Source organism: Mycobacterium sp. shizuoka-1, assembly GCF_002723835.1.
Taxonomy (GTDB): domain Bacteria; phylum Actinomycetota; class Actinomycetes; order Mycobacteriales; family Mycobacteriaceae; genus Mycobacterium.
On the sequence record NZ_BEWG01000022.1, the window covers coordinates 90287 to 146745 of the forward strand.

Consider the following 56459-nt stretch of genomic DNA (forward strand, 5'->3'; position numbering starts at 1 on the left):
TCTTCCGCCGAGGCGCGGGTGCCGGGATCAGCCAGCAGCGAGGGATGTCGGCGGGCCGCCTCGGCGCGCGCCGCGGCACGTCGGGCCGCCGCTGCACGATTCGTATTCGAGTGCAGCGGAATCACTTTCGCTTTGGATTCACCCGCCACTTCGGCTACCTTCTCCCCACCATCGGCCCATCAGCCGCCCCATCGCTGCGCCACGGCGACTGCGCGACTCTCCAGAGAGCGTACCCATTTCGGGTCGATGATCGGGGTCAAACCCCGGCCCCGCACGTAGTCGTCGAAGGCCTCTATCGTCGTCCATTTCGGCGTAAAGCCCAACTCGGAGCGCATTCGCGTGGTGTCCATGACGCGGCCGTAATTAAGCCAATCCATCTGGTCACGGTTGAGGTCGGAGGTCCGACCCGCCCGCTGCAACGAATACAGTGCCCAAACCCCGGAATTCGGCAACGGAACCGCAAGCCGCCCGGATCGCCGAATCGCCTGCGACATCATGATCACACCGTCGGCTCCGATGTTGAAGGTGCCTGACCTGCCCGCCATGGTGGCCCGCTCCAGCGCCCCCAGGGCGTCCTGCTCGTGTAACAGCTGCAGCCGCGCGTCATGGCCGAGCACGGTGGTCACCAGCGGGCCGGCCAGATACCGCGACAACGCCGTGTCCATCGCCGGGCCGATCATGTTGGCCAGTCGCAGGATGGTGACAGCGATGTCGGGCCTGCGCCGGCCCAGGCCGCGTGCATAGCCCTCGATGTCGATGCTGTCGCGGGCGAAGCCCTCACCCGGCGGGCGGCGACTGCTGCTGTCCTCGGTGAACACCACCGGGTCGTGGGCATGGGAACCGTAGACCTCGGAGGTCGACTTCAGGATGACCCGGCGCACCGACGGCGCTTTCTGGCAGGCCGCGAACAGCTGCATCGCGCCCATCACGTTGATTTCCTTCAACGTGGCGCGCCCACCCGAGCGGGGGGCGTAGGAGGCTGCGGCGGCGTGCACCACGGTGTCCACATCGCCGTTTCGGATCACCTTGGCGATAAACGGATTTCGGATGTCGGCACGGACGAATTCGGCACGGCCCATCCGCCGCAGCAGATCCTTGCTGGGCGCGACGGCGTCGACCGCGATGACCTTGTTGATCAACGGGTTCTGCGCCAGCCGGGCGGTCAGGTACCCGCCGAGGAAACGGCACGCACCGGTGACCAGCACAACCTTCGGGTAGTGCGGGGTCTCAGTATCGGTACCGCCGGAATCCATCTGCACAGACTATCGGCCGGGACGGGGCCAGGCACGGCCCGAGGTCCGCCGGGCCGGGGCCGGGCGAGGATGCGCCCGAGGCCCGGCACAGGACCTACTTACCGAGTTTTCTGCGCTGAACCCGGGTACGACGCAGCAGCTTGCGGTGCTTCTTCTTCGACATGCGCTTACGCCGCTTCTTGATGACTGAACCCATGAAAATTCGCTACCTAAGTTTTCGCAGTGCCTGCACCAGAGCAGGCTTCTTGTGTCCCGGACACCTTACCTAAGCAGGCACGCGGAACGAAAAACGGCCTCGCGCCCGCTAGCCCGCGTCGAAGTACGACGTCTCCAGCAGGTCGTGAACGGCCTTGGCATGCACCCGGAACGAGCGACCCACCCGCACCGCGGGCAGCTCCCCGTTGTGCACCAGCCGGTACACCGTCATCTTGCTGACGCGCATCAGCGCGGCCACTTCGGCGACGGTCAGAAATTGAGCTCTGGCGGCCGGCGTGCTGTCGGCGCCACCGGCATCGCGCGCCGATTTTCCAGCCGAATCCCGCGCCGATGGCCCGTTCATAGACGTCATCGCAACCCAATCCGTCAGGCACGGGCAGTTCCAGCGGCTTCCCCACCGCTGGCACCCAGCCGTGCATACACGAGGAGAATAGCGTGGCGGGTGGGGTTACTGCGACGGGTGTGGGTAGATCCATCCGAAAATTCTTGAACTACTCTGATGTAATTCCTAGCTGCTCAGAGCGTGTTTTTGCGGCCTCGATGGCCGCCGCGACAGCCGCCCGAAGCCCACCCGCCTCGAGTTCCCGCAGGCCAGCGGCGGTGGTCCCGCCCGGGGAGGTCACCATCGCCCGCAGCCGGGCGGGGGAGGTGTCCAGGCCGCTGTCCTGGCCCGTCGCACGCTCACTGTCGAGGCGTTCCAGCAGCATCGCCGCGGATCCGGCCATCGTCTGCACGGCAAGGTCGGTCGCGACCGCCCGGCCGAGCCCGTTGGCCACCGCCGCGTCGACCAACGCCTCGACGAACAGGAAGAAATAGGCCGGCCCGGAACCGGAGACCGCGGTGACGGCGTCCAGCTGGCTCTCTGGGACGGTCAACACGTCGCCGACGCACTTGAACACCGCCGCGACGTCGGCGAGCTGCTCAGGGGTGGCAAATCGGCCGGCGGCCAGCGCGCTGACGCCCGCACCGACCAGTGCCGGGGCGTTCGGCATCACCCGGACAACCGGCGAGCCCGCCGGCAGCCGGGTTTCGTAGAACCCGATCGTCACGCCGGCGACGACGGTGACGAAAACCTGCTCGACAGTGTCGCTCTCGGCCTGGGCGGCGGCTTCGGCGATCTCGCCGACCACCGACTCGACGTCGGCCGGCTTCACCGCGACGATCACGAACGCGGCGGTCTCCACCGCCTCGGGTACCGCGGCCAGCTGGACCGAGTACTTCTCGCCCAGGTAGCGTGCTCGCTCCGGCATCCGCTCGGACACCACCAGGTCCTTGACCTGCCGCCCTGCCCGAAGCAGTCCGGCAAGGATCGCCTCGCCCATGCTGCCGCCGCCGATGATCGCGATTCTGGCCATGGGCTACAGACCCTAGCGGGCTGGGCGATTTCGGCGCGATTCCGTTCGCCTGGCGGCGGTTTGCGCGCCGAAATCACGCATTCTCAGGGGCGGGCACCAGCGCCAGCTGCCGCGTCTGCACGATGATGCGGCCGGCGCTGTCGACCACCGTGTGGTCGGCGTCGAACCAGTCCTGGCCGATCTGCGTGGTCGTACAGGTCACCCGCAGCCAGCCCTCGGCGGGCATCCCCCGCAGATACGCGGTCATCTGCACCGTGGGCGCCCAGCCGCGGCGCCCCACGGCATAGCAGACCGGGACCGAGATGTCGCCGCACATGAGCGCGAAGAACACGTCCACCGGGCCCGCTTTGGGCCGGACCCAGATCTTGAACACCGGAGCGCCGGTGTCGCCGACGGTCTCGGTCAGCTCGGGACGGATGTCGCAGCCGCGGGCCAGGTTGTTGATCGCCGCGGCGGGATGCCCCGGACCGATCGGCTCGACGTCGGCGGGCGGCTCGACGCTCATCACCGCGGTCACCGGATTGGCGCTCAGCAGCGGCTCGGTGCGATGTTCCGGCTCGCCGAGGGTGACCACCGCACGCACGCAGGTTCGCTCGCCCTGCACGAGCTCCACGTCCACCAACCCGATCCGTCTGCCGCGCTTGTGCACGCTGGTGATCAGTCGCACCGGCCCGGGATCGGGTGCCGACAGGAAGTCCGCCGACACCGCGACCGGCTCGAAATCAGTACCGATCCCCGAGTCGCTTCGCTGCGGCCCGCCGGTGTTCCCGTACCCCTCGCGGCCCGCCTTGGCGCACAGTGCCAGCATCACACCACCGTGGATCTTCGGCCCAATTGTCCAGTGCTCGTTGAGGTTTGCCTCAAAGCCGTGATCGAGGGGACGCAGGGTGAGCGCGTCGTCGAAGCGGGGATACATCACTGCCTTTCTCAGCGCAGCAGATGCGTGCGCGCGAACTGGAGCGACTCGACCAGCAAGGCCTCTCGCTCGGTTTTGGTACGCGCCCCCGAGGTGGTGACCTCGAGGATTACGTGCCCGGTGAAATCGCTGCCGGCCAGCATCTGACACACCTCGACGGTGGGTTGGGTGCCCCGGCCGGGCACCAGGTGTTCGTCGGTGGACGCACCGTTGCCGTCGCACAGGTGCAGGTGCACCAGACCCGACCCCATCCGCTGCGCCATCTCCAGGGCGTCGGTACCGGCCGTCGCGGTGTGCGACAGGTCCAGCGTGTAGTGCGCGTGGTTGCCGTCGAGCGGGTCGTAGGACGGCGCGAACGCCGAAATCCCCACGCCGGGACGGCCGCCGCGCTTGCGCATCCGCTCGATCGACGGGTCTCCGGAGCCGAAGAACCGGTCGGCCCGGAACGGGAACATGTTCTCCACCGCGACCAGCACGTCGCTGCGGCTCTCCAACTCCGCGACCTGCTCGCTGAAGCCGTCGGCGTAGCGGCGCTGCCAGCGAAACGGCGGGTGCACCACCACGGTCTGCGCACCGAGCCGCTCGGCCGCCTGCACGCTGCGGGTCAGCTTCGGAATCGGGTTGGCGCCCCAGACCCGCTGGGAGATCAACAGGCACGGCGCATGCACCGACAACACCGGCACGTTGTAGCGGCGGGACAGCTTGGCGATCGCGCCGATGTCCTGGCTGACCGTCTCGGCCCACACCATGAGTTCGACACCGTCGTAACCCAATTCGGCGGCGTACTCGAAAGCGGCCTCGGTCCTCAGCGGGTAGACCGAGGCCGTCGACAGACCGACCTTGATTGCGGGGCGCACAGACGAATCAGGTCGATTGCAACAACGCCAACGGCCCGAGGGTGACCAGAGCCCCGACCGCCACGGCGATCAGGGTGCTGGCGATGTCCTCGGTTTTGCGGACGATGCGCACGGCCACCACCAGGCCCAGGATGACCAGGACCGACAGCACCAGCGCGACGATGTTGTTCCACCGCCACAGCTGGTCGAACGCGATGAACAACCCGGCGCCGAACGCGACGGCCAGGACCGACTGGGCAGCCACCAGCAGCCCGCGCCACAGCATCGTGAGCTTGCCCTCGCGGGGATGCTCGTCGTCGAGTTCGGCCGCCTCCTCCTCGCCGTCGTGCTCGTCGCCGGCGGCCACACCCCGGCGGGCGAGGTCGTCGGCGACGGTCTCGCCGCTGAACAGGGTGCCGCCCGAGGACCGCAGGTAGGACTGCAGCTCGGCGGCTTCCTCGACCTGCTCGTCAGGTGTCAGGTCCAACCCGGGGGCCGCCTCGTCGAGCGGGTCGAACGCCATCTGCTCGGCGTCGGAGGCCTCCTCGGCCGACGTGTCGGCCGAGGGCGTGGGTTCGGGCCTGCGCAGCGGGCGCGGGTCGTAGCTGCGTTCGGGGCGGCTCTCGCGCCGCGGAAGCGGGCTGTCGGCGCGCGGTGGGGGCCCCTCGAACGGCCGCGGGGCCTCGTCGAGGTCCTCGAGATCCTCCAGGTCCTCGGCCGGTTCGACGGCCTGTTCGACCTCGTCGACCTCGTCGACGTCCGACTCGCCGGCCGGCGCCGATCCGTTGGTGCTGGGCTTCTGCTCGGCCGGCTCCGTCTCGGTGGCCTCGGCGGTCTCGACTTCGGTCACCGCGACAGGCCGCACGACGGGGATCTCACCGGTCCGGATGATCGGGATCTCGCCGGTCAGTTCGGCGACCGTCACCGCGTCGCTGTTCCCCCGGCGACGGCGACGGCGCCCGCCGACCGGCGGGGAGCCGATCGTGCCGTTCTTGGCGAGCAGCTCGGCCACCGAGATCGGCCGGCTGTTCTCGCTGTCATCTGGTGCAGTCATCGTGTGCCTCTCGATCGGGCGGCAGTCGACCGATCAAAACCGTTGTCTCCAGCATCCCCCACCGACGTCTCCACCAGGGCAGTTCCGTCAGCTTCACTGTCGAGTCGGCGCAGGATGATGCCCTCGCGCAACGCCCACGGACAGATGTCGACGGATTCCAAAGACAGTGCTCGCATGCTCGCCTCCGCCACCAGAGCACCGGCCACGATCTGTGGCGCCCGCTCGGCACTGACTCCCTCCAACTCGGCACGGTCGGTCGTGGTCATCCTAGAGATGAACGATATGAGCTGACGCAAACCGTTGGCCGTCAGCGTCCGCTTGACCCTGGGCCCGGCGCCCGAGGGAGCCGCCCCGGTCAGTCGGGCCAGCGAGCGGAAGGTCTTCGACGTCGCGACCGCGAGGTCGGGAGCCCCGGCCTCCAGGACGAATGCGCTGGCCTCGGCCAGCTCGTTGTCCAGCCAGTCGCGCAGCATGGCCACCCGGCGCCGGCCCGGCGGGTCGTCGGGCAGCCATTCCCGGGTCAGCCGGCCCGCGCCCAGCGGCAGCGACAAGGCCACCTCGGGCGCCTCGTCGACGCCGTTGGACAGCTCCAGGGAGCCGCCGCCGATGTCGAGGTTGATGATCCGTCCGGCGCTCCAGCCGTACCACCGCCGGACCGCCAGGAAAGTCAGCCTGGACTCGTTGGAACCGGACAGCACCTGCAGGTTCACCCCAGTCTCGGCCAGCACCCGGGCCAGCACGTCCTCGGAGTTCGTGGCATCGCGAACCGCCGAGGTGGCGAAGGCCATCAGATCGGCGCAGCCGGAGCTGGCCGCGATCTTGGCGAACTCGTCGACGGTGTCGATCAGCTTGTCGGCGCCGCGCCGGGTGAGCTTTCCGGAGTCGTCGATGGCCTCGGCGAGCCGCAGCGCCGCTTTGGTCGAACTCATCGGAGTCGGGTGCCCGCCCCGGTGGGCATCGACCACCAGCAGATGAACCGTGTTGCTGCCCACGTCGAGCACGCCTAATCGCACGTGAACAAAACTAGCCTGCCACTTGCGACATGGAGCAAAAGCCAGCGCGAAGACCGCGCGCATGTGCATTACGGTTGGGCGCTGTGACACATGGGCACCCCGGCGAAGTTGACCTGGACTTCCCCCGCGAATGGGTGGAGTTCTACGACCCGGACAATCCGGAGCATCTGATCGCCGCGGACCTGACCTGGCTGCTGTCGCATTGGACGTGCGTGTTCGGCACCCCGGCCTGCAAAGGCACGGTCGAGGGACGTCCCGATGACGGCTGCTGCTCGCACGGGGCGTTCCTGTCCGACGACGACGACCGGGCCAACCTCGACGACGCTGTGAAGAAGCTGACCGACGCGGACTGGCAGTTCCGGGACAAGGGCCTGGGCCCCAAGGGCTACCTCGAGATGGACGAGTACGACGACAAGCCCAACCTGCGCACCCGCAAATACAAGGGCGCCTGCATCTTCCTGAACCGGCCGGGCTTCCCGACCGGCATCGGCTGCGCCCTGCACACCAAGGCACTCAAGCTCGGGGTCGAGCCGCTGACGATGAAACCCGAGGTGTGCTGGCAGCTGCCGATCCGGCGCAGCCAGGAGTGGATCACCCGGCCCGACGGCACCGAAGTGCTCAAGACCACGATCACCGAGTACGACCGGCGCGGGTGGGGTGAGGGCGGGGCGGACCTGCACTGGTATTGCACCGGCGACCCGGCCGCACACGTCGGCAAGAAGCAGGTCTGGCAGTCCTACGCGCCGGAACTGACCGAGCTGCTGGGCGAGAAGGCGTACGCCGAATTGGCGGCCATGTGCAAGCGGCGCGGCGGCTTTCCGCTCATCGCGGTGCACCCCGCCACCCGCGCTGCACAGTAGCGTTGCGTCCGCGAACGTCTCGATCCTTGCCCAACTAAGGCAAACATCAGGTGAACAGGTTGGAATTGCTTCGCTGAGCATGCGCCGGCAAGGCCCATTCCGGCATAGACTCTGTCGGTCGTTCTCGGCCGGAGGTTCAGATGAGGCAGCCCGAGCGAGGCGCCGTGGTGTTCGTCGACGACAGTCCGCTGTGGCACAGCTTCCAACAGGTCGCCGCGCTGGTGCGCCGCCACGGGTACCGGACGGTCCGCATCACCACCGCCCAGACCGGCCGGATTGCGCGTCTGGTGGACAGGCTGCTCTATGACCGCGCTGTGTATCTGCCGGAAGCCGGCGCGCTTCAGCACCTGCCCGAGCTGCTCGAACCCTTCCACCCGGTGAAGGTGAACGTGGTCGACACTCTGCTCGACGCCATCCCCGAGGACGCGATCGACCGACTGACGGCCGACAATGCCGACAGCCTGCGCGTCCAGCGCAAGTTGAGCAACAAGACCACCGCGGGCATCCTGGTCCTCGAGCGGGGCGCCCTGGTGCCCGATCAGCTCCCGGGATCCACGCCGGCCGGCGAGGCGGCGGAGAAACTCGGCCTGCCCGTCGTGCTGAAGGCCAACTACGGGGCGGCAGGTTCGGGTATTCGCATCGCCCACACCGTCGCCGAGGCAGCGCACGCCGCCGAGGCCATGGGTTCCCCCGCCGACTTCTTCTACCAACGGTTCGTCACCGGCCCGATCTTGTCGTACGGCGCGATGCTCGCCGACGAGGGCATCGTGCAGGAGTTGACGTATCGAGGGCTGGCCTCCCCGTCGAACCCGACCGGCGCCCCCCTGGGGTATGAGGTGGTCGACGAGCCAATCTTCACCGAAATCGGGCGAAAAGTCTGTCTCGGCGTCGGATTGACCGGGCCGATCAACCTGCAGGCGATCCGCGACGACGAGGGACAGTACTGGGTGATCGACCTCAACATCCGTCCATTCGGGGGCATGCTCAACTTCGACCAGAGCCTCATCGACACCGCAACCGGATTTCTGTTCTGCACCAAGCTCTGCGACACCCGGCCCCTTCACCGCACGCCACCGACTGGGCTACGAGTCTCCGAATTTCCAATCGATGCTGAACAATTGGCGCGAACCGGTCAGTACTTGTCAGCGATCCGCCTCTACCTGCAGCGGTCGCCGTCGTATGTGCGCCTGCTACGCGTCAACTATTTGGCCTTTGCGCTCCTCAATGGGGTTGCCCACAAACTGCACATCTAGCCGTTCGGTGGTTGCTCCGGGCCGCCGGCGCGCCCGCCCGGCGGCAGCGCGCCCAGGAACCGCTCGGCGATCTCGTCCCAGGAACCGCTCGTGGCCAGGCTGTCGGCACCGGCCTTACCCATCGCCGCCGCCAACTCAGGATCCGTGAGAACCCGGATCAGGGCTTGCGCCAATGCATCCGGATCATCCGGCGGCACCAGCAGCCCCGACACCCCGTCACGGACCACATCCGGTATGTCCCCGACCCGGGTCGCCACGACGGGCCGACCCAGGGTGTAGGCGAGGTGAGCGACCCCGGATTGCGAGCTGCGCTTGTAGGGCAGTACGACGCACCTGGCCGCGGAGAAATATTGCGTCACATCGGAAATCGGGACATACCCCAGGTTCAGCGTGACGCCGGCACCGGGTGGGATCTGCGCCCGCAGTTGCGATTCGTCCATATCGGGCCCCAACGCGCCGGCAATCACCAGCGCGGCGTCACCCACTCGGGCTCGCACCGCGGGCCAGGCCTTCAGCAGAGTGTCGATGCCCTTGTACGCCGTGACGGTGCCGAACGACAAAGCGACCGGGCCGGTGTTCAACACACCCGGCAGGCCGGCAGCATCGAAGATCCCCTCGTCGCCGTGGGGAATCACGTGGACCGGCGCGGTGATCGGCCACGTCTGGAGCAGCACCCGTTTGGCTGACTCGCCGAGCACGAACACCACGTCGAGGTCTCCGTAGGCGCGGCCCAGCGCCCGGGTCATCAGCGCCGACGTCTTGTACAAACCGTCCTGACCGGGCTGCTCGACAAGCGGCCTGGGTTCGTGGGCGACCAGGGCCAGGACGGCGTTCGGTAGCGCCTTGCGGACGGCGTGCACACCCCATCCGTCTATCGGGAATCGCCACGCCGACCACACCACCACACCGGGGCGGGTCTGAATCAGCCGCGCCAGCAACACAACCCACGCTGCGGTGTGACGTCCTGCCCGGATGACACGGCGGCCTAAACGCAATAACTCCGGCAGGTCCGCCCCCGCGGTCGGATGCCACGTCGGCAGAATGCTGACGACCTGGCAACCCGGCTCTCGCGACAACAGTTCCGGCGAAGGTCCGGTGATGACGTCGACACGCTCCCCGGCGCGCGCCAAGGCCTCGCCGAGCTGCAGGGAGAACTGGAACAGGCCGCCCGACGGCGGAAACTCCACCAGCGCAACGCGTCGCACCGAACCAACCACTCCGCCGTCGAGCACGCGATCGTAGAGAGCTCGCAGATTCTTGGCCCAGACGTCGGCACTGAAACGAGTCTCGTACCGCTGTCGGGTGGCTCGTCGGATCGCCTTCAAGGCTTGCGGGTCGGCCCGGATCATGGACGCCATCTCGGCTATCGCCGCACTCAGCGCGGCGGGGTCGGCCGGTTCGACCAGCAATCCGCAACCGGGGCCGACGATGTCGGGAATGCCGCCGACGTCGGTCGCCACGATGGGGCGGCCGCCGGCCAGTGCCGAGATGAGCGACGTCGGCAGCGCGTCCTCCAGAGACGGCTGAACGACGAAGTCGGCTGCCGCGATCAGGTCTGGGACGTCGCGACGGAATCCGAGAATCCGGATCCGTTCAGCGAGCACAGGATCGGCCTCGACGCTGGAGCGAAATCCGTCGAGCAGCGGTCCGTCACCGGCCAGCGCCACGACGAGGGGAACATCGTCGGGCAGCAGGCGGACCGCCTCGATCAGGTCCGCATGCCCCTTCTCCGGGCGCATCAGGCTCGCGCAGACCGCGAGCAGATGACCGTCGGGGACGTCGATCTCGGCGCGAACCTCCCAGCCCGCGCGTGTCACGTCTGGTTCGGCCACCCCGTTGGGCAACACCACGATCGGAGCGCCCGCGCCGGCGTACTGCGCGTACCACCGGCGTTGGGCACTGGACAGCGCGATCACCACGCTGGACAGAACGCGGCGTCCCAGAACCGCCGCCTTGACCCGGACGCCGTGCATCCGGGATGTCGCGATATCGATGACGTGCAGCGTCGACACCGACGGCACACCGACCACCTTGGCGGCCAGTCCGCCGACCAGATCGGCATGTTTGAGGTGGGTGTGCACGATGTCGACGCCTTCGTCGCGCAGCACTTTGGCCAACCGCCTGACGGCGGTGAGGTCGTAGCGACCCGAGTGCAGCTCGTAGACGGTCACCCCCTGCGCACGCAGCTGCGGGACGACCCGGTTGTCCGTACCGGACTCCGATTGCGCGTCGGAAAGACCCACGACGACAAGGCGGATCGCGGCGGAGGGGGCGGAGCGCGCCAGATCGACCAGTACTGCCTCCGCGCCGCCGGGGCCAAGGGAATGAATCACGTGCGCCACCGTCAACGGCACCGGCGGGGCCGGGTCAGGCACGTTCATCGATGACCTCCTGATAGAGCTGCCCGAGCCGGTCGACCCACGTACGCATCGAATACTTCTCTTCGGCCTGCGCCCGGCCCGCCGCCCCGTAGGCGGCGGCCAGCTCCGGATTCCCGATGGTCTCCAGCAGCGCTTCGGTCAGCGCCGGCACGTCACGCAGCGGTACCAACCGGCCGGTCACCCTGTCCACGACGATCTCCCGGGTGCCACCCGCGTCGGAGGCCACCACCGGCAGGCCGCTGGCCCCCGCTTCGATCAGCGCGGTCGGTAGTGCTTCATCGACGGAGGCGGACACCACCCCATCGACGGTCGCCAGAATCTCGGGCACGTCCTCACGCCGACCGAGTAGCCTCACCGAATCACTCAGTCCCACTTCAACTATCGCGCGCTCGATGTCGACGCGGCTCGGCCCGTCGCCGACCACGAGGAGGGTCGCCTCCGGGTGCACCGCCACCACACCCGCCCACGCGCGGACGAGATCGACATGATTCTTGTCCGGCCGCAGCGCGGCCACCACAGCCCATACCGGTCGCTCGGTGCTGTGCGGCCGGGTCCGCATCCGGTAGCGGGCTACGTCGACTCCGTTGGGGATCATCCGCCAGGTGGACCGGGCTGGTCCGTGCCGCACGGCGTACTGGTCGAAGGCGTGCTGCGACACCAGCACCAACCGGCCCAGTCGAGCCGGAATACGCACGGACAAACGCTCTTTGAGCCATTCCCCGCGACTCGTGTGCGGTTGGGGACTCAGGTGCAAGGTGGCGACGACAGGCTTGCCCACCAGCCGCGCAGCGAGCGGAACCAAAGTCGCCGAGTAACCGAGGTGGGCATGCACGACGTCCACCGGCGCACGGCGCAACGTGCGCACCAACCGGGCGAAACCTCGAACATCCAGCAGCTTTCGGACCGAGATGTAGGTCGGATCCAGGCCCGCGTCGGCCAGCCGTCCGAGCATGGCATTCCTGCCGCTGTCCTCGGGTGCCAGACTTGCCACGGAGACGTCAAGGGCCGCAGGAGCATAACGGCCCAACTCGGCGATCAGATTCTCCGCCCCACCGAAGTTGTACGAGTCCAGGATCATCAGTACCCGCGTCGGTCTCGACGAGCCGCCATACTCGATCAACGCGGACCCCCGATCCGATAAGAGGATTCGCCCCGCGCACGGCCACGACGCGTGCCAACGGAGCGCCGAATGCCCTTCACCGCAGCCACGATGGGAGCCAAACCGACCATGACGAGGACGGTCGACACGACTCTGGCCAGTTTCCGGGGGCCGCCGCCACCGTCGCGCTGCGCCGGTGCGGCAGCCGCGCCGCCCCGGACGGAGCGGACCACCGCGAGGCCCGCCTCGAACAGGGCTGGTGCACTGATCTGCAAGCCGAGGACATAGGTGAGCAATCCGGCAATCACGCTGACGAAAAGCACTGCCGGTGCGGGGAGCCCAGACATCAGATGGGCTGTCCCCAGCATGACAATGCCCATCCCCACCGCCGCCGGCAACGGCTGGCTGATCGCGTTCCACAGTTGGCCCGCTGTGATGCCGCCGGTTGTCTGCAGCAGCACGGTGTTCACCAAGAACAGCACGCACTCGACGGCGACGAGCGCCAATCCCACCGCGACGATGCTGTGGCCGGCAGCCCACCAAACAGGGCCGACCATGAGCACGAGTCTGGCTGTGCCCGTTGCGAGCAGCAGCGACGGGCGCCCGATCGCCTTGAACACGTCGCCGGCATGCCAGGACACCGAGAAGAGCAGACCGTACACCGACAACACCACGAGTACTGGTGCCGCACCAGCGTATTGGGGCCCGTAAAGCGTGGCGATGACGGCCGGGGCGACGGTCGCCAGCACGACGCTGATCGGCGCGCTCAACGCCATCGTCACCGCCATGACTTCCAAGAAGTGCTCCGAGAGACGTTCGCGGGCATGTTGCAGCCGAGACAGTGAACTGAACAGCACCTCGCTGATCACGTTGCACAGGGCCAGCACCAACAGGTCGGGCAACCGGTAGGCCAGGGTGTACAGGCCCAGCTGCTCATCGCCGCGCCGGATACCGATGAACAGGTAATCCATGTTGAACATTGCGAAACTCAGTAGTGCGACACCGGTCAACGCGGAGCCGTACCGAATCAGGTTGCGGGCCTCCGCCCGGTCGAATCCGAAAGCGACCCGGGTTCGGGCGACCACCCAGTACAGGACCGTGGTCAACACGGTCCCGAGCAGCTGGCCGTAGACCAGGCTCCAGACCCCGTGCCCGGCGGCCGCCAACCCAATCGTCAATGCCGCCTTGGCGACAGAACCCAGGAACTCCGGCCAGATTCGCTGCCGGAAGTCGAGATCACGCCGCAACCGGGCGGCGGGGATGGCGCTGAATGCCGAGATGGTCAGCCCGATCGCCAGCACCCTGATCAGCGGCGTGAGCCCGGGCTGATGGACCAGCTCCGCTCCCAACGGTGCGAACACGGCGAGCGAGGCACCGGCGACGACACCGAACGCCGCCGAGAGGGTCAGGCCGGTCGGCGCGAGCCGCTCCCACTGCCCAGGACTTTGCACGAGCGCAGCGCCGACACCGAGATCCTTCATGTAGTCGAAGAGGTTGACGACCAACAGCGCCAGCGTGAACAGACCGAAATCGGCGGGATCGAGAAGTCGAGCCGCCACGATCGTCATGATCAGCGTCGAGCTCTTGCTCAACCCGAAGACCAAGTAGTTCCACGCCGCCTGCCGGCCCGTCGGCGGGGCAGCTTGTGGCGTCTGTGCAGCCTCGCCCCCGACCTCGTCGCGGCTCTCTCCCGTTACAGTCGGATCCTCGCCCTGTACCACCCGAAGAATCCCCGATCAACATGGAGCCGCAGCGTTTTCACGGCCATCATAAAGCTTGCGGCGGGACTCGTGGCCGCACTTGTGGCCGACCCACGACGGTGGATCTCAGCGCGACGCGAAAAGATAGCCGGCCGCCCACGGCCGTGGATCGTCGTCCCTGGAGGTCACGGTGAAACCGGCGTCGACCAACATCGCACGTACCTGTTCCTTGGTGCGGTACGACTCGTCCCCTGTTTCATCGGCCAGGAAGTCGTGGCATCCGATCGCGGCATGGCCGACCAGCGGAAGTACATCCTTTGCGCCGCGCAGGGCAGGCACTTCAGCGCCTTCGATGTTCATCTTGAGGAAATCGATTCGCTCCACATGCAGCTTGGCCATCAGGTCGGGGATCGTGATCGCCGGGACCGGCACACCCTGTGCGCCGATCTTGTTCTCGAGATAGGACTCTGCTTGCAGGTCACTGATCATCACCGGCTCGTCGGAGTCCATCACCGCCGCGTGGATCGGTTCGACGTTGCGAAGGTTGTTCACCTGGCAGACCCGTTCGAGCTTGGCGTACGTCGTGGGATGCGCCTCGACGGCGATGACTCTGCCCGACTCGCCAACCATTTTCGAGAAGGGAAGGGCCTCGGTCCCGATGCCGGCGCCGACATCGAGGACCACGTCGCCGGGCCGGATCGAGTAGTCGCGAAGGAAGACGTCCCGAGCGAACGCATCACACTGCCCGGCATCCATTCCTTCACCACCTTTCAGGTCCGACATCAGCATGGCCCCGGCACGGGTTCGGGTCAGCCAATCACCGGTCTGCCGGTCATAGGTGATCACGGTGCGCTGGCCCCGGAGTGTCTTACCCGCGGACGCTGCAAGCCCGAGCAACCAGCGGGTTTGCGGTCGGTTCAGCGCGTCGTAGACGGCGTGCTTGAGGGCCATTTGTGCACGATAGCAGCACCTCTGGAGTGGTTCGCCCGGTTGACTGACCAGCGTCAGCCCAACACGCGCAATTTCTCCCATGGAACGCGGTCCATCGGGTCGTAGTCCCAACGAAATCCCGCAGCCTGGTAGACCTTACCCAGGCCGTGCGGCGCCGACGTGTCGAGTTCGAAGCTCACGCTGAGCGGCGCGCCGCCCACGTCCACGACGTATCCGCCGTAGCGCTGCATGGCGGTCGCCACCGCCAGCTCGCCCTTGCTGAGCCCGAGTGTGCTCAGGTCCAGTACGGGATCCAGTTGCAGATGCGCACCTTCGGGAATGCAGTCCGATCGGACCGACGTGCCGTCGGACTTCAGCGCCGGACGGCGAAAGGTGGTGCAGGCGTTGCTGGTTTGCAGCGCCAGCGCGTGCGGGATGTCACCGGCGCCGATCTCTGCGACGCGGATGACGCCGGCCAGCCGCGAGGCGCCGGATCCGGTCGCCGACCCGCCCCACCCCGACCCCTGCAGACTGTTCACCGCACCCCACTGGGTCGCCCAGGCGCTGTCGTTGCGTCCCGCCCGCCAGAACTCGAAGACGGTGGCGGTCGTTTCGTCGATGGTCACCATCGCGCCGTCTGAGCCCGAATTCGGTTTCGCGTGAGCCGGAATCGGCACCGGCCAGCCGGCGAACGGACACACACCCCATTCGTGGCCCGTGCATTTCACCGCGTAGGTGGGCGTGTCCGAGCCGGTGGTGAAGATCGGAACGCCGAACTCCACCAGATTGGCGAACAGGGCGCGTTCGGATTGGACTCCCCTGATCATCGCCGCACTGTTCGGATCGATCGCAGGATTGTCGGAAACTGTTCGCCGCCAGGGACTATCGGGGGCGAACGGCAACGCGGAGCCGGCGCCCACGCCGACTGAGGCGGAACAGGCGGTCGAGCCGATCACGACCGCCAGCACCGCGATCACGATGCCCCACACCGACGCCGTGAGCCGGCCAGGCCGCCAGGAGGTCCGACGCGTCGCGGCGATGCCGCCACCGATCATTCGACGGTGACCCGATTGTCGATCCGTAGCGGCACAGTGGGTTCCGAGCCCTCGTTTCGTCGCCGGCTCAGCAGGGCCGAGAGTGCGATGCCGGTCACCAGTCCGCCGGCGGCACCGACGGCGACGGCGGCAACCACGGTCGTGGTGGTGTGATCGCGCGCCGAGGTGATCTGCATGCTCCCGATGGTCTGCAGCAGATACTGGTCGTAGCCGTTGACCTGACTCAACCGGGTTCCGGAGACGGCCACCGCGCGCTGCAGTTCGTCGCGTGCCTCGATCGCACTGTCCCCCTTGGCGGTAAAGGTCAACAGACCGCGTACGGCGTCGGCGTCGATGGTGACCGGCGACTTGGGGTCATGCAACACCCTGGCCATGGTAGGCAACAGTTCGATGCGCGACCGGACGTCGAGCGCGTAGGCATACCAACCGCTGATCGGCTGGGCAGGCGCCAAGGTCATGTGTTGGGTGGCCTGGTAGACCATCGAGCTGTTCATTGTCAGGTACGTCCAGAACAGGCCGGCGCCCACCCCCACCGCCAGGAACCAGATCCCGACGTCGCGGACGAATCGTCGGATGATCGCCGGCGCGACCGGCCACGCGGGCGCCACCGCGGCCACCGCCGCCAGCACCACCGCGAAGGTGCGGAAGTACGCCAGGTGAAGTCCGGCGCTCGAGAACGACCAGCCGATGATGGCCGCGGCGAGCGCGGCCACCAGGATCCGGTCCGGTGATCGCGGCTGCGCGATGATCCGCATCACCAGGATCATCACGAAGCCCAGCACCATCAGGCACCAGCCGGCCAGCCCGAACGCACCCGACTCGGCGAGCAAGGACAGGTAGATGTTGTGCGCCTCGAGGTTGGGCTCGCGCACGGCCGTTGCCACCCGGCCGGCGAAGTTGATCACCTCGCCGGCGAACGTGCCTGGGCCGAAACCGAAATAGGGCCGCTGCTCCCACATCATCGCCGCCTGCTCCTGGGCGGCGAGCCGACCGAGCAGCGACGGGTCGATGTGACCGTTCGCATCGCCCTGGCTGAGCTGCTGGACCATGTCCTGCAGGCGGTCTCCCACACCGGGAGCGAAGAACAGCGCCATCACGGCGGGCACACTGGCCAGCCCCCACCGGCGAACCGAACGCTCGGAGGCCAGGAACCACACCGCCATGGCGATGCCGGCCGACACGAACGTGCCACGCGACTGGGTCAGATAGATCCCGACCAACAGCGCGACGATCGACAGGGCGACCGCAGCCGCGGCCACCTTGTTCGATGCCCGCAACGACTTGGTCAGCAAGGCCGCGGCCAGTGGCAGACCCATGATCAGGTGCCTGCCCCAGAAGTTCGAATCCGGTAGCGGGCCGCCGTATCTCGGCGTGGTCACGAGTTCACCGGTAGACGTTGTGACGATGGAGAATCCGCCGAATGAGGTGGCGCCACCGAAGACCGCGTAGTCGACGAAGGTGAGGACCGACAACGCGCTCAGCACCACCACCATCGTGATCGCGATGGCCCATGGCCGTGCGGTCATCTGAGCCAGCAGCAGAACCAGCATCAAGAACAGCAGATCGATACTGGTGCGGCGCAGCGAGGACAGCGACTCCCCGACATTCGAGCTGCCGATGGCCGCCACCACCTGGGTGGCGAGGAACACGGCCAACAAGCCGGCGCAGATCACCGTCCAGGCGTTGAGGCGGCCGCGCAACTGCGGATCCCGCAGACCGAACCCGACGGCGAGCAGGCCGACCGCCATCGAGCCCTGGAACACCGGAACGCTACCGTGCTGCTCCATCACGCCCGAGAGGTTGCTGACTTCGATGGCGACCATGATGACCAGAGCCAACGTCGGGCGCCTCGCCGCGTACACCAGCCCGACGCCGCCGACGAGCGCCGCCACCGCGAACAACGGACTGCGCGCGCCGAACATCATCACAGCCGCTACCGTCGCGGCACCGCCAACCAGGGCCATCGCCGCGCGTTCGCCGGACTGCGGCGCGACCCGGATCGACCCGGTCATAGCCCCGGCAGCGCCTCTTCGGGCACGCTGTCGGCGCGACGAGCGCCAGGACCGCCACGCCGCTCCCGCGACCGGGCCAGCAGCCACCCGCCGCCGGCACCGATGAGCAGGCCACCGAGCCCGACCGCGGCCGCGAACTGCGAGCGCCGCGGACTCGGCAGGGGCAGCGCGTTGTCCTCCGGCGGCCACATCACCTTCACCGCGAACGGCGCAGCCAGGGAGCTCACGTTCGGGGTGGCGCGGTTGAGCACGTCGTTGAGGCCGGCCTCGGCCGCGGCCGCGGAGTGGGCGACCACCGTGACGACCACGATCGTGGTATCAGGCAGCGCCGCAGCCGAGATCGAGAGATCGGCCTGCGGCACCTTGGCGGCGTTGGCGGCCGAGGGCAACCAGCGGGGATCGTTGTAGAGCACGGCAGCGGTTCTGCTGACCTGACCCCGAGTCAGTACCTCCCAGAAGGACGACGACTGTTCAGTGGTCAGATCGGGCGCCGGAAGCAAGGCGACGTTGGCCGAGGACTGATACCAGTGCGACCGCGGGGCCAGAAGGAAGCCGAGCGCCGCCCCGACAATGGCGCCGAGAATGGCGAAGACCGCGATAGTCCTGCGGTACCTGGTCATGTCGCTTCCTTACTCTCCGCACTTTCGCCGTGCCATGTGCAGCGTAACTGCGACCCGTTATGCTTCTCGATTTTCTTTCGCTGATGTCGGCGATTCCCGGTCACAGTACATCGCAGACTGAGCTGCGACGACCGCGATCGGACCGGTAGATACCGAGGTGCGACGAGCTTCGTCGGCGCACCTCAACAGGGCTGCCGCCGTGCTATCTTCACGCCAAGAACGACCACGTGGACCGGGTGGAGAAGCCGATGCGGCGGACAATTCAGATCGAATTCAATGAGTTGAGTCCGACCTTGATCGACGAGTTCATCGAGGCCGGGGAGTTGCCGAATTTCGCGCGCCTGCGCGATTCGTCGGAGGTCTTCGTCACCGACGCCGCCAACGAAATCAACCTCGAACCGTGGGTGCAGTGGCCGACGCTGCACACCGGCATCCCGGACCGCGATCACGGCATCCAACATTTGGGCGAGGCGGATCTGGTGGCCGGACGCGGGATCGCGCGCGAGTTGGCCGCCGCCGGATTCAAGGTCGGCGTGTTCGGGTCGATGAACCTCGATTACGGGCCGCTCGACGGGTTCGTGGTGCCCGACCCGTGGAACGCGGAGCTGACCCCCCACCCGGCCGAACTCAGAGCCTTCACCGATTTCGTGGTGTCCGCGGTTCAAGAGAATTCCGCCGAACAACTGGACAAGCGAGCCGCCCTGCCGTTCATCGGCTACCTGACGACGCACGGCCTGCGGCCGGCCACCGCCCGCGCGGTCCTGCAGCAGCTCCTCGACGAGCGGCGTGACCCCGGGGTGAAGTGGCGGCGAGCCTTCGCGCTGGATGCGATGTCCTACGACGTTTTCCGGAATCTGGTCCGTCGGCACGAGGTGGCGTTCGCCACCTTCTTCTCCAACTCGACCGCCCACCTCCAGCACTACTACTGGCGCAACTTCCGGCCCGAAGCCTTCTCGGTGCCGTCGCCGCCCGAGGACCACGCCTCCCTGGACGACGCGGTTCTGCAGGGCTACCGCAACCAGGATCACCTGGTCGGACGGTTTCTGGCGGACTTCCCCGACGATCGGCTGGTGTTCGTCACCGCGCTGAGCCAGCAGCCCTGGGACACCACCAAGTGCACCTACCGGCCCAAGGATTTCGACCGACTGCTCCACCTCATCGGCATCGACATGACCCACGCCGAGGTCGCCCCGCTGATGGCCGAGGAATTCCTGCTGAGCTTCGCTGATGACGCCAGTGCCGACCGCGCGATGGCGGCGATGGCGGACTCCCACGTCGACGACAAACCGCTGTTCCGCATGCAGCACGCCGATGGGCCGCGGTTCAAGGCCGGCTGCGCCATCAACGATTGGTCGCCGGATCCGATGACGATGACCTTGCCGGACGGTCGCCAAGTGCCATTCGACGAGTACTTCTATCGGATCCACAGCATCCGCAGCGGCCGTCACCACCCTGACGGCTGTTTCTGGGTACAGTCCGGCACCCCCCGACGGGTGGCCGAGCGGGTGCCGCTCACCGCGGTGGCACCGACCATTCTCGGGCTGTTCGGCGTGGCCGCGCCCGCCTACATGAAGGATCCGCGCGTCGCGCTGTCCTGCTACCCGAGCTGACGCGGCCGCGCGGGCACCCGTCGGTGGCTACCATCGCGCGGTGTCCGTTGCGCTGATCAGTGCCGTCGATCCGTACCCGACCGATGCCGGGAAGAAGGTTGTCCTCGCCGGGTTCGTCAGCTACCTCGCCGAGCGGTACGGCGCGGAGAATGTGCACTACATCAAGGTCGGGGCACCGCCGCAGGGGCAGTTCCCGGTGCACGTGCACGTCGTCGCCGGTCCCAGCCGCGCGGCCGTGCTCGGCAACATCGCGACCAAAGTCGCCACCGGCCGGGCCAGCCTCCAGGAGGCCTTTCTCGGTTCGTCGCGCACGGCCGCCGAGATCGCCAGGATCCTCGACGAGATCGGGCCGGGGTTGCAGATCTACGACACCGTCCGGATGGCCCAGTACGCGTCGGATGCGGTTGCCGCCGAACAGATCTGCTACCTCGACGACCTGTTCTCCGAACGCTATGACCGGATGCTGGCCGCGGCACGGCGCTACGGCGACATCAACATCAGTCCGCTGGGCAACTTCGCCGAACACATCCCCGCGCGGTTGCGACCGCTGGCCACCAATCGTCTGGGCCAGACGCTGTTGCTGCGCATCGAGCGCTCCCTGGTGCGCCGCAGCGAGGACCGTACGGTGCGGCGGTTCCGCCGCTGTCTGCTGGTCAACGCCGAGGAGGCGGCGATCCTGGCCGAACGCACGGGCGCACCGACGCACCGGATCCGCAGCGTGCCGCCGCTGGTGGCGACCCCGGCGGCCGCCGAGCGGCGGTACGACGGCGCCGCGGAGTTCGTCTTCCTCGGGTTGCTGTCGCTGCCGCATAACGACGATGGTCTGCGGTCATTTCTGCGCACGGTCTGGCCGCTGGTCCTGACGCGGCTGCCCGGGGCACGGCTGCGGGTGCTCGGGCGCGAAGCCCGACCGGAGCTTGTGGAGCTGGCCTCGAGGTTTCCCGACAGTGTCACCGTCGAGGGGTACGTCGCCGACCTGAGTGAGGTGCTGGGCGGGGTGGCGGCCCTGGTCAACCCGCTGCGCTTCGGGTCGGGCATCAAGCTCAAGGTGATCGAGGCGCTCAGCCGGGCGTTGCCCGTGGTCTCCACGCCGGTCGGGGCCGAAGGGATCGACAGCGGACCGGGAACCGGCGTCCTGGTGGGCACCGAGCCGGATCAGCTGGCGGCGCTGCTCTCGTCGTTGACCGATCCGGTGTACAACAGCGAGGTGTCGGACCAGGCGCGCGCCCACTTCGCCGCCTCGTACTCCACGACCGCGGTGTTCAGCGCCTACGACGAGGCCTTCGGCGCGGACTAGCCAGGTCGATCACCTCAAAAATTTGCTATATCTGCATCAGCGTGCACAAAACGGGTGATGTACGTCATCCGTCTTAGCGGTTGCCTCTACGCCTAAGTGGAGTTACGGTGCAGTTAATAGCAGTTCCGGCTACCGAGGGCGGATTTTCGCTGTGCTGGCAGAACAGTCCGATAACCACTTCTCAGTTGGTAACAGCTGGGAAGAAAATATTCGCCAAAACTCGACCTCCTCGTTATTTGACGAGCACGGCCTTCCCTCGATTTGGCCGCAGACCGGGGCGTCGAGACGCGAGGCCCGTCAGCTTCGACACAGCAAGCGGACGGCCCTGACCGACGCCGCGATAATTTGCCTGACCCTGACCACCGCGACGGCGGTCGTCGCCGGCCACCGGCCCGAGCAGGTACTCACCTACGCCCTGGGCTCGGTCTCCTTGGCCGCAGGGTGGATGGTCACCCTGGCCTTCAACGGCTACAAAGCGCGCCGGGTGGTCGGTCGCCGGGTGAGTGAGTACACCAGCGTCCTGCTTGCCACGCTGCAGGTGTTCGGCCTGATCGCGATCGGCGCCCTGCTGTCGGGCGTCCCCGTGTCGCGGAAATACCTCGCGATCGCCTGCGGCCTCGGCCTGCTCGGCCTGCTGGCCAACCGCGTGCACTGGCGCCGGGTCGCCGCCGCCGAGCGGAGCCGCGCCGAACACCAGATCCCGGTGCTGGTGGTGGGCAGCTCGCGAGCCGCGGCCGACGTCGCCGCCACCTTTGTGCGCGATCCCGCCGCCGGTTATCGCGTGGTCGGCGTGTGTACCCCGACCGGACCAACCGCACAGCACTGCAGCATCGATGTCGACGGCCAGTCGGTACCCGTCGTCGGGATCGACCAGGCCATCGCCGACGCGGTCCGCAACACCGGTGCGCACACCGTCGCGCTGGCAGCCACCGATCACCTGCACCCCACCGAGATCCGCCGGCTGATATGGGAACTCGACTCACTCGGGGTCGACCTGATGATCGCACCCGGTCTGGTCGACGTCGCCGAGGACCGGCTGCACAGCCGGCCGGTCGCCGGTATGGCCATGTTCGAGGTGGCCAAGCCGCAGCACGAACGCGCGAACTCGGTCGCCAAGCGGGCGTTCGACGTCGTGTTCGCCACCGCGGCGATCGTGGCGCTGGCGCCGCTGTTCGGCCTTGCCGCGCTGGCCGTCCGGCTGTCGAGTCCAGGGCCGGTGTTCTACCGATCCGAACGAATCGGCCTGCGCGGCAACACGTTCACGATGCTCAAGTTCCGCAGCATGGTCGACGGTGCCGATGCCGAAGCCCCGGCGATGATCGCCGCGGACGGCGCCGGCGCGCTGTTCTGGAAAGCCAAGGACGATCCGCGGGTCACCCGGGTCGGCACGGTGCTGCGCAAGTACAGCCTCGACGAACTGCCCCAGTTCATCAACGTGCTGCGCGGCGACATGAGTGTCGTCGGGCCGCGGCCGCAGGTCCGCCGCGAAGTCGACACCTACGACTATCTGGTGCGGCGGCGGCTGATCGTCAAGCCCGGCCTGACCGGCCTGTGGCAGGTCAGCGGACGCTCGGACCTGGCGCCGGAAGACGCTGTGCGCCTTGACCTCAGCTACATCGAGAACTGGTCGCCGATCAAGGATCTGGTGATCATCGCCAAGACGGCCAAGACCGTGCTCAGCGGCGACGGCGCTTACTAGCCGCTAGCCCTCGAGCTTGTACCCCAGGCCCCGCACGGTGACCAGGTGCACCGGGTTGGCCGGATCAGCCTCGATCTTCGACCGCAACCGCTTGACGTGGACGTCGAGGGTCTTGGTGTCTCCGACGTAGTCCGCACCCCACACCCGGTCGATCAGCTGACCGCGGGTGAGCACCCGTCCGCTGTTGCGCATCAGGTATTCCAGCAGATCGAATTCCTTGAGCGGCAGGGTGATCGGCTCGCCGTTGACGGTGACGACGTGGCGTTCGACGTCCATCCGGACCGGGCCGGCCTCCAAGATGGCGTCGCCGATCCCCGACTCCTCGGTGTCGCTGCCGCGGCGCAGCACGGCACGGATGCGGGCGATGAGTTCCCGCGCCGAATACGGCTTGGTGACGTAGTCGTCGGCGCCGAGCTCGAGGCCGACCACCTTGTCGATCTCGCTGTCGCGCGCGGTCACCATGATCACCGGAACGCTGGATCGAGCCCGCAGCTGCTTGCACACATCCGTGCCCGTCATCCCGGGCAACATGAGATCGAGCAGCACGATGTCGGCTCCGGATCGGTCGAATTCCGCCAGTGCCGACGGGCCGTCACCCACCACCGTGGCCTCGAAGCCCTCCTTGCGCAGCAGGAAGGCCAGCGGGTCGGCCAGCGACTCTTCGTCCTCCACGATCAACACATTGGTCATGGGCGTAGTGCCTCCTCGTCAATGGCCGATTGGTCGGCCGGTTCGTCGTCGTCGTTGGTGGGATAGGCGGGAATGGACAGGGTGAACGTCGAGCCGGTACCCGGCTGGCTCCACAGCCGGATGCTGCCGTTGTGGTTGGCCGCCACGTGTTTGACGATGGCCAACCCCAAACCGGTGCCGCCGGTGGCCCGGGAGCGCGCCTTGTCGACCCGGAAGAACCGTTCGAACACCCGCTCCTGATCGGCGCGGGCGATTCCGATTCCCCGGTCGGTGACCGAGATTTCGACGTTGTCGCCGCGCCGACGGCGGCTGATCGACACCTTCGAGCCGTTGGGCGAGTAGGCGATCGCGTTGGAGATCAGATTGGCCAGCGCGGTCACCAACAGCGACTGGTCGCCCAGCACCCGAAATCCACTCGGCGCGTCGGTGGTCACCTTGATGTCGGCGTTGTCGGCCGCCACCTTGTGGCGTGAAATAGCTTCGCTGACAACAGAATCCACATCCACGCCGTCCAGGTCGGGCAGCGGCTCGGCGCCCTGCAACCGGGACAGCTCGATCAACTCACCGACCATGTTGGCCAGCCGCTGGGACTCGGTGAGGATCTTGCGGCTGAAATGGTGCACGGTGTCGGGGTCTTCGGCCGATTCCAGCAGCGCCTCGGCCAGCACGCCCATCGCGGCGACCGGCGTCTTGAGCTCATGGCTGACATTGGCCACGAAGTCGCGCCGGCTGGCCTCCATCCGGGCCTGCTCGGACTGGTCGTCGACGTAGACCACGGCGAAGCGCGGATCCTGCTTGCTCAGCAGGCGGACGTGCCCGCGTACCGACAGCCCGGAACGACCCGCGGTGGCCCGCTGTGGGGCGGACAGGTCCACCTCGACGCCCTCACCGGTGGCCAGTACCCGCTGGGCGGCCTCCCAGGCCCGCTCGTCGAGCTGGCGGTCACGCACCAGGCCAAGCTCGGCCGCCCGGTCGTTGACGAACACCACGTCGCGATGCGAGTCGACGACCACCATGCCGATCGGCGCCAGCGACACGACGTGCCGCAGCATCTGCGAGACGGTGATGCCGGCCTCGGTGATCGCCCGGCGCTGCCTGCGCTCGAGGATGCGCGGGGTGAGTGCGACCCCGACACCAAGGCCGACAGCGAGCGCTACCAGCGCCGCGACGGTGGCCAGTAGCGCCACCGAGACAACACTCACAGGAAAAGGGTACGCATCCGGTGAACGTCATCCCAGCAACGAGCGGCCAATCCGGGTCACGTCACACTCCCAGAGCGCATGTATTCCGCCCCCGTTCACCCCGCGTTTGCCTGGCGGGGCGTGTGGTCGCCTGCTATTTGCCGCCCTGGCTGGCCACCGCAGCGGCGCCGGCCGCCGCGGCCTCCGGATCCAGGTAGGTGCCACCTGCGACGCGCGGCTTCAGGTCGGCGTCCAGGTCGTAGCGCAGCGGGATACCGGTCGGGATGTTCAGGCCCACGACCTCGTCGTCGGACATGCCGTCGAGGTACTTCACCAGCGCACGCAGGGAGTTGCCGTGCGCGACCATCAGGACCGTCTTGCCGGCCTGCAGGTCCGGCACGATCGTCTCGGTGAAGTACGGGACGAACCGGGCGACGACGTCGGCCAGGCACTCGGTGAGCGGGCCACCGCCGATGTCCGCGTAGCGCGGATCGGTGTCCTGGCTGTAGGTGCTGCCCGGCTCGATCGGCGGCGGCGGCGTGTCATAGCTGCGTCGCCACAACATGAACTGTTCCTCGCCGTACTTTTCCTTCGTCTCGGCCTTGTCCAGGCCCTGTAGCGCGCCATAGTGCCGCTCGTTGAGCCGCCAGCTGCGCTGCACCGGAATCCACAACCGGTCGGCGGCGTCCAGGGCCAGATGCGCGGTGGTGATCGCGCGCCGCAGCAGCGAGGTGTACAGCACATCGGGCAGCAGGCCCTGCTCGGCCATCAGCTTCCCGCCGCGCACCGCTTCGGCTCGGCCCTTGTCAGTCAGGTCGACGTCCACCCAGCCGGTGAAGAGGTTCAGCGCGTTCCATTCGCTCTCGCCGTGCCGCAGCAGGATCAGTGTCGAGTCAGCCATGCCGGAAATCTTCTCACGGGCAGGCCGGCCGCATCCGTGCGTGCCGAGATCGACGAAATGTCACGATCCTCTCGCACAAGTGCAGCCAATCGTCGGTTTGGGCGACTCAGTGATCGTCGTCGTCGATGAGGTGCTCGAAAGCGGCCAGATTCTTCAGCGACTCACCGCGCGACACCCGCCACGCCCACTCCTTCTGGATGGAGGATTTGAAACCCAGCTCCAGCAGCGTGTTGAAGTCGGTGTCGACCGCCTCGAGCACCTGTCCGAGCACCCGGTCGAGCTCGTCGGCGGACACCGCCTCCGGCGCCATCCGGCCCACCAGATAGATGTCACCGGCGTTGTCCAGGGTGTAGGCCACCCCGTAGAGCCGGCGATTGCGCTTGAGCAGGAATCGGTAGACCCCCTCGTGGTTCTCGTCGGGCTGACGGCAGACGAACGCCTCGACGCGCACCGAATGCTCCCCGATGCTCAATAGCGTGTTGGTCTTGAGCTTGCGCTCCCCCGGCAACTCGACGATCAGCCCCGGCAGACCACCGTGTGCGCCGGCATGGCGGCTGTAGACCAGTCCGTGCTCATCCAGTGCCTTCTCGATGACCTGCTGGACGTCCGCTGGACTCACGCCCGCACCCCGCGCCGCATCGACCAGCGTCGTCCGTTGCGCCGGGCCAGTGCGTCACCGGCGGCGCGACGCCGCCGGGCGCCGGCATAGTCGGTGATCGCCCGGCTGTAGCTGGCCAGCAGACCGTCGACGGTGGTGGCCCACGAGAACTGCTGTGCATGCGCCACCGCGGCGCTGCTCAGCTCGTCGGGGTCGCGCGCCAGCAGCCCGGCGATCGCATCGGCCCAGCGGGCGGGCTCATGGCCGGACACCAGTGCCCCGCTGACGCCGTCGGCCACCGCCACCGGCAGACCGCCGACAGCCGCGGCCACCACCGGGGTGCCGCACGCCTGCGCCTCGACCGCGACCAATCCGAACGATTCCGAATAGCTGGGCACCGCAACCAGATCAGCCGCCCGGTAGACGTTGACCAGTTGTTCGCGCGACTGCGGGGGCAGGAATGTCACCCGATCTGCGATACCCAGTTCGGCGGCGAGCCCCACCAGCACGTCCGGGGCGGCCAGCCCGGTGCCGGACGGGCCGCCGGCGATCAGCACCCGAACCCCGGGCAGTTGCGCGGCCGCCCGCAACAGCACGTCGGGCGCCTTCAACGGCTGGATCCGCCCGACGAAAGCGACCACCCGCTCGCGGTCGGGCAGGCCGAGCGCAGCTCTTGCGGCCTGCCTGTCACCGGGGGTGAACGTCTCCAGGTCGACGCCCGGGTAGACCACGTCGATCCGCCGGGGGTCTGCATTGTGCAGCGAAACCAGTTGGCGGGCTTCGTCTTCGGTGTTGACCACCAGCCGGTCGGCCTCGTCGACAACCTGCTGTTCGCCCACCGCCCGCAGCGGCGGTTCGGGGACGTCGCCGTCGGCCAGCGCGGCGTTCTTGACCGCTGCCAGGGTGTGCGCGGTGTGCACCAGCGGCACCGTCCAGCGGTCGCGGGCCAGCCAGCCGACCTGACCGGACAGCCAGTAGTGCGAATGCACGATGTCGTAGTAGCCGGGCTCGTGGTTGGCCTCGGCGCGCAGCACACCGGCGGTGAACGCGCACAACTGAGTCGGCAGGTCGTACTTGTCGAGTCCCTCGAAGGGGCCGGCGACCACGTTACGCACCAGGACCCCCGGTGCGACCCGGACCAGCGGCTGGTCGGCCGAGGAGGTCGCCCGGGTGAAGATCTCGACTTCGACGCCGCGCCGGGCCATGTGCAGCGCGGTCTGAAGCACGTAGACGTTCATGCCGCCGGCGTCGCCGGTGCCGGGCTGGGCCAGCGGCGAGGTGTGCACCGACAACACCGCGACGCGTCGCGGCATCCCCTCGATCGAACTGTCGGTCAGTTCCCGGGCGTGCCGCACGCCTCCATCTTTACACCGCAGCGTCGCGGCGGTTCTGCGCCCGTCTCAATGCGCCGATCGGGTCGGCGTACAGCCCGCCCAGCGAGACGATGCCGGCACCGGCTTCCTGCACCCTGTTGCCGAACGCAGTGACCCGGATATCGCGGGGCGGCAGCACCGAACGCTCGGCGAACGCCGACTCGACCCGCTGCATGCCCTCGGGGTACTCGGTGAAGGCCTGGCCGCCGACGACGAGGTCGTCCGGGTTGAGCATGTCGCGCAACAGCGCCACCGCGCCGCCGAGCACCCGGGCCCGCTCGTCGAGCAGTTCCCGGGCGCCGATCGCCGCAGGGCTGTCGCCCTGGCGCGCCGCCCGCAGCAAGGTGGTCATCGACGCACCGGGCCCGGTGGCGGGCACGATCCCGCGCTTGCGGGCCGCCGCCAGTACCGCCTCGTCACTGACCGTCGATTCCAGCTGCCCGCTGCCACCGAGCAATTCGGAGACCACCGGCAGCGCGGCGATGGTGCCGGGACCGCTGGCCGGACTGTGCACGCGGCCACCGATCACCAGCGCGAAACCGACTGTCTCGCGGGCATATACGTACAGACTGCTGGATGTCGCGGCGGGCGGGCGGCGCAGGCCCAGCAGCACCTCGGCGCCGGCCATCGCATCCACGTGCGACGCCACCGACACCGGTAGACCCAGCGCCTCGGCCAGCACCGGTCCCACCGGAGCCTGGGTCCAGCCGAGCCGGGTGTGGTCGACATGGCCGGTGAGGCTGTCGACCACGCCGCCGATCGCGACGCCGATCCACAACGGACGGCGACGATGCCAGCGACTCAGGTAGCGCCGGGCACTGCCGGCCAGCGAGGCCAGCGCAGCGGCCTGGCCGCCGCGCGGCGTGGGCGTCTCGACCGCGTCGAGGGTGCGGCCGAGCAGATCGGTCGCGACGATGTTGGTGGTTCGCGCGCCGATGTGGACGCCGAGGGTGAGGAACGGTTCGTGGTTCACCTCGACCGGCACCCGTGGGCGCCCGATCGCGCCGGACACGGCGAGATCGGCGCGCTCACGCAGAATGCCGGCGTCGAGCAGGGCGGTGACCTGGCGGTTCACCGTGGCGATCGACAGGTTGGTGACCTGCGCGATCACATCCCGGCCGATGGCACCGCGCTGGCGAATCGCCGCGAACACCGACGCGGCGGCGGCGTCGGGGAGCCGCAGGGACGGGGCCACGATGTGGTGGCGGGCGCGCAGCGGGTGCGGTCGCGATGCGACGCGGGCCGCGTCATGGGTGGCGACGCGGGCCGCGTCATGGGAGCTGAGTGCGACGGTACGCATGGGGAGTGTCCTTCTCGAGTCGGGTGGGGGGCTGTGCCACACCTGGCGACGCGAGCGGGACGGAGAAAGGAGTGTCCGCGACTGGTCAGGCGCAGCGAATCGCGTGACAACAACACGCGGTGTGCGCGACCAGGGCACTGGTCAGACCGAAACGGATCACGGGGAGAACTTAGCACAGTTACTAGAGTTGGAGCGATGACGACTCCAGACGCCCACTCCCGAGTAGCAGTGGTCACCGGCGCCAGTTCCGGTATCGGCGAAGCGACCGCCAAAACTCTTGCTGCCCTTGGCTTTCACGTCGTGGCGGTGGCCCGCCGGGCGGATCGGCTGCAGCGGTTGGCCGACGAGATCGGCGGGACGGCGGTTGTGGCCGACGTCACCGACGGCGCGGCGGTCGAGGCCTTGGCGGCCGGGTTGAGCAGGGTCGACGTGCTGGTCAACAACGCCGGCGGCGCCAAGGGACTGGAATCCATCGCCGACGCCGACCTGGACAACTGGCGCTGGATGTGGGAGACCAACGTGGTCGGCACGCTGCGGGTGACCAGGGCCCTGCTGCCCAAGCTCGTGGAGTCCGGCAACGGGCTGATCGTCACCGTCACCTCGATCGCCGCACTGGAGGTCTACGACGGTGGCGGCGGGTATGCCGCCGCGAAACACGCCCAGGGCGCGCTGCACCGTACGCTACGCGGCGAGCTGCTCGGAAAACCCGTGCGGCTCACCGAGATTGCGCCCGGCGCGGTGGAGACGGAGTTCTCGCTGGTGCGTTTCGGCGGCGACGAGAAGCGGGCCGACGCCGTCTATTCCGGTATCACGCCGCTGGTGGCCGCCGACGTCGCCGAGGTGATCGGCTTCGTGGCGTCCCGGCCATCGCACGTCAACCTGGACCAGATCATCATGCGGCCGCGGGATCAAGCCAGCGCGAGCCGGTTCAACCGCCGGACGTAGCCGTCCGCGTCGTCGTCGTCGGCGGCGCCGTCGTCGGCGGCGCCGTCGTCGTCGGCGGCGCCGTCGTCGTGGTGGTCGTGGTCGGCGTGCCGGACAGCGTGGGCGCATCGGTCGGGGTGGCCGGCGCGCTGCTGGGAATGCTCGTCTCCGGCGTGGTGTCCGACAGTGCCGACATCGCCTTCCAATCGTTCCAGTCCACCGCCCAGTCCCAGATGTCGCCGTCGGCGTAGGACAGCTGGATCGACGTTCCGGTCACCTCGACCGGGTCGCCGTAGATGGCGGTGCCGAAATACTGCTCGGCGTCGCTGGTGGACAGGTTGATGCAGCCGTTGGTGACGTTGGTGTTGCCCTGCGCCCCCGAGGACGCCGGGTTGGCGTGGATGAACTCGCCGTTGTTCGAGATCCGCACCGCCCAGCGCTCGTGGACGTTGCTGTAACCGGCGGCCTGGTTGGTCATGTAGAAATCGGCGTACTTCTCACTCACCACATGGATGCCGCTGCGGGTGACGTTGCGCGGCTGATCGGCCTCGCCGTAGCTGCACGGGAAGTCCATGATCACGCCTTCGTCGGTGATCACCTGGATGCGGTGCGACGTGGCGTCGGCCTTGACGACCTGCCGGCGGCCGATGTCGAAGTCCAGCGTGGAATCGGTCGCCCCGAAGGCGTCCTGGCCGAACTTCACCCCGTAGAGGCGGGCGTCGACGTGCACCTTGGTGCCTGGCTGGTAGTACTCCTTGGTCCGCCAGTGCACCCGCGAGCCGCCGACCTCGTCGGGAAGCCAGGCCCAGCTGCCCTCGGTCGGCGGAGTCGTGGTGACGGTCAGTGCCTTTTCGACATCGGGCTTGTGCTCGTCGTCGATCGCGGCGTCGAACTGCAGGATGATCGGTGCCGCGACCCCGACCGTCTGCCCGTCGGACAGCTGGAATTGGCCGTTGACCGTGGTCGTCGGGTTGACCGTGGTGAAGGAGGCGGCAACCGGCAGTGCCTTCCCGTCGCGGCCGACCGCCGACCCCGCCCACGTGTAGGACGCGCCGTAGCCCAGCGGCTCGGTGACCGTGAACGCCGTGCGGTCGCGGTTGAGCGTGCCTGCCACGGCCTTGCCGTCGGCGTTGGTCAGCGTGACGTACTGCAACCAGCCGTCCTTGACCTGGAGGCCTGCCGGGGTGGTGGGCAGCACGTCGGTGGCGGCATCGGCCGGGCTGAAGGTCAACGTCGGCTTGGGCGGCGGTTCCTGCTTGGCGGTCTTTGTGCCGGGCGAGCTCATACAGGCGGCCAGCGCGCTGGGCGCGGCAACGCCGAAGGCCAGCGCTGTCAGGGCCCGCCGCCGGTTGATCGGCGACGGTTGATCGGCTGGGCTCACGTCAATCCAAGATACGGAACCCGACCGTCGTCCTGCCAACTGCCAGGGTGTGGTTATGGCCTCACCCAGCGGCGTTTCAGAGGCCGAAGATCTTCAGGAAGGCCGGAGCCGCCCCGCCGAACTTGGATCCCGCGAAGTCGATGTCGCCCCCCACGAGCTCGATCGTGGCGCCCGTCGAGCCGTCGACGTAGCTGTAGTCGTCCCAGCTCACCGACACCGACCGCAGCGGCGAGAGCACCCCGCCGATCGGGATGTGCGCCACGATGGCCGGCCCGGCGCCGCCGCTCTGCAGCGGCAGGTCGAGGGTGCGTGTCCCGAACAACAGGGCGTTGGTGAACTTCGGCGCGGCCGCCGCCCAGGCGATGAACGCCCCCGGGATGTTCCCGCTCTGCGCTGCGGTGACGAACGCGTTCAGGCTGTCGTAGGCGGTGAGTCCGGCGCCCAGGACCGCACCGGCGGCGCTGGCGGCGAAGGCGACGGTGGGCGGCACGACCAGGGTGCCGTCGGTGAGCGTGGTGGTGCTCTTGAGCGGTGTGGTCGTGAAGGTGGTGTTGCCCGCCAGCGAGAACTTGGCGCCGCCGATCGGCGTCTTGGCGGTCACGTTCAGCGACACCGGGCCGCTCTGGCCGGGATCGGGCGCGCTCACATCGGCGACCAGAGAGATCGGTCCGAACGGCGTGTTGATCGTCTGGCTGAACTGCTGAGAGGCGGCGGACGGGGTCACCGCGGCCGACGGCTTGGCCTTCGCCGACGGCTTCGACACCGCCGCGGCGGCACTGACCGGGGTGTTGTTCACCTTGGCGATCGGTGCGCTCACGCGTTTGGTCGAGGCCACCCCGGAGGTGCGCTTGGGGCCGGCGTCGGAGGTGCTGCCCGAGGCGGAACTGGAGGCGTGGTGCGCGCCGGTGTCAGCCTGGGCCACCCCGGCCGCGCCGGCCAGTGCCGCGCCGACGCCGAGGGCCAGCGCACCGGCACCCAGCCAAGTCCTGACGCCCAGCGTGCGGCTGCGACCGCGCGTCACGGTCGACACAGTTCCAGTGGCCATTTCGAATCCCCCTACATCAGCGAAGCAAACCCGGGAGCGGGCTGACACCCAACTATTCTCCCCATTTTTCGTCGTGCGGGTTAATTATCAGAATATTCATCGGGTCGTGTCGCGGTGAGGTCGGTGAAGCCCCGTTCGTCCGGGCTGGAGCCGGTCTACAGCGAACAGCCGACGAGCACGGGCTCGGGTACCAGCGTGATACCGAATGCGTCTCGGACGCCGTCGCGGACGGTGCGCGCCAGCGCCAGGACGTCGCTCGTGGTGGCGCCACCGCGGTTGGTCAGGGCCAGCGCATGCTTGGTCGACAACCGGCACGGCGCGTCGCCGTCGGCCGGATAGCCGCGGCCGAAACCCGCGTGCTCGACCAGCCAGCCGGCCGCCAATTTGACCCCGTCGGGTGCGGGGTAGTGCGGTACCGGGTCGTCGCGGCGGGCTTGGAGTTCCTCGAACCGGTCGACGCTGACGACGGGGTTGGTGAAGAACGATCCGACACTCCAGGTGTCGTGGTCGGCGGCGTCGAGGACCATGCCCTTGCGGGCGCGCAGGCCCAGCACGGCGCTGCGCACCGCGGCGGGCTCGGCCCGCTCACCGGTCGCCACGCCCAGCGCCCGGGTCAGTTCGGCGTAGCGCAGTGGGGCCGACCGGCCGGTCCGGTCGAGCGCGAACTCGACCTCGAGCACCACCGCGTCCGACGAGTTCTTCACGATGCTGTGCCGATACCCCAGCCCGAGCTGCTCGGCGGGTACCCACTGCACCTGTGAGGTGCGGCGATCCAGCAGCCGGACCCGGGTGAGATGGTCGGCCACCTCCACGCCGTACGCGCCGACGTTCTGCACCGGGGTCGCCCCGGCCGACCCGGGAATGCCCGACAGACACTCCAGTCCGCCCAGACCGGCTGCCACGGCGGCCACCACGACGTCGTCCCAGACCGCGCCGGCCTCGGCGCGCAGCAACTCGCCCTCGACGGTCACGCCCTGGTTGGCCAGCCGCACCACCGTCAGATCGGCGAGGTCGTCAGCGATCACCAGATTGGAGCCGCCGGCCAGCACCAGCACCGGACCGTCCCCGGCGTGGTCGACGGCGGCCAGAGCCGCCACGATCTGCTCGGCCGTGGTGCAGGTGATGACCCGGCGCGCGACCGGACCGACCCGCAGGGTCGTCAGCGGCGCCAGCGGGACGTTCTCGGCCACCGCCGCCCCGCCGTATCGATTCCCCGGGTCGCTTCGCTCCTGCCCGCCGTATCGATTCCCCGGGTCGCTTCGCTCCTGCCCGCCGTATCGATTCCCTGCTCCCACGGCCCGTAACGGTAATCTCACCAGCTATGCCGCGTTCATTCGACATGGCCACCGACTACGAAGGCAGCGTCGAACAGGTCCACCAGGCATTCCGCGACGAGCAGTACTGGCTGGCCCGGCTGGCCGATTCCGGCGCCGACGACGCCACCCTGGACTCGATCCGGTTCACCCCCGACGGCGGCGTGGAGGTGACCACCACCCAGGTGCTGCGGGTCGACCGGTTACCGGCCGTGGTCACCCAGTTCCACCACGGCGATCTGGCCATCCATCGCGCGGAGAGCTGGACCGGGCTGGTCGACGGCCGGGCGGATTCGACCGTCAGCGGCAGCATCCCCGGCGCGCCGGTGACCCTGACCGGACAGGCCCAGCTGATGCCGTCAGATGAGCGGGCCCGCTTGGCTTTTCGGGCCACCGTCGAGGTGCGGATCCCGTTGGTGGGCGGCAAGGTGGAGAACTTCATCGGCACCCAGCTGGTCGACCTGCTGATCGCCGAGCAGCGTTTCACCACCATGTGGATCGCACAGAACGGCTGATCCCGCGGGTACGGTTGCCTCATGTCCCGCCGCATGGACTACGTCATCGGACTCGAGCAGCCCGTCGCCGAGCTGTATGAGAGCTTCACCAGCCGGCAGTACTGGGAAGACCTGATCGCCGAACACCAGCGGCACACCGATTCCGAACTCACCCGGTTCAGTTCGGATCAGACCGGTACCGACATCGTGTTCACCCACACAGTGTCCCGCCGGGACATGCCGTCGATGATCGCGGCGGTGGTTCCGTTGCGGCTCACCATCACCCGCGAACAGCATTTCGACCTGTTCGATCCCGCCACGAATTCGGCCGACGGACATTACCGGGCCCTGGTGCCTGCCGCGCCGATGACCTTCGACGGCACCTACGTGCTGACGCAGGCCGGCGCAGGCAGCGAGCTTCGGCTGCGCAGTTTGTGCAAGGTCAACGTGCCGCTGATCGGCGGCAAGATCGAACAGTGGGTGACCGACGGCCTGCGCGGATTGTTCGACAGCGAACGGGATTTCACCCGTGACTGGATCGCCGCCCATTACTAGGCCATCGCGACCGGTCGGTGTCCCGACCCGCGGCACGACCAACGCCAACCGGCTGCGCCGCGGTGATCGGTGGCTGGTCAATTCCCCGCGGGTGCGCGCCGTCCTGGAGGCCGCCGCCGACCCGGTGGTCGTCGACCTGGGTTACGGTCGATTGCCGGTCACCACACTGGAATTGGCGGCCCGGCTGCGCGCGGTGCGCCACGACATCCGGGTGATCGGCCTGGAGATCGACCCCCAGCGGGTGGTGCCCGACGTCGACGGTGTCGAATTCCGAGTCGGCGGCTTCGAGCTCGCCGGACTGCACCCCGTTCTGGTGCGGGCCTTCAACGTGTTGCGCCAGTACCCGGAAGAGTCGGTCGAGCAGGCCTGGGCACAGATGCGGGCACAGCTGGCGCCGGACGGGCTGATCATGGACGGCACCTGCGATGAACTCGGCAGGCGCTGCTGCTGGGTGCTGCTCGACCGCGACGGACCGGTCAGCCTGACCCTGGCCTGCGACCCGCGGCACATCGAGCGACCGTCGGATCTGGCCGAGCGATTGCCGAAAGTGCTTATCCATCACAATGTTCCGGGCCGTCCGATCCACTCACTGCTGGCCGCGGCGGATCGAGCGTGGGCGGCCTCAGCCGGACACTCGGTGTTCGGCCCGCGTGACCGCTGGCGGGCGATGCTCGCCGAGCTGCGCGCGGCCGGCGTCCCGATCCAGCCGCAGCGCCGGGCCGCCCGCGATGCGGTGCTCACCGTGCCCTGGCCGGCGGTGGCACCCGACTAGTCTGGAGCCATGCGAATCGCGCTGGCCCAAGTGCTCTCGGACACCGACCCGGCGGTGAACCTCAAGCTGGTCGAGGACTACACCCGCCGCGCCGCCGACGCGGGCGCCAGGCTGGTGGCCTTCCCGGAAGGGATGATGTGCCGGTTCGGTGTCCCGCTGGCACCGGTCGCCGAACCACTCGACGGACCATGGGCCGACGCGGTGCGTCAGATCGCGAACAGCGCGGGGATCACCGTGCTCGCCGGCATGTTCACCCCGGTTGCCGACGGACGCGTCACCAACACGGTGCTTGCGGTGGGCGCAGGCGTCGACGCGCACTACGACAAGATCCACCTCTACGACGCGTTCGGGTTCGCCGAGTCCGACGCCGTCGCGGCGGGTCGTGAGCCGGTGGTGATCACCGTCGACGGGGTCGGGGTGGGCCTGACCCTGTGCTACGACATCCGCTTCCCCGCTCTCTACGCCGAACTCGCCGACCGCGGTGCGCAGCTGATCACCGTGCATGCCTCGTGGGGGGCCGGACCGGGCAAGCTCGAGCAGTGGACCCTGCTGGCCCGCGCCCGTGCCCTGGATTCGACGTGCTTCATCGCCGCGGTCGACCAGGGCTATCCGGGCGACCAGATGGCGACGGCGTCCAAGGCGCCCACCGGTGTGGGGGGCAGCCTGGTGGCGTCGCCACTCGGGGAGGTGGTGGCGGCCGCGGGCGACGATCCGCAACTGGTGGTGGCCGATATCGACATCGACCGCGTCGCACCGGTGCGCGAGATGCTCGGCGTGCTGCGTAACCGCTCAGAGTTCGCTCAGACTGATAAGGCAGAATCGCCCAGGTGACGAATCCGCCACACGGTCCGAGCCATCCCGTCGGCCCCGGCGACCCGACCACCCCGGCATGGCCGGCGGCCTCCGAGCCGGGCACCCCCACCGAGTACATCCCTCGCCCGGGTAGTCCCGCCGACCCGCCGACCCAGCACATCCCGCACGTCCCGCCGCCGGCACCGCCGGCACCGGCCGGACCGCCGGCCGAGCCGGAGGAGCCCAAGCGGGGCTTTCTGCGCGACCCGCTGTCGATCGTCCTGTCGCTGATCATCGTGGTGGCGGTGGTGATCGCCGGGGTGCTGGGCATCGAGCTGTACGTGCGCCACGAAGCCGACACGGTGGTGTCCAGGGCGGTGTCCTGTGTGGTGCAGGATCAGGCCAGCGTCTCGTTCGGGGTCCGCCCGTTCCTGTTGCAGCACCTGTCCCGGCATTACAGCGACATCTCGGTGCAGACCGCCGGCAACCAGATCCGGCAGGCCAAGGGGATGAAACTCGACCTGCGACTCGACGACGTCAGGATCAACCAGACCGCCGACTCGGCCGGCACGATGGGCTCGCTGGATGCCACGATCACCTGGTCCAACGACGGCATCCGGCAGACCGTGCAGGATGCCATCCCGTTCCTGGGCAGCCTGGTCAACAGCGTGTCGACCACGCCGTCGGACGGCACCATCGAGCTGCAGGGCGGCCTGGGCACCGTGGTCGTCCAACCGGCGGTGTCCAACGGCGAGCTGAGCCTTCAGGTGCTCAAGCTGACCGGGCTCGGCTTCGCGCTGCCGCGCGAAACCGTGCAGCCCGCGCTGGACGCCTTCATGAGCACGCTGACCAAGAACCTGCCGATGGGAATCCACGCCGACAGCGTCGCGGTCACCGACAGCGGGGTCACGGCGAAGTTCGTCACCCGCAACGCGACGATTCCCAACGGCCAGCAGGACCCCTGCTTCGCCGGGGTCTAGAGACCGGCCAGTACCGCCCGGGTTCCGGACAAGCCAAGCCGGGTCGCGCCGGCATCGAGCATCGCCAGCGCGTGCTCGGCGGTGCGGATGCCACCGCTGGCTTTGACCCCGAGCCGGCCGCCGACAGCGGCGGCCATGATCTCGACCGCGACCACCGACGCGCCGCCGGCGGGATGAAAACCGGTGGAGGTCTTGACGAAATCGGCACCGGATTCCTCCGCGGCCCGGCACACCGCCACCAGCGTGGCATCGTCGGCGAGGCTGAGCAGGGCGGCCGATTCGACGATCACCTTGAGCACCGCCCCGGGTACGGCGGCGCGGACGGTCGAGATGTCGGCGGCCACATCGGCGAAGTCACCGGCCAGTGCGGCACCGACGTCGATGACCATGTCGATCTCGTCGGCGCCGCTGTCCGCCGCGGCCGCGGCCTCGCGGGCCTTGATCTCCGGAAGGTGCTTGCCGGACGGGAATCCGGCGACGGCGGCCACGACGAGGTCGCCGGGATGAGTGCTCGCGGCCTTCCGGGCAACCGGCACCATCGACGGGGACACGCACACGGCGAACACCCCGAGGTCGACGGCTTCGGCGACCAGTGCGGCGACGTCCGACTCGGTGGCTTCGGGTTTGAGCAGCGTGTGGTCGACGAGCGCGGCAACCGCGGCTGGGCCTGGTCCATTCCCGGGTCGCTCCGCTGCTACCCGCCGGACCATCAGAACGGTTCCTCGAGACCGCCGGGGTTGCAGCCCGTCTCGGTCATCGTGTTGTCGTCGACGACGGGCCGCCACGGCTCCAGGTTCCAGCTGGTCTTGCCGGGGGCGCCGAACTCGGCGAAGCGGAAGTGACAGACGAATTGGGCCCGCATTCCGGGCAGGTCGGCATCGGGCGCCAGCGCCAGCACCTCGCCCCACGCCTCGTCGATCTCCGACGGCGGCTTGAGCAACTGGGCGCCCGCCTGACGCCCGGCAGCGGTCGGATAAACCCGCAAGCTTTTCAGATCGCCCCAATCGACCCACTTCACGTGGTCGATGAACGGTGGGGCGGGATCGGTGTCGGCCGCGGCCGGGGCGGCCAAGGCCAAAGCCGCCGGGATGACGAGGAGCGCGGCGGCCGGCGGGCGTCGCGCGCTCAGCGCGACTTCCCTTGGACTTCGAGCAGCCGGGGCCGGACGTCAACCAGGTAGACACCGGAGGCCACGGCGGCGATCGCCACGCCCGTGACGCCCAGGAACAGCGACAGCACACCGGCGACCCCGAGGATGACCAGCCAGACCGGCTTGGTCAGCTTCTCGGCCGCGGTGTACGCGTCCGGCCGTTGCATTGCCGCGTGCACGAACGCGTAGATGGTCGCCACGGTGACCGCCCAGAACACGACCTGAAGAACAAGACCCGCCACACCTTGCAGCATCACGGCTACCAGGGTAGGCGGGTCTTGTCCCGACAGCGAATTACTTCTGGGTGACCTTCTTGGCCGGGGCGGCCTTCTTGGCCGGGGCCTTCTTGGCCGCAGCCTTGGCCGGAGCGGCCTTCTTGGCCGGGGCGGCCTTCTTGGCGGGGGCCTTGGCCGGGGCCTCCTTGGCGGGCAGCTCGACGCCGACCAGCTTGGCGGCGCGCTCGCCGACGGCGCGGGTCTGCGACGATACGTTGCCCAGCGCCTCCTGGGTCAGCTCGACAGCCTGGTCGACGTAACCCTCGGCACGGGCGGCGACATCCTTGAGCTCGGGCTGGTTGCGCAGCCGCTCCAGGGCGGCCTCGCCACGCTCGACGAGGCTGTTGTAAGTCGCAGTCGCGGACTCGACGTAGCCCTCGGCGGCCTTGCGCAGCTCCTCCGTGGACAGCTTGCCGCGCAGCTCCTCGGCCCGCTGCGGCAGGTCTTCCTGCAGCTTGGTCAGCGCGGCGCGACGATCCGCGGCGCGGGTGCTGGCCTCGCTGCGGGCGTCCTCGGCGCGCTCACGCAGGGTCGCCAGGATCTCGTTGACGGTGGCCAGGGCCAGATCGGCGGCACCGACAGCGGCAAGCAGCGGGGCCTTCAGGTCCTCGACGTTGGGGTTCTCAGCCATCGTAGTGGCTCCTTTCGATGTTGGATTCGGTTGTCAGTTAGCGGTTTTCGTCAGGTTGGCTGGTCTGCGGTTACTCAGTCGACAGCTCCTCACGCGCAGCTTCGTTCTGCTGGCAGAACGAGGTGTAGATGTCGAGCAGAACCTGCTTCTGACGCTCGGTGATCACGGTGTCGGTGATGATCGCGTCGTGCACCTTGCTCGCCTCTCCAGGCTCGAGAATCCCGGCCCGGATGTAGAGCACCTCGGCCGACAGCCGCAGTGCCTTGGCGATCTGGCTCAGCACCTCCGCAGAGGGTTTCCGTAGTCCCCGTTCGATCTGGCTGAGGTACGGATTGCTGACACCGGCCTTCTCGGCCAACTGCCGCACCGAAACCTGAGCGGCTTCACGCTGCGCCCTGATGAAGCCACCGATGTCATGCGCGGCGTTGGACACCACAGCTTGAAGATCTCCGTCTTGCGCCATGGTTCACCTCCCGTCGCGGTGGGTATGCGGTGCGTACGTCCGCCACATTACGCGGGGGTGCTAACTTTTGCAAGCACCTGCTAGCGCAGGTCAGAAGAGTATTTGCGCCACGGTGTAGATGATCAGGCCGGCCAGGGCACCCACCACGGTGCCGTTGATCCGGATGAATTGCAGGTCTCGGCCGACGTGCAGTTCGATCCGCCGACTGGCTTCCTCGGCGTCCCACCGCTCGATCGTGTCGGTGATGATCGTAGTGATCTCAGCGCCGTACTGAGCGACCAGATGCTGAGCGCCGCGCACGATCCAGTTGTCCACCTTGTCGCGTAACTCGGCATCGTCGCGCAGCGACTCCCCGATCCGCACGATCGAATCGGCGATGCGAGTGCGCAGCGCGCTCGACGGATCGTCAACACCGTCAAGTACCAAGCGCTTCAACGTCTTCCACGCCGTCTCCGCCGCACGGGTGACCTCGTCGCGCGCCATCAGCTGTTCTTTGACCGCCTCGGCGCGCGCGATCGTCGCCTCGTCGTTCTGCAGATCGCTGGCGAACTCGAACAGGAAACGCGTCGCCGATTGGCGCAGTTCGTGATTCGGATCACGCCGCACCTTGTCGGTGAAATCCATCAACTCTCGGTGAATCCGGTCGCCGACCAGCTGGTCGACGAATCGCGGTGACCAGCTGGGGGAATCGCGGGTGACGACGCGCTCGATGGTGTCGCCGGCGTTCAGCGCCCACTCAAAGGCCCGGTCGCACAACAGCTGGATCAGCGCCTCCTGGCGGTTCTCGGCCAGCAGCTCGGCCAGCACCCGGCCCACCGGTGGCCCCCACTGCGGTTCGGCCAGCCGTTTGACAATGGTGCGGTCGATGACCTGCTGGATGTCTTCGTCGTTGAGCAGTTCCACGACGACCCGCAGCACCGTGCCGGTCTCGGTGGCCACCCGGGCGGCATGCGCCGGGTCGGACAGCCACTTGCCCAGCCGGCCGGCCACGTCGGCGTCGCGCAGTTTGGTCTCCACCACGTCCGGCGACAGGAAGTTCTCCCGCACAAAGCTGCCCAGGCCCTCGCCGAGCTGGTCCTTCTTGCGCTTGATGATCGCCGTGTGCGGGATCTCGAGGCCCAGGGGATGCCGGAACAGTGCGGTGACCGCGAACCAGTCGGCCAGCGCACCGACCATCCCGGCCTCGGCGGCGGCCCCCACGTAGCCGATCCAAGCCGGCCCGCCGTGGGCCTGGCCCCAACGGCAGACCAGGAAGATCACGGTGGCACCGATCAGGAAACTCAGCGCGACAGCCTTCATCCGGCGCAGTGCGCGGCGGCGCTGGTCGTCGGCCTCGGGGTCGGCCCCGGCGAACGACTCCGCAAACGAGGCACCGGTGCGGGCCGAGCCCGTCGGCAACGCCGGGAGGCGATGTTTGGCTGTCACACCACCATCATCCGCTATCCGCCGACCCAGTTAATGTGACGGTGCCGTTCGATCAGACCGTAGAATCGTCGACAACGAAGGGGAACGGACTCCGCGACAGTGGCACAGCAGACTACCCATGGGGTCGCCAAGACCGATGGTCGCAAGCGGCGCTGGCATCAACACAAGGTCGAACGCCGCACCGAGTTGGTCGACGGCGCACTCGGGGCCGTCCGCCGACGCGGCCGCGACATCAGTATGGACGAGATAGCTGCGGAAATAGGCGTCTCCAAGACCGTTCTCTACCGCTACTTCGTCGACAAGAATGACCTCACCACTGCGATCATGATGCGGTTCGCGCAGACCACCCTGATCCCCAACATGGCTGCGGCATTGTCGTCGAACCTGGACGGATTCGACCTCACCCGGGAGATCATCCGGGTCTACGTGGATACCGTCGCCGCCGAGCCCGCAACGTACCAATTCGTGATGGCAAACAGTTCGGCGAGCAAAAACAAAGTCATCGCCGACTCGGAGCAAATCATCGCCAGGATGCTCGCGGTGGTGCTCCGCAGGCGCATGCAGCGGGCCGGCATGGACACCGGCGGGGTCGAGCCCTGGGCCTACCTCATCGTCGGCGGCGTCCAGTTGGCCACCCACTCCTGGATGTCGAACCCGCGGATGAGCAGCGACAATCTGATCGATTACCTGACCATGCTGTGCTGGAACGCCCTGTGCGGCATCGTCGAGGCCGGCGGATCGCTGGACAGGTTCAGCGCCGGGCCGCACCCGTCGCCTGCGCTGCCGCCCACCCTCACTTGAGATACGGGCCGAGCAGCTGGTCCCACGACTTGCTCAGCTTGGCGTACTCGTCCTCGCAGCCGTCGGCGCGGTCCTGCGGCAGCGATCCGCTGCTGACCAGGTCGGCGTTGTCAACCGGATCGGCGCCGTAGACCCAGCATTCGAGGTTGTACATCCGGGCCAGGTCCAGCGAATGCACGTCGGCGAGCTGCCCTTCGTCGATCTCGCCGCCTTTCTGGTCGCTGTAGCCCTTGAATTCGCGGGCGAAATCCTTGACCGCCTGGACCGACTCCGGGTCGATCTTCCCGTCCGGACCGGGTGCCAGCAGGATGTACGCGGCGAGCTGATCGGCCACGTCTTCCTCCCTGCCGGTCGCGGGCAGGTCGTAGAGGTCGATCACCATATGGCCGGTCTCGTGATAGAACGTGGCGATCTCGGAGTTGATCGCCGAGGCCTGCGGGTCGGCGTCACCGGCCTTGGTGTAGATGTCCAGGGCGTCGGCGGCGTCCTCGTAGCAGATCGTGACCGACTTCTCGTCGGGGCTCCAATAGGCGTTCGCGGTGTCGCACTGCTTGCCGATCAGCGGGATGTCGTAGGGCAGCTTCAGCGACTCGGTGATGCCGTCGGCGAGGTCTTCGAGCAGGTGCTCGTTTTTCATCAGGTCGCGGCCGGTGATCGCCTCCGGCGAGGTCGCGTCCTCGTAGGTCGCGGTCATCCTGCCCGGCCAGTCCGCGTCGTCGCCGTCCGGTTGGCCAGATGGCTGCGGCGCGGCCTGCGCCGTCGAGGGCGCGACCGCGGACTCCGAGGTCGGCTTCGGTGTGTTGTCGTGTCCACACCCCGCCGCCACCGCCACCAGCGCCATGGCCACCGAGCACACCCGACCGCGCATCCACTCCCCCAACCGTCGTCCGTTCCGAGCCTCATGATGTTAACTGCGCCCGCCCCGGCAGGTGGGCCAGCACGCAGGCGGCGAACTTCGCGAAATCCCGGGTCGAATCGGGTAGAACAAATCGTCGGGGTCTTGCGTGCGATATTTCGTCGGGCGGAATGGTTTCGCGTCATACATGTCTAGGGAGGCCGCGGTGGAAAGCGACAGCGCACAGGTGCGTAGGCGGATGGGACTGATTGCCGCCGTTGCGATATCGATGTCGGCGCTGTTTGCTGGTTCCGGAGTGAGTGCGGCTGATCCCTACGACGGGGACGACGGCGGCGGCGACAGCAGCTACAGCAGCGGCGGTGACGACGGTGGCAGTGTGCCGGAGGCGCCCTCGGGTGGCAGTGTGCCGGAGGCGCCCTCGGGTGGCGGGATGGAGGAGCCGTCCGGCGGAGCCTTGGACGAGCCCGGCGGCACCGAAGCGCCCACCGGCGGCATTCCCGACGAGCCCGGCGGCGCCGAAACACCCGGCACCGCGACGGACGTCGAGCCCGGCGGCGGCACGCCCGCCGAACCCGGCAACGACGGGCCCGCGGGCGGGGGCGCCACCCCGGCACCGGACTCCGGCGGGGGCGCCACCGCGACACCGGAGCCCGGCGAAGAGGCCACCGAGCCGAGCGGTCCGCAGGCATCGCAGGAGGACGTCACCACCGCCATGGCCTCCGAAGTGGAGACCATCACGTCCACCGAGGTCTCGTCGCAAGAACTGACCAGCTACCAGGAGTCGATTTCGTCGACCGTGACCACCTCGTCGCTGACCACCGGCCTGGCGCTGAGCAGCCCTGTGACACTGTGGAATTCGAGCTGGATCTCCTACGACAGCTACTACCGCCCGGTGTTCACCAACCCGTACCGGACACCGCTGAGCGTGCTCTACGACTACGGCGGCAGCACCCAGGTACTCACCGTGGCGCCGCTGGCGCGCGCCACCCTGAACGTGCCTGACGCCGGGGTCTACAGCTTCACCGCCATGACCCGTCCGGCGTCCGGGCCGGCCACCAATCTGTCGGTGGGCAGCTTCTCCGGCGGCGGCTACCAGCCCGCGCCCGGGCAGGCCCCGCCGCAGCGGCCGGCGTCGCTGAACACCCAGAAGAATGCGCTGGTCCAGGTGCGGTTCGACCGGGGCAGCTCGGCGCCGTTCCGGGTCAAGACGCTGACCGACCTGGGCGCCGATCCCGCCGTCAACGGCGCCACCAAGGTGCTGCTCGACGAGGAGGTGCCGGCCTGGGGGCAGTGGTCCAAGACCGACAAGGGCGAAGCCGTGTTCGTCATCTCCCAGACCCAGACGTTGCCCGGCGTCAACCCGCCGGCCCAGGAGCCGCTGCCCGGCTACAACGTGAAACTGACCGCTGCCGAGAAGCCGTCCTGGGTCGAGAAGAACAAGACCGCACTGATCGTGGTCGCCGTCGGCGCCGGGGTGCTGGCACTGGCGGCGGTCGGGTTCATGCTGGTTTCGCGGCGCCGCGGCGCCGGCGGTTGATGGGGAGCTAGTCTCGTCGGCTATGACCGACCTGCCAGCGCAGTGGAGCCACGAGCCGCGCAAGATCCTCAAGTTCCGTGCCGGTGACAAGGTCGCCGACATCGACACCGACTCCAGCCCGGGCTATTCCGACGGCAGCGACGGGTCGGAGGAGGTGCAGGCCGAGCGCAATGCGCGATTCGCCGGCCTGCAAGAGATGCTCTACGCCGGCGGCAGAGAAGGCGACCACCGCTCAGTACTGCTGGTGCTGCAGGGCATGGACACCGCCGGCAAGGGCGGCATCGTCAAACATGTTGTGGGCGCGGGCAACCCGCAGGGTATCCGCTACACCAGCTTCGGTGTGCCGACCGAGGAGGAGCGCGCCCACCACTACCTGTGGCGGATTCGCAAGGCGCTGCCCGCCGCCGGGCAACTCGGGGTCTTCGACCGGTCCCATTACGAGGACGTGCTGGTGGTCCGGGTGCACGAGCTGGTGCCGCGGGACGTATGGGAGACCCGCTATGACGAGATCAACGCCTTCGAGAAGGAACTCGTCGACTCCGGGACCACGATCGTCAAGTGCGCGATGTTCGTCTCCCTCGACGAGCAGAAGCGCCGGCTGTCCGAACGCCTCGAGCGACCCGACAAATACTGGAAGTACAACCCGGGCGACCTCGAGGAGCGCAAGTTGTGGCCGGCCTACCAGGAGGCCTACCAGGCGGTGCTGGACCGGACCTCGACCGACTACGCGCCGTGGTTCGTCATCCCCTGCGACAAGAAGTGGTACAGCCGACTGGCCATCACCGAGTTGCTGATCGAGGCCCTCAAGAGCCTGAAGCTCACCTGGCCGGCCGCCAGCTTCGACGTCGAGGCCGAGAAGAGGAAGCTGGCGAACGCCTAGCCTTTGACCAGGGTGAACTGGCCGATATTGGTGATGCCGCGACGGAAGAAGTCCGCACAGCCGGTCAGGTATTTCATGTAACGGTCGTAGACCTCCGGCGAGGTGATCGCGATCGCCTCGTTCCGGTTGGCCACCAGCTTCGCGGCCCACATGTCCAGCGTGCGCGCGTAGTGGTGCTGCAGCAGGTGGATGCGTTCCAGCGTGAAGCCCGAGTCCAGCGCGAGCTGCTCGATGTCTTCGACCGCGGGCAGCCGGCCACCGGGGAAGATCTCGTTCTCGATGAACTTCATGAACCTCAGGTCGCTGATGGTGACCTTGATCCCGTTGTCGCGGAAGAACTTCTGGGTGTGAGCCAGGATCGTGTGCAGCAGCATGCGCCCGTCGGCGGGCAGCAGGTTGTACGCCTTCTCGAAGAACAGCGGATACCGCTCGACCTTGAACGCCTCGAACGCGCCGATGCTGACGATCCGGTCGACCGGCTCGTCGAACTCTTCCCAGCCCTGCAACCGCACCTCGATCGACCGGGTGGTGTCGAGCGTGGCGAGGCGCTTACGGGCGAACTCCGACTGGTTTTTGCTCAGCGTGATCCCGATGACGTTGACGTCGTACTTCTGCACGGCCATCTCGAGCGCGCCGCCCCAGCCACAGCCGACGTCGAGCAGCGTCATCCCCGGCTCCAGGTTGAGCTTGCCCAGAGCGAGGTCGAATTTGGCGGTCTGCGACTCGTCGAGCGTCATGTCCTCGCGCTCGTAATAACCGCACGTGTAGCCCATGGTCGGACCGAGGAACAACGCGAAGAAGTCGTCTGAGACGTCGTAGATCGACTGTGACTCCTCGTAGTAAGGAGTCAGATCCGCATCTACGTTGGCCATCAACAGCTACCTTCCAGCTTTTACGTTCACCTGGCCGGATGCTGGGCAAAGCGATGCTGCCGCAACGGCGCCCGACCAAAACCTGCAGCCTAGTCAATTCCCCCGCGAAATGCACAAGGCGCGAGCGGCGTCACAGCTACCTGCATCAGTAGGTGTAGAAGCCTCGTCCGGACTTCTTTCCGAGCATCCCGGCCTCGACCATGCGCAGCAGCAGGGGCGGCGGGGCGTAGTGCGCGTCCTTGAGTTCGTCGTACATCGAGTCGGCGATCAGCTTCATGGTGTCCAGTCCGATCAGGTCCGAGAGCCGCAGCGGCCCCATCGGATGCGACAGGCCCGCCACGATCGCGGTGTCGACGTCCTCGACGGTGGCGACGCCGGCTTCGACCATCCGGATGGCCGACAGCAGGTAGGGCACCAGCAGCGCGTTGACCACGAAGCCGGACCGGTCGCCGCAGCGCACCACCTTCTTGCCGAGGACCTCACCGGCGAACTGTTCGACCCGCGCGATCGCCGACTCGGAGGTGACCAGCGTGTTGATCACCTCGACGAGCGGCAACACCGGCACCGGGTTGAAGAAGTGCAGGCCAAGCACCCGGCTCGGGTTCTTGGTGGCGGCAGCGATCTTCATGATCGGGATGCTCGAGGTGTTCGACGCCAGCACCGCGTCCGGATCGGTGATGAGCTCGTCGAGTTGGGCGAAGATCTTGCCCTTGACCGCCTCGTCTTCGACGACGGCCTCGATCACCAGCTGGCGGTCGGACAGATCGGCGAGATCGGTGGTGAAGGTCAGCCGGGCCAGTGTCGCGTCGCGGTCGGCCTCCGAGAGCTTGCCCTTGCTGGTGGCACGTTCCAGCGAGGAGGTGACGCGGTCACGTCCGGCGTTGATCAGCGCGTCGGTCGGCTCGAAGACGACGACGTTGGCGCCCGCCTTGGCGGCCACCTCGACGATTCCCGAGCCCATCTGCCCGGCACCGACCACACCTACTCGTTCAATGCTCACGAAGACACTTTCTACTAAAGGCGCGAACAGACACAAACTCGCACTCTCGGATATCCGATCGTGCGAGTTTGCGTCTGCTCAAGTCAGGCTCAGGCCTAGTGGAACTGGCCCTCTTCGGTCGAGCCCGCCAGAGCGGTGGTCGAGCTGGTCGGGTCCACCGTGGTGGCGATCCGGTCGAAGTAGCCGGCGCCGACCTCGCGCTGGTGCTTGGTCGCGGTGTAGCCGCGCTCCTCGGCGGCGAACTCGCGCTCCTGCAACTCGACGTAGGCGCTCATCTGGTTGCGGGCGTAGCCGTAGGCCAGATCGAACATCGAGTAGTTCAGGGCGTGGAAGCCGGCCAGGGTGATGAACTGGAACTTGAAGCCCATCGCGCCCAGCTCCTTCTGGAACTTCGCGATCGTCGAGTCGTCCAGGTGCTGCTTCCAGTTGAACGACGGCGAGCAGTTGTAGGCCAGCATCTGGTCCGGGAACTCGCTCTTGACGCCTTCGGCGAACTTGGCCGCCAGCTCGAGGTCCGGGGTGCCGGTCTCCATCCAGATCAGGTCGGAGTACGGCGCGTAGGCCTTGGCGCGGGCAATGCAGGGCTCGATGCCGTTGCGCACCCGGTAGAAACCCTCGGCGGTGCGCTCACCGGTGATGAACGGCTGGTCGCGCTCGTCGACGTCGGACGTGATGAGCGTGGCGGCCTCGGCATCGGTACGGGCGATGACCACGGTGGGGACATCGGCGACGTCCGCCGCGAGACGTGCCGAGGTCAGGGTGCGGATGTGCTGCTGGGTCGGGATCAGCACCTTGCCACCGAGGTGGCCGCACTTCTTCTCCGAGGCCAGCTGGTCCTCCCAGTGTGAGCCCGCGACGCCGGCGGCGATCATCGCCTTCTGCAGCTCGTAGACGTTCAGGGCGCCACCGAATCCGGCCTCGCCGTCGGCGACGATCGGGGCCAGCCAGTTCTCCACCGAGGTGTCACCCTCGACCTTGGCGATCTCGTCGGCGCGCAGCAGCGCGTTGTTGATCCGGCGCACCACCTGCGGCACCGAGTTGGCCGGGTAGAGGCTCTGATCGGGGTAGGTGTGGCCGGACAGGTTCGCGTCGCCGGCGACCTGCCAACCCGACAGGTAGATCGCCTTCAGGCCGGCACGCACCTGCTGGACGGCCATGTTGCCGGTCAGCGCGCCGAGGGCGTTGACGAACTCCATGTCGTGCAGCTGGTTCCACAGCACCTCGGCGCCGCGGCGGGCCAGGGTGGCCTCCTCGACGACGCTGCCCTGCAGCGCGACGACGTCGGCCGGGGTGTAGGTACGGGTGATCCCTTTCCAGCGGGGGTTGGTGTCCCAATCCTTCTGGATCTCTTCCGGGCTCTTCGGCTGGCCAACGTTGGACATCGCCTGCTCCTTCGAATCGAGGTCGCCACGTTGACTTCGACGTGAACTGTTAACGTCAACGCAGTTTCGCTTGTGTGCTGACAAGAGCATGCCTCGCACCATTAGTGCAGTTCAAGCCGTTGTGAGTGCCAATTTTCGCCAACAGCCTCGGTAACTTTGCAAAGTTTGCGAAGGGCAGTGTTGCCTGAACCGGTTCAGAAGTTACCGTCCGGTAGCGCCTTTGTGCAGGTCAGTACGCTCGTACTGTTAAACCGTGTCGCTCACAGCGGGAAGATCGCGGCGAGCGCTTTGGTCTCCTCGCCGACGACATATGTGAGCGTTCTAACAGTGCGGTCGGCCAGCTCCGGACCGAACTTGTCGGTGCTGCCGGGCGGGTACACGTGCAGCAGGATTTCCAGCTTGTCGCCGAAAGCCACCGGGGCGTCGTGCTCGAGCGTGACGCGCAGCGGCGCCTCGAACAATTCCGGGTAGTGCGCCAAGAACTCCTCGACCACTTTCCAGTACACCGAGTTGTTGACGTGGTCGAACAGGTCGATATCGCTGACCCGGATCGGGAAGTCGCGGATCTCGTTGGCATCGTGACGCTCGCCCGCGCTCAGGTACGACTTCCAGCGCAACCGGTCGACGGAGGTGGTGCGCTTGAGGCTGTCCAGGAAGTCGTCGGACATCCGGGCCGGCCCCTGGGTCTCGCGATTGATGTTGATCCAGAAGGCCTCGGATTCGATCAGGCCGCGCCCGCGCACCCCATCTATACGGACCCGCATCTCACACCAGCGATTCGAGGTACCCGAGCACCACCGCCGCATCCGCAGCATGTCCTGGAATTCGATCGGGCGGATCAGGTCGACCATCGTGCGCCGCACAATCCACAGTGGATGGGTTTCCTCGTGGCCCATCTCGCGGAGCTGGTCCTGACCGATGTCCTGGATGTGCCGGCAGGCCGCGTCCAACCGCAGGCGCCCGGCGCGGTCGATGTCGCCGACCCGCAACGGCCATTCCCGGTCGAAGACGTCGGGGTGCGGGTCGGGAACGTCCATGAGCGCCTTGGCCAGTCCGGTCCCGGTGGTGCGCCCGATGTCGCTCATGCGCGATCCACCTTCGACTGCTCGCTGGTCGTCATGTGCGGTCGTCCTCTCCCCAGCCCCGTCCCAGCGCGATCATGCCAAAGGGCCCCTGCAATGCCAACCAGCCTGCGTTGCCAACACTGCGAAGATGTTCTTCGCAGCCGTCGGTAGGCTGGGCCAGGTGTCCAAGACGTTCGTCGGTTCCCGGATACGACAGCTGCGCAGCGAGCGCGGTTTCAGCCAGGCGGCGCTGGCGCAGATGCTGGAGATCTCGCCCAGCTACCTCAACCAGATCGAGCACGACGTCCGGCCACTGACCGTTGCCGTACTGCTGCGCATCACCGACGTCTTCGGCGTCGACGCCACCTTCTTCGCCTCGCAGGACGACACCCGGTTGGTGGCCGAACTGCGCGAGGTCACCATGGACCGCGACCTCGATCTCGACGTCGACATGACCGAGGTCGCCGACATCGTCAACACCCATCCGGCGATCGCCCGAGCGATCGTCAACCTGCACCGCCGCTACCGGATCACCACCGCACAGCTCGCGGCGGCCACCGAAGACCGGTTCAGCCTCAACGCCGGCGGCAGCGGCACGGGCTCGATCTCGATGCCACATGAGGAAGTTCGCGACTACTTCTATCAACGGCAGAACTATCTGCACGAACTCGACACCGCCGCCGAGGACCTGACCATCCGGATGCGGATGCACCGCGCCGAGCTGTCCCGCGAGCTGTCCGACCGGCTCACGATGGTGCACGGTGTGCACATCATCCGGCGGGTGGACCTCGGCGAGACGGTCTTACATCGCTACGACCCGGCCTCGCGCACGCTGGAGATCAGCAATCACCTGTCTTCGGGCCAGCAGGTGTTCAAGATGGCAACCGAGCTGGCCTATCTGGAGTTCGGCGACCTGATCGACAAGCTGGTCGACGAGGGCAAGTTCACCAGCGACGAGTCCCGCACGCTGGCTCGACTCGGCCTGGCCAGCTACTTCGCCGCGGCAACGGTGTTGCCCTACGGGCAATTCCACGACGTGGCCGAGAATTTCCGCTACGACGTCGAGCGGCTTTCGGCGTTCTATCAGGTCAGCTATCAGACCATCTGCCACCGGCTCTCCACTCTTCAGCGGCCCTCGATGCGCGGTGTCCCGTTCTCGTTCGTCCGGGTCGACCGGGCCGGGAACATGTCGAAACGCCAGTCCGCCACCGGCTTTCACTTCTCCTCGGCCGGCGGGACCTGTCCGTTGTGGAACGTCTACGAGACCTTCGCCAACCCGGGCAAGATCCTGGTGCAGATGGCCCAGATGCCCGACGGCCAGAACTACATGTGGGTGGCCAGGACGGTCGAACGCCGGGCGTCGCGATATGGCCAGCCGGTCAAGACATTTGCGATCGGGCTGGGCTGTGAAGCTCGCCACGCCAGCCGCCTGGTGTACTCCAAGGGCCTGGACTTGTCCTCGGACAATGCGACACCGATCGGTGCCGGCTGCCGGGTCTGCGAACGCGACAACTGCCCGCAGCGCGCCTTCCCGGCCTTGGGGCGCGCCCTGGATCTCGACGAGCACCGCAGCACGGTCTCGCCCTACCTTGTCAAGGAGTCCTGATGTCCCAACGCATTCCGCCGGGCGGCCGACGTGAGCTCGGCCTGGTCAACTGGACCATCGCCCGGCTGGGCGCCCGCGCGATCCGCGCTCCCCAGATGAACCTGTTCAACGTCCTGGGCCGGCACAAGCTGCTGTTCCTGTCGTTCCTGCCGTATTCCGGTGTGCTGCTCAACTGGGGCAAGATACCCAAGCGGGACAAGGAACTGGTGATCCTGCGGGTCGGTCACCTGCGCAACTCGCAGTACGAGCTGCAGCAACACCGGCGGCTGGCCAGAACCCGGGGGCTCGATGCCGCGGCGCAGGAGCGGATCTTCGCCGGGCCGACCGCCGAGGGATTGACCGATCGCGAGCGCGCCCTGGTGAAGGCCGTCGACGAGTTCGTGCTCGACCGGGACCTGTCCGATGAGACGTTCGCCGGCCTGTCGGCGCACCTCACCCGCGAGCAGATCATCGAATTCTGCGCGCTGGCAGGGCATTACGACGCCATCGCGGCTATCCTGGCCACCTTGCGGGTGCCGATGGACTTCCCGGACTGACGAGCCGGACTACCCCTTGTAGGGCTTGGCCTTGTGGGTCACGACCGCCTTCTCCGTCGCCAATGCCGTCGGCGGTATGGTTGTCGTCACGGTGTCACCCTGCGTCATCGGACCCGGCAGCACCGGCGATGCGACCGGCGGGATCTGGGGCGGAGCGCTGGCGTCCACGGCCACCGCCAACCCGGCCATCGCCACCATGGCACCACCGCCGGCGATCGCCAACACGATGCGGGCGTGCGCCCCAACAGTCCACTGAGCCATGAATCCCCCTGACGTCGAACCCGGCCCGGCCGGGTACTCCAGAGTGGACCCCGCCAGCCTTGAGGCAGCCTGTAACCAACCTGACGAACGGCTGAAAGCTGCCGCCTACAGGTAGGTGACGCCGAGAACGATCAACGTGAAGATCACCGGCGAGATCGGTAAACCGGCCAAAAACGCTGCCCACACCAACTTCTTGCGCTGGTAGCTACTCCAGGCCAGGAGCCCGACGACGACGCTGACCACTGCGATCACCGCCGAGAAGATCAGCACCCAGAAGCTGACGTCCTCCCCGCTGGTGGCGATGGAGATACCGATCAGCCACAGAATGTGGCCGACCACGAGTCCGCCGATACCGGCGATCAGCGTCGGTCTCAAAAGTTGATCATGTGGCCGGCGAGACCGTGGAAGCATTCCTGGAGTGCCTCCGACAGCGTCGGATGGGTGTGCACGTTGCGGGTCAGCTCGTTGACGGTCAGATCCCACTTCTGGGCCAGCGTCAGCTCCGGCAGCAACTCGGACACGTCGGGGCCGATCAGATGACCGCCGAGCAGTTCGCCGTACTTGGCGTCGGCAATCACCTTGACGAATCCGGTGGGGTCGCCCAGCCCGTGCGCCTTGCCGTTGGCGGTGAACGGGAACTTGGCCACCTTCACGTCGTAACCCTCGTCGCGGGCTTGCTGCTCGGTGAGGCCGAAGCTGGCGACCTGCGGCTGGCAGAACGTGGCACGCGGCAGCATCCGGTAGTCACCCAGCGCCAGCGTCTCGGCGCCGGCGATGGTCTCGGCGGCCACCACGCCCATCGCCTCGGCGACGTGGGCCAGCTGCAGCTTGGCGGTGACGTCACCGATCGCGTAGATGTGCGGCACGTTGGTGCGCATGTAGTCGTCGATGCCGATCGCCTTGCGGTCGGTCAGCGCCACACCGGTGGTCTCCAGGCCGAAACCCTCGACGTTCGGGGCAAAGCCGATGGCCTGCAACACCTTCTCGGCCTTGAGCTCCTCGGTCTTGCCGTCCTTGCTGACCACAACGGTCACTGTCGACCCGTCGTCGTCAATGGACTCCACCTTGGTGCCGGTGAGAATCTTCACGCCGAGCTTCTTGTACTGCTTCTCGATCTCCTTGGAGACCTCGGCGTCCTCGTTGGGCAGTGCCCGCGGCAGGAACTCGACGATCGTGACGTCCACGCCGTAGTTCTTCATCACGTAGGCAAACTCCATGCCGATCGCGCCGGCCCCGGCGATGATGATCGACTTGGGCAGCTCCCGGGACAGGATCTGCTCCTCGTAGGTGACGACGTTCTTCGACAGCGAGGTGCCCGGAACCAGGCGAGTGCTCGAGCCGGTCGCGATGATCGCGTTGTCGAACTCGACCTTTTCGGTACCGCCCTCGTTGAGGGCCACCTCGATGCTGTTGGGCCCGGTGAACGTCCCGTAGCCGTGGATCTCGGTGATCTTGTTCTTCTTCATCAGGAAGTGCACGCCGGCGACCCGGCCGTCGGCGACCTTGCGGCTGCGGTCGAAGGCGACACCGTAGTCGAAGGTGGCCTCCCCGCTGATGCCGAACGTCTTGGCGTCCTTGGTGAAGATGTGGGCCAGCTCGGCATTGCGCAGCAACGCCTTCGATGGGATACAGCCGACATTGAGGCAGACTCCGCCCCAATACTTGGGTTCGATGATGGCGGTGTTCAGTCCGAGCTGTGCCGCGCGGATCGCCGCGACGTATCCACCGGGACCGGCTCCGAGAACGACGACGTCATAGTGAGTCACGTCGTCAGCCTATCGTCGGACGGGCGATCCATTCGAAGTAGTAGGCACCGTGCAGCAGCGCGGCGGTGGCCACCGAGGCCAGGGGCGCCGACATCAGCGCGATGGCCAGCGCCGTTACCTGCGGACGGTTCTGCACCATCGAGGTCAGCATGCTGCCCACCGAGCACACGATCAGGTAGATCAACACGAAGAACACCGCAGGCGTCTTGTTCAGCGACGTGTACCACCAGAAGTAGAAGCCCAGGCCGGCTGCCGCCGCCAGCACCCAGACCGCCGCCACGATGAACACGAACTGCCACCGCTTGATGAACTGATAGCTGTCCGCCGTCGCGCTGATCGCGGGCGGTACCAGCACCGGCTCGGCGTGCAGCGATCCGTTGACCGGATGCAGGAACGCGTCGGTGTCGAAGTTCTCCAGTTCGCTGAACGCGATCGAGGACTCCGACACCTGCGCCTCGGGTTCATCGGTCAGCGACCGCAACGCCTCCGGATGCGGACCGGTGTCGAAGATCGGCGCGTGATGCGGCTCGGTGGACGGGAGCGACGCCTTGTCAGCCACCGGACACCGCCTGCACCAGAACCAACGCCCCCAACCAGCCCGGTGCCATCGCCAGGATGAACGCTCCCGCCGTCGTGCCCCAACGCCGGCCGGAGAACACGATCAGCAGCATGCCGATGACGCTGGGGACCGCCACCACCAAGCCCACCACGAGGTCGGGGCGGACCGGCGTCTTGACCACCACAGTGGCGACGACGGCCGCGACCAGACCGGTCACGGTTCCGACCAGCAACGCACTTGTGAGCAGCCATGCCCGAGGCAGGGGTATCACCCTTAGAAGGGTACGTGCCCCCGCGCCGACTATGGCTGAACGACTCCGGCGCGCCGACCAGGGATCGCACACGCGTCAGCGGCCTCGGCGACCACCAGATCCGCGCGTTCGGGCAGACGGGTCCCGCGTTCGTAGTCGGCGCCGGTCACCACAGACGCGCCGGCCAGCAACTCGTTCTCGGCGTCGGTGAAGGCCCGGCCACGGCTGAGGAACCGCATGCCCTCGGGCGATTCCAGGCTGAACCCACCCCCGCGACCGGGGACGACGTCGATGACCAGCTGCGTGTGCTTCCACGTCTCGAACTGGGATCCGGAGATCCACACCGGGGCGCCCTCCAGCACGCCGAGGAGCACGTCCCGGTCGCCGACGATGAACTCCCCCTCGGGATAACACATCGGGGAGGACCCGTCGCAGCAACCGCCGGACTGGTGGAACATCACCGGTCCGTGCCGCTGCTGCAGCCGGCGCAGCAGGTCGACGGCCGCGGCGGTGATCAGGGCCCGCGGCGGCGCCAGCTCCCCGTGATTTCGGCGCGGTTTCGATCGCTGCGCGGCGGTTTGCGCGCCGAAATCACTCGTCACGGTGCCAATTCTTTCTTCCTCGCTCCGCTCGTCAGAAAAAGCCCTGCGCTTTGTTGGAGTAGGAGACGAGCAGGTTCTTGGTCTGCTGGTAGTGGTCGAGCATCATCTTGTGGTTTTCCCGGCCGATGCCGGACTGCTTGTAGCCGCCGAACGCCGCGTGCGCGGGGTAGGCGTGATAGCAGTTGGTCCACACCCGGCCGGCCTTGATGTCACGCCCGGCGCGGTAGGCGGTGTTGCCGTCGCGGCTCCACACCCCCGCCCCAAGCCCGTAGAGGGTGTCGTTGGCGATCCGGATCGCATCGTCGTAGTCGGTGAACGACGTCACCGCCACCACCGGCCCGAAGATCTCCTCCTGGAAGATCCGCATGCCGTTGTTGCCGGTGAAGATCGTCGGCTGCACGTAGTAGCCGCCATTGAGGTCGCCACCCAGCTCGGCGCGCTCGCCACCGGTCATCACCTTGGCGCCCTCACTCTTGCCGATCTCGATATAGGACAGAATCTTCTCGAGCTGATCGTTGGAGGCCTGCGCGCCGATCATGGTTTCGGTGTCCAGCGGATCACCCTGACGTACCGCCTTAGTCCGGATCGCGGCCATCGCCAGGAACTCGTCATAGATGTCGGCCTGAATCAGGCTGCGCGACGGGCAGGTACACACCTCACCCTGATTCAGGGCGAACATCGTGAACCCTTCCAGCGCCTTGTCCTGATAGTCGTCATTGGCGGCCATCACATCGGAGAAGAAGATGTTCGGGCTCTTGCCGCCGAGTTCCAGGGTGACCGGGATCAGATTCTGGCTGGCGTACTGCATGATCAAACGGCCGGTGGTGGTTTCCCCGGTGAACGCGATCTTGGCGATCCGATTGCTCGACGCCAGCGGCTTGCCGGCCTCCACCCCGAACCCGTTGACCACATTGACCACCCCCGCCGGCAACAGATCGGCGATCAACGAGATCAGATACAGGATCGACGCCGGAGTCTGCTCGGCGGGCTTGAGCACCACCGCATTACCGGCCGCCAGCGCCGGGGCGAGCTTCCACACCGCCATCAGGATCGGGAAGTTCCACGGAATGATCTGACCGACCACC

General features: G+C 67.5%; 58 protein-coding genes and 1 pseudogene (1 of these 59 cut by a window edge). 16 read left to right on the forward strand and 43 right to left on the reverse strand.

Going from position 1 to position 56459, the window contains the following annotated elements:
- From MSZK_RS33540 to MSZK_RS07010, 9 genes and pseudogenes are all read right to left on the reverse strand, one after another.
- Positions 1–149: pseudogene (locus MSZK_RS33540) on the reverse strand (hypothetical protein); the annotation flags it as partial.
- Positions 150–179: 30 nt separating this feature from the next.
- A complete protein-coding gene (locus MSZK_RS06975) occupies positions 180–1253 on the reverse strand; it encodes an SDR family oxidoreductase (protein WP_099246217.1) in 1074 nt (357 codons plus the stop codon).
- 94 nt (positions 1254–1347) lie between these two features.
- Positions 1348–1449 (reverse strand): 30S ribosomal protein bS22, encoded by a 102-nt coding sequence (locus tag MSZK_RS06980; RefSeq protein ID WP_003402602.1) that lies wholly within the window; start codon positions 1447–1449, stop codon positions 1348–1350.
- 108 nt (positions 1450–1557) lie between these two features.
- Positions 1558–1821: a helix-turn-helix domain-containing protein gene (locus MSZK_RS06985; protein ID WP_099246219.1), complete on the reverse strand. Its 264-nt coding sequence runs from the start codon at positions 1819–1821 to the stop codon at positions 1558–1560.
- Between the two features lie 139 nt (positions 1822–1960).
- On the reverse strand, positions 1961–2824 hold the full coding sequence (gene proC / locus MSZK_RS06990) for a pyrroline-5-carboxylate reductase (protein WP_099246221.1): 864 nt from the start codon (positions 2822–2824) through the stop codon (positions 1961–1963).
- Between the two features lie 73 nt (positions 2825–2897).
- A complete protein-coding gene (locus MSZK_RS06995; protein ID WP_099246223.1) occupies positions 2898–3740 on the reverse strand; it encodes a thioesterase family protein in 843 nt (280 codons plus the stop codon).
- Positions 3741–3751: 11 nt separating this feature from the next.
- Positions 3752–4597 carry a sugar phosphate isomerase/epimerase gene (locus MSZK_RS07000; RefSeq protein ID WP_099246225.1) on the reverse strand — a complete coding sequence of 282 codons (846 nt, stop codon included), beginning with the start codon at positions 4595–4597 and terminating at the stop codon, positions 3752–3754.
- A gap of 7 nt (positions 4598–4604) precedes the next feature.
- On the reverse strand, positions 4605–5630 hold the full coding sequence (locus tag MSZK_RS07005) for a hypothetical protein (RefSeq protein WP_099246227.1): 1026 nt from the start codon (positions 5628–5630) through the stop codon (positions 4605–4607).
- Entirely contained in the window at positions 5627–6643 is a 1017-nt protein-coding gene (locus MSZK_RS07010; protein ID WP_099246229.1) for a Ppx/GppA phosphatase family protein, read from the reverse strand. Before MSZK_RS07010 ends, MSZK_RS07005 begins: the two co-directional genes overlap by 4 nt.
- A gap of 29 nt (positions 6644–6672) precedes the next feature.
- On the opposite strand from MSZK_RS07010, the gene MSZK_RS07015 reads away from it, so the two are divergent.
- Positions 6673–7503, forward strand: a complete 831-nt coding sequence (locus tag MSZK_RS07015) for a hypothetical protein (RefSeq protein ID WP_371411295.1) — start codon at positions 6673–6675, stop codon at positions 7501–7503.
- A gap of 140 nt (positions 7504–7643) precedes the next feature.
- Entirely contained in the window at positions 7644–8756 is a 1113-nt protein-coding gene (locus MSZK_RS07020) for a hypothetical protein (protein ID WP_099246233.1), read from the forward strand.
- Here the strand turns inward: MSZK_RS07020 and MSZK_RS07025 are convergent.
- The 7 genes from MSZK_RS07025 to MSZK_RS07055 form a co-directional block, all read right to left on the reverse strand.
- Positions 8753–11137, reverse strand: coding sequence for a glycosyltransferase (locus MSZK_RS07025; protein ID WP_233211149.1), 2385 nt, complete (start codon positions 11135–11137; stop codon positions 8753–8755). The two genes, MSZK_RS07020 and MSZK_RS07025, sit on opposite strands and share 4 nt — an antisense overlap.
- A complete protein-coding gene (locus tag MSZK_RS07030) occupies positions 11124–12215 on the reverse strand; it encodes a glycosyltransferase (protein WP_099246235.1) in 1092 nt (363 codons plus the stop codon). Before MSZK_RS07030 ends, MSZK_RS07025 begins: the two co-directional genes overlap by 14 nt.
- Positions 12216–12253: 38 nt before the next feature.
- The gene (locus tag MSZK_RS07035; RefSeq protein ID WP_099246237.1) at positions 12254–13957 is read right to left on the reverse strand and encodes a lipopolysaccharide biosynthesis protein; all 1704 of its coding nucleotides are present in this window, start codon (positions 13955–13957) and stop codon (positions 12254–12256) included.
- Positions 13958–14062: 105 nt separating this feature from the next.
- Positions 14063–14998, reverse strand: a complete 936-nt coding sequence (locus MSZK_RS07040) for an FkbM family methyltransferase (RefSeq protein ID WP_142389887.1) — start codon at positions 14996–14998, stop codon at positions 14063–14065.
- Positions 14941–15693, reverse strand: a complete 753-nt coding sequence (locus MSZK_RS07045) for a hypothetical protein (RefSeq protein WP_233211150.1) — start codon at positions 15691–15693, stop codon at positions 14941–14943. The genes MSZK_RS07040 and MSZK_RS07045 overlap by 58 nt, the downstream gene beginning before the upstream one ends.
- A gap of 224 nt (positions 15694–15917) precedes the next feature.
- A complete protein-coding gene (locus tag MSZK_RS07050) occupies positions 15918–17933 on the reverse strand; it encodes an O-antigen ligase (RefSeq protein ID WP_099246241.1) in 2016 nt (671 codons plus the stop codon).
- Entirely contained in the window at positions 17930–18553 is a 624-nt protein-coding gene (locus MSZK_RS07055; RefSeq protein ID WP_099246243.1) for a YtxH domain-containing protein, read from the reverse strand. Before MSZK_RS07055 ends, MSZK_RS07050 begins: the two co-directional genes overlap by 4 nt.
- A 227-nt stretch (positions 18554–18780) precedes the next feature.
- Between MSZK_RS07055 and MSZK_RS07060 the strand changes: the two genes are divergently transcribed.
- The 3 genes from MSZK_RS07060 (at position 18781) to MSZK_RS07070 (ending at position 23159) form a co-directional block, all read left to right on the forward strand.
- On the forward strand, positions 18781–20163 hold the full coding sequence (locus MSZK_RS07060; protein ID WP_099246244.1) for a hypothetical protein: 1383 nt from the start codon (positions 18781–18783) through the stop codon (positions 20161–20163).
- 40 nt (positions 20164–20203) lie between these two features.
- Entirely contained in the window at positions 20204–21460 is a 1257-nt protein-coding gene (locus MSZK_RS07065) for a glycosyltransferase family 4 protein (RefSeq protein WP_099246246.1), read from the forward strand.
- A gap of 151 nt (positions 21461–21611) precedes the next feature.
- Positions 21612–23159, forward strand: a complete 1548-nt coding sequence (locus tag MSZK_RS07070) for a sugar transferase (RefSeq protein WP_099246248.1) — start codon at positions 21612–21614, stop codon at positions 23157–23159.
- 3 nt (positions 23160–23162) lie between these two features.
- On the opposite strand, the gene MSZK_RS07075 is transcribed toward MSZK_RS07070, so the two are convergent.
- From MSZK_RS07075 to MSZK_RS07100, 6 genes are all read right to left on the reverse strand, one after another.
- On the reverse strand, positions 23163–23849 hold the full coding sequence (locus MSZK_RS07075; protein WP_099246250.1) for a response regulator transcription factor: 687 nt from the start codon (positions 23847–23849) through the stop codon (positions 23163–23165).
- On the reverse strand, positions 23846–25051 hold the full coding sequence (locus MSZK_RS07080) for a cell wall metabolism sensor histidine kinase WalK (protein WP_099246252.1): 1206 nt from the start codon (positions 25049–25051) through the stop codon (positions 23846–23848). Before MSZK_RS07080 ends, MSZK_RS07075 begins: the two co-directional genes overlap by 4 nt.
- 133 nt (positions 25052–25184) lie before the next feature.
- Complete coding sequence (locus tag MSZK_RS07085) at positions 25185–25931, reverse strand: phosphoglyceromutase (protein WP_099246254.1); 747 nt, start codon at positions 25929–25931, stop codon at positions 25185–25187.
- 106 nt (positions 25932–26037) lie between these two features.
- Positions 26038–26550 (reverse strand): YbjN domain-containing protein, encoded by a 513-nt coding sequence (locus MSZK_RS07090; protein ID WP_099246256.1) that lies wholly within the window; start codon positions 26548–26550, stop codon positions 26038–26040.
- The gene (mshA, locus tag MSZK_RS07095) at positions 26547–27842 is read right to left on the reverse strand and encodes a D-inositol-3-phosphate glycosyltransferase (protein ID WP_099246498.1); all 1296 of its coding nucleotides are present in this window, start codon (positions 27840–27842) and stop codon (positions 26547–26549) included. The genes MSZK_RS07090 and mshA overlap by 4 nt, the downstream gene beginning before the upstream one ends.
- Before the next feature lie 52 nt (positions 27843–27894).
- On the reverse strand, positions 27895–29202 hold the full coding sequence (locus tag MSZK_RS07100) for an ROK family protein (RefSeq protein WP_099246258.1): 1308 nt from the start codon (positions 29200–29202) through the stop codon (positions 27895–27897).
- A 195-nt stretch (positions 29203–29397) separates the two neighbouring features.
- On the opposite strand from MSZK_RS07100, the gene MSZK_RS07105 reads away from it, so the two are divergent.
- Positions 29398–30147 carry an SDR family NAD(P)-dependent oxidoreductase gene (locus tag MSZK_RS07105; RefSeq protein ID WP_099246260.1) on the forward strand — a complete coding sequence of 250 codons (750 nt, stop codon included), beginning with the start codon at positions 29398–29400 and terminating at the stop codon, positions 30145–30147.
- Here MSZK_RS07105 and MSZK_RS07110 read toward each other — a convergent pair.
- From MSZK_RS07110 to MSZK_RS07125, 3 genes are all read right to left on the reverse strand, one after another.
- The gene (locus MSZK_RS07110) at positions 30131–31507 is read right to left on the reverse strand and encodes an Ig-like domain-containing protein (RefSeq protein ID WP_099246262.1); all 1377 of its coding nucleotides are present in this window, start codon (positions 31505–31507) and stop codon (positions 30131–30133) included. The two genes, MSZK_RS07105 and MSZK_RS07110, sit on opposite strands and share 17 nt — an antisense overlap.
- A gap of 76 nt (positions 31508–31583) precedes the next feature.
- The gene (locus MSZK_RS07115) at positions 31584–32528 is read right to left on the reverse strand and encodes a hypothetical protein (protein ID WP_233211151.1); all 945 of its coding nucleotides are present in this window, start codon (positions 32526–32528) and stop codon (positions 31584–31586) included.
- A gap of 179 nt (positions 32529–32707) precedes the next feature.
- The gene (locus MSZK_RS07125; protein ID WP_371411296.1) at positions 32708–33868 is read right to left on the reverse strand and encodes a UDP-N-acetylmuramate dehydrogenase; all 1161 of its coding nucleotides are present in this window, start codon (positions 33866–33868) and stop codon (positions 32708–32710) included.
- 5 nt (positions 33869–33873) lie between these two features.
- Between MSZK_RS07125 and MSZK_RS07130 the strand changes: the two genes are divergently transcribed.
- From MSZK_RS07130 to MSZK_RS07150, 5 genes are read left to right on the forward strand one after another with little or no spacing between them, the layout of a single operon-like run.
- Positions 33874–34380, forward strand: a complete 507-nt coding sequence (locus MSZK_RS07130) for a DUF2505 domain-containing protein (protein WP_099246270.1) — start codon at positions 33874–33876, stop codon at positions 34378–34380.
- A gap of 21 nt (positions 34381–34401) precedes the next feature.
- Positions 34402–34914 carry a DUF2505 domain-containing protein gene (locus MSZK_RS07135; RefSeq protein ID WP_099246272.1) on the forward strand — a complete coding sequence of 171 codons (513 nt, stop codon included), beginning with the start codon at positions 34402–34404 and terminating at the stop codon, positions 34912–34914.
- Complete coding sequence (locus MSZK_RS07140) at positions 34907–35686, forward strand: SAM-dependent methyltransferase (RefSeq protein WP_099246500.1); 780 nt, start codon at positions 34907–34909, stop codon at positions 35684–35686. Before MSZK_RS07135 ends, MSZK_RS07140 begins: the two co-directional genes overlap by 8 nt.
- Before the next feature lie 9 nt (positions 35687–35695).
- The gene (locus tag MSZK_RS07145; protein ID WP_099246274.1) at positions 35696–36517 is read left to right on the forward strand and encodes a carbon-nitrogen hydrolase family protein; all 822 of its coding nucleotides are present in this window, start codon (positions 35696–35698) and stop codon (positions 36515–36517) included.
- Positions 36514–37458: a DUF2993 domain-containing protein gene (locus tag MSZK_RS07150; RefSeq protein WP_233211153.1), complete on the forward strand. Its 945-nt coding sequence runs from the start codon at positions 36514–36516 to the stop codon at positions 37456–37458. The genes MSZK_RS07145 and MSZK_RS07150 overlap by 4 nt, the downstream gene beginning before the upstream one ends.
- On the opposite strand, the gene deoC is transcribed toward MSZK_RS07150, so the two are convergent.
- From deoC to MSZK_RS07180, 6 genes are all read right to left on the reverse strand, one after another.
- Positions 37455–38168: a deoxyribose-phosphate aldolase gene (deoC, locus tag MSZK_RS07155; protein ID WP_099246276.1), complete on the reverse strand. Its 714-nt coding sequence runs from the start codon at positions 38166–38168 to the stop codon at positions 37455–37457. The genes MSZK_RS07150 and deoC overlap by 4 nt on opposite strands.
- Positions 38168–38587, reverse strand: a complete 420-nt coding sequence (locus tag MSZK_RS07160) for a DUF2599 domain-containing protein (RefSeq protein ID WP_099246278.1) — start codon at positions 38585–38587, stop codon at positions 38168–38170. The genes deoC and MSZK_RS07160 overlap by 1 nt, the downstream gene beginning before the upstream one ends.
- Positions 38584–38862 (reverse strand): DUF2516 family protein, encoded by a 279-nt coding sequence (locus MSZK_RS07165; protein ID WP_371411299.1) that lies wholly within the window; start codon positions 38860–38862, stop codon positions 38584–38586. The genes MSZK_RS07160 and MSZK_RS07165 overlap by 4 nt, the downstream gene beginning before the upstream one ends.
- Positions 38863–38902: 40 nt before the next feature.
- The gene (locus tag MSZK_RS07170) at positions 38903–39514 is read right to left on the reverse strand and encodes a heparin-binding hemagglutinin (RefSeq protein ID WP_099246282.1); all 612 of its coding nucleotides are present in this window, start codon (positions 39512–39514) and stop codon (positions 38903–38905) included.
- Between the two features lie 70 nt (positions 39515–39584).
- Entirely contained in the window at positions 39585–39977 is a 393-nt protein-coding gene (locus MSZK_RS07175) for a helix-turn-helix domain-containing protein (RefSeq protein ID WP_099246284.1), read from the reverse strand.
- Positions 39978–40067: 90 nt separating this feature from the next.
- A complete protein-coding gene (locus MSZK_RS07180; RefSeq protein ID WP_233211155.1) occupies positions 40068–41402 on the reverse strand; it encodes a DUF445 domain-containing protein in 1335 nt (444 codons plus the stop codon).
- A gap of 99 nt (positions 41403–41501) precedes the next feature.
- Here MSZK_RS07180 and MSZK_RS07185 point away from each other — a divergent pair, with 99 nt between their 5' ends.
- Positions 41502–42203, forward strand: coding sequence for a TetR/AcrR family transcriptional regulator (locus MSZK_RS07185; protein WP_099246286.1), 702 nt, complete (start codon positions 41502–41504; stop codon positions 42201–42203).
- On the opposite strand, the gene MSZK_RS07190 is transcribed toward MSZK_RS07185, so the two are convergent.
- Positions 42196–43071 carry a DUF4344 domain-containing metallopeptidase gene (locus MSZK_RS07190; protein WP_099246288.1) on the reverse strand — a complete coding sequence of 292 codons (876 nt, stop codon included), beginning with the start codon at positions 43069–43071 and terminating at the stop codon, positions 42196–42198. The genes MSZK_RS07185 and MSZK_RS07190 overlap by 8 nt on opposite strands.
- 193 nt (positions 43072–43264) lie before the next feature.
- Between MSZK_RS07190 and MSZK_RS07195 the strand changes: the two genes are divergently transcribed.
- Positions 43265–44596 (forward strand): hypothetical protein, encoded by a 1332-nt coding sequence (locus MSZK_RS07195; RefSeq protein ID WP_142389889.1) that lies wholly within the window; start codon positions 43265–43267, stop codon positions 44594–44596.
- A gap of 22 nt (positions 44597–44618) precedes the next feature.
- Positions 44619–45476 carry a polyphosphate kinase 2 family protein gene (locus MSZK_RS07200; RefSeq protein ID WP_099246292.1) on the forward strand — a complete coding sequence of 286 codons (858 nt, stop codon included), beginning with the start codon at positions 44619–44621 and terminating at the stop codon, positions 45474–45476.
- Here the strand turns inward: MSZK_RS07200 and MSZK_RS07205 are convergent.
- From MSZK_RS07205 to MSZK_RS07220, 4 genes are all read right to left on the reverse strand, one after another.
- A complete protein-coding gene (locus MSZK_RS07205) occupies positions 45473–46348 on the reverse strand; it encodes a cyclopropane mycolic acid synthase family methyltransferase (protein ID WP_099246294.1) in 876 nt (291 codons plus the stop codon). The two genes, MSZK_RS07200 and MSZK_RS07205, sit on opposite strands and share 4 nt — an antisense overlap.
- A 145-nt stretch (positions 46349–46493) precedes the next feature.
- Positions 46494–47348 (reverse strand): 3-hydroxybutyryl-CoA dehydrogenase, encoded by an 855-nt coding sequence (locus MSZK_RS07210; protein ID WP_099246296.1) that lies wholly within the window; start codon positions 47346–47348, stop codon positions 46494–46496.
- Between the two features lie 95 nt (positions 47349–47443).
- Complete coding sequence (gene aceA, locus MSZK_RS07215) at positions 47444–48730, reverse strand: isocitrate lyase (RefSeq protein WP_071950112.1); 1287 nt, start codon at positions 48728–48730, stop codon at positions 47444–47446.
- A 260-nt stretch (positions 48731–48990) separates the two neighbouring features.
- Positions 48991–49815: an acyl-[acyl-carrier-protein] thioesterase gene (locus MSZK_RS07220; RefSeq protein WP_099246298.1), complete on the reverse strand. Its 825-nt coding sequence runs from the start codon at positions 49813–49815 to the stop codon at positions 48991–48993.
- Between the two features lie 160 nt (positions 49816–49975).
- On the opposite strand from MSZK_RS07220, the gene ramB reads away from it, so the two are divergent.
- Positions 49976–51400 (forward strand): acetate metabolism transcriptional regulator RamB, encoded by a 1425-nt coding sequence (gene ramB, locus MSZK_RS07225; protein WP_099246506.1) that lies wholly within the window; start codon positions 49976–49978, stop codon positions 51398–51400.
- Complete coding sequence (locus tag MSZK_RS07230; RefSeq protein WP_099246300.1) at positions 51400–51936, forward strand: carboxymuconolactone decarboxylase family protein; 537 nt, start codon at positions 51400–51402, stop codon at positions 51934–51936. The genes ramB and MSZK_RS07230 overlap by 1 nt, the downstream gene beginning before the upstream one ends.
- Before the next feature lie 9 nt (positions 51937–51945).
- Here MSZK_RS07230 and MSZK_RS07235 read toward each other — a convergent pair whose 3' ends face one another.
- The 7 genes from MSZK_RS07235 to adh form a co-directional block, all read right to left on the reverse strand.
- Positions 51946–52197 (reverse strand): hypothetical protein, encoded by a 252-nt coding sequence (locus tag MSZK_RS07235; protein WP_099246302.1) that lies wholly within the window; start codon positions 52195–52197, stop codon positions 51946–51948.
- 105 nt (positions 52198–52302) lie between these two features.
- Positions 52303–52572 carry a hypothetical protein gene (locus MSZK_RS07240; RefSeq protein WP_099246304.1) on the reverse strand — a complete coding sequence of 90 codons (270 nt, stop codon included), beginning with the start codon at positions 52570–52572 and terminating at the stop codon, positions 52303–52305.
- On the reverse strand, positions 52569–53963 hold the full coding sequence (gene lpdA, locus MSZK_RS07245) for a dihydrolipoyl dehydrogenase (RefSeq protein ID WP_099246306.1): 1395 nt from the start codon (positions 53961–53963) through the stop codon (positions 52569–52571). The genes MSZK_RS07240 and lpdA overlap by 4 nt, the downstream gene beginning before the upstream one ends.
- A 4-nt stretch (positions 53964–53967) precedes the next feature.
- On the reverse strand, positions 53968–54522 hold the full coding sequence (locus MSZK_RS07250) for a hypothetical protein (protein WP_099246308.1): 555 nt from the start codon (positions 54520–54522) through the stop codon (positions 53968–53970).
- Positions 54515–54793: a putative holin gene (locus tag MSZK_RS07255; RefSeq protein WP_099246310.1), complete on the reverse strand. Its 279-nt coding sequence runs from the start codon at positions 54791–54793 to the stop codon at positions 54515–54517. Before MSZK_RS07255 ends, MSZK_RS07250 begins: the two co-directional genes overlap by 8 nt.
- A 29-nt stretch (positions 54794–54822) precedes the next feature.
- Complete coding sequence (locus MSZK_RS07260) at positions 54823–55308, reverse strand: DUF779 domain-containing protein (RefSeq protein ID WP_099246508.1); 486 nt, start codon at positions 55306–55308, stop codon at positions 54823–54825.
- Positions 55309–55405: 97 nt separating this feature from the next.
- A protein-coding gene (gene adh / locus MSZK_RS07265; protein WP_099246312.1) for an aldehyde dehydrogenase crosses the window boundary here: on the reverse strand, positions 55406–56459 show its 3' portion. Its footprint extends 467 nt past the window's final position; the window shows 1054 of its 1521 coding nt (coding positions 468–1521); its start codon lies beyond the right edge, outside the window; its stop codon occupies positions 55406–55408.

Bases quoted from the DNA above. Each gene is read 5' to 3' on its own strand.
- MSZK_RS07200 (WP_099246292.1), top strand. From the start codon at position 44,619: ATGACCGACCTGCCAGCGCAGTGGAGCCACGAGCCGCGCAAGATCCTC.
- MSZK_RS07135 (WP_099246272.1), top strand. From the start codon at position 34,402: ATGTCCCGCCGCATGGACTACGTCATCGGACTCGAGCAGCCCGTCGCC.
- MSZK_RS06975 (WP_099246217.1), bottom strand. From the start codon at position 1,253: ATGGATTCCGGCGGTACCGATACTGAGACCCCGCACTACCCGAAGGTT.
- MSZK_RS07235 (WP_099246302.1), bottom strand. From the start codon at position 52,197: ATGGCTCAGTGGACTGTTGGGGCGCACGCCCGCATCGTGTTGGCGATC.
- aceA (WP_071950112.1), bottom strand. From the start codon at position 48,730: ATGTCCAACGTTGGCCAGCCGAAGAGCCCGGAAGAGATCCAGAAGGAT.
- MSZK_RS07220 (WP_099246298.1), bottom strand. From the start codon at position 49,815: ATGAGCGACATCGGGCGCACCACCGGGACCGGACTGGCCAAGGCGCTC.
- MSZK_RS07175 (WP_099246284.1), bottom strand. From the start codon at position 39,977: ATGGCGCAAGACGGAGATCTTCAAGCTGTGGTGTCCAACGCCGCGCAT.
- MSZK_RS06985 (WP_099246219.1), bottom strand. From the start codon at position 1,821: ATGACGTCTATGAACGGGCCATCGGCGCGGGATTCGGCTGGAAAATCG.
- MSZK_RS07085 (WP_099246254.1), bottom strand. From the start codon at position 25,931: ATGGCTGACTCGACACTGATCCTGCTGCGGCACGGCGAGAGCGAATGG.
- MSZK_RS07190 (WP_099246288.1), bottom strand. From the start codon at position 43,071: ATGCGCGGTCGGGTGTGCTCGGTGGCCATGGCGCTGGTGGCGGTGGCG.
- MSZK_RS07045 (WP_233211150.1), bottom strand. From the start codon at position 15,693: ATGATCAGGGGAGTCCAATCCGAACGCGCCCTGTTCGCCAATCTGGTG.
- mshA (WP_099246498.1), bottom strand. From the start codon at position 27,842: ATGCCGCGACGCGTCGCGGTGTTGTCGGTGCACACCTCGCCGCTGGCC.
- MSZK_RS07130 (WP_099246270.1), top strand. From the start codon at position 33,874: ATGCCGCGTTCATTCGACATGGCCACCGACTACGAAGGCAGCGTCGAA.
- MSZK_RS07015 (WP_371411295.1), top strand. From the start codon at position 6,673: ATGGAGCAAAAGCCAGCGCGAAGACCGCGCGCATGTGCATTACGGTTG.
- MSZK_RS07165 (WP_371411299.1), bottom strand. From the start codon at position 38,862: ATGCTGCAAGGTGTGGCGGGTCTTGTTCTTCAGGTCGTGTTCTGGGCG.
- MSZK_RS07170 (WP_099246282.1), bottom strand. From the start codon at position 39,514: ATGGCTGAGAACCCCAACGTCGAGGACCTGAAGGCCCCGCTGCTTGCC.
- MSZK_RS07050 (WP_099246241.1), bottom strand. From the start codon at position 17,933: ATGACCGGGTCGATCCGGGTCGCGCCGCAGTCCGGCGAACGCGCGGCG.
- MSZK_RS07025 (WP_233211149.1), bottom strand. From the start codon at position 11,137: ATGAACGTGCCTGACCCGGCCCCGCCGGTGCCGTTGACGGTGGCGCAC.
- MSZK_RS07145 (WP_099246274.1), top strand. From the start codon at position 35,696: ATGCGAATCGCGCTGGCCCAAGTGCTCTCGGACACCGACCCGGCGGTG.
- MSZK_RS07105 (WP_099246260.1), top strand. From the start codon at position 29,398: ATGACGACTCCAGACGCCCACTCCCGAGTAGCAGTGGTCACCGGCGCC.
- MSZK_RS07230 (WP_099246300.1), top strand. From the start codon at position 51,400: ATGTCCCAACGCATTCCGCCGGGCGGCCGACGTGAGCTCGGCCTGGTC.
- deoC (WP_099246276.1), bottom strand. From the start codon at position 38,168: ATGGTCCGGCGGGTAGCAGCGGAGCGACCCGGGAATGGACCAGGCCCA.
- proC (WP_099246221.1), bottom strand. From the start codon at position 2,824: ATGGCCAGAATCGCGATCATCGGCGGCGGCAGCATGGGCGAGGCGATC.
- MSZK_RS06995 (WP_099246223.1), bottom strand. From the start codon at position 3,740: ATGTATCCCCGCTTCGACGACGCGCTCACCCTGCGTCCCCTCGATCAC.
- MSZK_RS06980 (WP_003402602.1), bottom strand. From the start codon at position 1,449: ATGGGTTCAGTCATCAAGAAGCGGCGTAAGCGCATGTCGAAGAAGAAG.
- MSZK_RS07075 (WP_099246250.1), bottom strand. From the start codon at position 23,849: ATGACCAATGTGTTGATCGTGGAGGACGAAGAGTCGCTGGCCGACCCG.
- MSZK_RS07055 (WP_099246243.1), bottom strand. From the start codon at position 18,553: ATGACCAGGTACCGCAGGACTATCGCGGTCTTCGCCATTCTCGGCGCC.
- MSZK_RS07100 (WP_099246258.1), bottom strand. From the start codon at position 29,202: ATGCGTACCGTCGCACTCAGCTCCCATGACGCGGCCCGCGTCGCCACC.
- MSZK_RS07005 (WP_099246227.1), bottom strand. From the start codon at position 5,630: ATGACTGCACCAGATGACAGCGAGAACAGCCGGCCGATCTCGGTGGCC.
- MSZK_RS07030 (WP_099246235.1), bottom strand. From the start codon at position 12,215: ATGATCCTGGACTCGTACAACTTCGGTGGGGCGGAGAATCTGATCGCC.
- MSZK_RS07020 (WP_099246233.1), top strand. From the start codon at position 7,644: ATGAGGCAGCCCGAGCGAGGCGCCGTGGTGTTCGTCGACGACAGTCCG.
- MSZK_RS07205 (WP_099246294.1), bottom strand. From the start codon at position 46,348: ATGGCCAACGTAGATGCGGATCTGACTCCTTACTACGAGGAGTCACAG.